The organism is Asticcacaulis sp. P2_C5 (assembly GCF_056404555.1).
The window spans coordinates 227,951-284,571 of the sequence record NZ_JBFUDU010000005.1; the positions used below are offsets into that span (position 1 = coordinate 227,951).

At 59.4% G+C, this 56,621-nt stretch carries 53 protein-coding genes and 1 other RNA gene (2 of these 54 running past the window's edge); 38 read left to right on the plus strand and 16 right to left on the minus strand.

The window, feature by feature from the left end; genetic code table 11:
• Together AC1DXO_RS10865 and AC1DXO_RS10870 are read right to left on the minus strand one after the other, a co-directional pair.
• On the minus strand, window positions 1–1,367 hold the 5' portion of the coding sequence (locus AC1DXO_RS10865) for a bifunctional diguanylate cyclase/phosphodiesterase (protein ID WP_476978159.1). Its footprint begins 1,033 nt before the window's first position; the window shows 1,367 of its 2,400 coding nt (coding positions 1–1,367); the start codon lies at window positions 1,365–1,367; its stop codon lies beyond the left edge, outside the window.
• Between the two features lie 98 nt (window positions 1,368–1,465).
• Window positions 1,466–2,293 carry a hypothetical protein gene (locus AC1DXO_RS10870; RefSeq protein WP_476978160.1) on the minus strand — a complete coding sequence of 276 codons (828 nt, stop codon included), beginning with the start codon at window positions 2,291–2,293 and terminating at the stop codon, window positions 1,466–1,468.
• A gap of 254 nt (window positions 2,294–2,547) precedes the next feature.
• On the opposite strand from AC1DXO_RS10870, the gene AC1DXO_RS10875 reads away from it, so the two are divergent.
• The 10 genes from AC1DXO_RS10875 to AC1DXO_RS10920 all read left to right on the plus strand — a co-directional run bounded on the left by AC1DXO_RS10875 (window position 2,548) and on the right by AC1DXO_RS10920 (window position 10,130).
• Entirely contained in the window at window positions 2,548–3,225 is a 678-nt protein-coding gene (locus AC1DXO_RS10875) for a TerB family tellurite resistance protein (RefSeq protein ID WP_476978161.1), read from the plus strand.
• Between the two features lie 320 nt (window positions 3,226–3,545).
• A complete protein-coding gene (locus AC1DXO_RS10880; protein ID WP_476978162.1) occupies window positions 3,546–3,860 on the plus strand; it encodes a hypothetical protein in 315 nt (104 codons plus the stop codon).
• Between the two features lie 36 nt (window positions 3,861–3,896).
• Window positions 3,897–4,664, plus strand: a complete 768-nt coding sequence (locus AC1DXO_RS10885; RefSeq protein ID WP_476978163.1) for a peptidoglycan recognition protein family protein — start codon at window positions 3,897–3,899, stop codon at window positions 4,662–4,664.
• 1 nt (window position 4,665) lies between these two features.
• Window positions 4,666–5,043 (plus strand): DUF423 domain-containing protein, encoded by a 378-nt coding sequence (locus tag AC1DXO_RS10890; protein ID WP_476978164.1) that lies wholly within the window; start codon window positions 4,666–4,668, stop codon window positions 5,041–5,043.
• 34 nt (window positions 5,044–5,077) lie between these two features.
• Window positions 5,078–5,474: RNase P RNA component class A (gene rnpB, locus AC1DXO_RS10895), an RNA gene on the plus strand.
• 120 nt (window positions 5,475–5,594) lie between these two features.
• The gene (locus tag AC1DXO_RS10900; protein WP_476978165.1) at window positions 5,595–6,986 is read left to right on the plus strand and encodes a serine hydrolase domain-containing protein; all 1,392 of its coding nucleotides are present in this window, start codon (window positions 5,595–5,597) and stop codon (window positions 6,984–6,986) included.
• A 20-nt stretch (window positions 6,987–7,006) separates the two neighbouring features.
• Window positions 7,007–7,267, plus strand: a complete 261-nt coding sequence (locus tag AC1DXO_RS10905) for a hypothetical protein (RefSeq protein WP_476978166.1) — start codon at window positions 7,007–7,009, stop codon at window positions 7,265–7,267.
• A 14-nt stretch (window positions 7,268–7,281) separates the two neighbouring features.
• Window positions 7,282–7,656 (plus strand): YbjN domain-containing protein, encoded by a 375-nt coding sequence (locus tag AC1DXO_RS10910; protein WP_476978167.1) that lies wholly within the window; start codon window positions 7,282–7,284, stop codon window positions 7,654–7,656.
• Between the two features lie 81 nt (window positions 7,657–7,737).
• Window positions 7,738–9,093 carry an APC family permease gene (locus tag AC1DXO_RS10915; protein ID WP_476978168.1) on the plus strand — a complete coding sequence of 452 codons (1,356 nt, stop codon included), beginning with the start codon at window positions 7,738–7,740 and terminating at the stop codon, window positions 9,091–9,093.
• Window positions 9,090–10,130 (plus strand): aromatic ring-hydroxylating oxygenase subunit alpha, encoded by a 1,041-nt coding sequence (locus AC1DXO_RS10920; protein ID WP_476978169.1) that lies wholly within the window; start codon window positions 9,090–9,092, stop codon window positions 10,128–10,130. Before AC1DXO_RS10915 ends, AC1DXO_RS10920 begins: the two co-directional genes overlap by 4 nt.
• Here the strand turns inward: AC1DXO_RS10920 and AC1DXO_RS10925 are convergent.
• A complete protein-coding gene (locus AC1DXO_RS10925; protein ID WP_476978170.1) occupies window positions 10,087–10,359 on the minus strand; it encodes a hypothetical protein in 273 nt (90 codons plus the stop codon). The two genes, AC1DXO_RS10920 and AC1DXO_RS10925, sit on opposite strands and share 44 nt — an antisense overlap.
• A gap of 142 nt (window positions 10,360–10,501) precedes the next feature.
• Between AC1DXO_RS10925 and AC1DXO_RS10930 the strand changes: the two genes are divergently transcribed.
• From AC1DXO_RS10930 to AC1DXO_RS10985, 12 genes are all read left to right on the plus strand, one after another.
• Entirely contained in the window at window positions 10,502–12,889 is a 2,388-nt protein-coding gene (locus AC1DXO_RS10930; RefSeq protein ID WP_476978171.1) for a hypothetical protein, read from the plus strand.
• A gap of 297 nt (window positions 12,890–13,186) precedes the next feature.
• Window positions 13,187–14,053, plus strand: a complete 867-nt coding sequence (locus AC1DXO_RS10935; protein WP_476978172.1) for a hypothetical protein — start codon at window positions 13,187–13,189, stop codon at window positions 14,051–14,053.
• Between the two features lie 106 nt (window positions 14,054–14,159).
• A complete protein-coding gene (locus AC1DXO_RS10940; RefSeq protein WP_476978173.1) occupies window positions 14,160–17,120 on the plus strand; it encodes a glycosyltransferase in 2,961 nt (986 codons plus the stop codon).
• A gap of 395 nt (window positions 17,121–17,515) precedes the next feature.
• Entirely contained in the window at window positions 17,516–19,288 is a 1,773-nt protein-coding gene (locus AC1DXO_RS10945; protein ID WP_476978174.1) for an HAD-IIIC family phosphatase, read from the plus strand.
• A 516-nt stretch (window positions 19,289–19,804) separates the two neighbouring features.
• On the plus strand, window positions 19,805–21,007 hold the full coding sequence (locus AC1DXO_RS10950) for a hypothetical protein (RefSeq protein ID WP_476978175.1): 1,203 nt from the start codon (window positions 19,805–19,807) through the stop codon (window positions 21,005–21,007).
• Between the two features lie 442 nt (window positions 21,008–21,449).
• Window positions 21,450–21,911, plus strand: a complete 462-nt coding sequence (locus tag AC1DXO_RS10955) for a division/cell wall cluster transcriptional repressor MraZ (RefSeq protein WP_476978176.1) — start codon at window positions 21,450–21,452, stop codon at window positions 21,909–21,911.
• Window positions 21,911–22,879: a 16S rRNA (cytosine(1402)-N(4))-methyltransferase RsmH gene (gene rsmH / locus AC1DXO_RS10960; RefSeq protein WP_476978177.1), complete on the plus strand. Its 969-nt coding sequence runs from the start codon at window positions 21,911–21,913 to the stop codon at window positions 22,877–22,879. Before AC1DXO_RS10955 ends, rsmH begins: the two co-directional genes overlap by 1 nt.
• On the plus strand, window positions 22,876–23,364 hold the full coding sequence (ftsL, locus tag AC1DXO_RS10965) for a cell division protein FtsL (RefSeq protein ID WP_476978178.1): 489 nt from the start codon (window positions 22,876–22,878) through the stop codon (window positions 23,362–23,364). The genes rsmH and ftsL overlap by 4 nt, the downstream gene beginning before the upstream one ends.
• Window positions 23,364–25,121, plus strand: a complete 1,758-nt coding sequence (locus AC1DXO_RS10970) for a peptidoglycan D,D-transpeptidase FtsI family protein (protein ID WP_476978179.1) — start codon at window positions 23,364–23,366, stop codon at window positions 25,119–25,121. The genes ftsL and AC1DXO_RS10970 overlap by 1 nt, the downstream gene beginning before the upstream one ends.
• Window positions 25,121–26,596: a UDP-N-acetylmuramoyl-L-alanyl-D-glutamate--2,6-diaminopimelate ligase gene (locus AC1DXO_RS10975; protein WP_476978180.1), complete on the plus strand. Its 1,476-nt coding sequence runs from the start codon at window positions 25,121–25,123 to the stop codon at window positions 26,594–26,596. The genes AC1DXO_RS10970 and AC1DXO_RS10975 overlap by 1 nt, the downstream gene beginning before the upstream one ends.
• A 77-nt stretch (window positions 26,597–26,673) precedes the next feature.
• Window positions 26,674–27,216 (plus strand): hypothetical protein, encoded by a 543-nt coding sequence (locus AC1DXO_RS10980; RefSeq protein WP_476978181.1) that lies wholly within the window; start codon window positions 26,674–26,676, stop codon window positions 27,214–27,216.
• Window positions 27,217–27,319: 103 nt separating this feature from the next.
• Window positions 27,320–28,714, plus strand: coding sequence for a hypothetical protein (locus AC1DXO_RS10985; protein ID WP_476978182.1), 1,395 nt, complete (start codon window positions 27,320–27,322; stop codon window positions 28,712–28,714).
• 166 nt (window positions 28,715–28,880) lie between these two features.
• On the opposite strand, the gene ggt is transcribed toward AC1DXO_RS10985, so the two are convergent.
• The 3 genes from ggt to AC1DXO_RS11000 form a co-directional block, all read right to left on the minus strand.
• Entirely contained in the window at window positions 28,881–30,590 is a 1,710-nt protein-coding gene (ggt, locus tag AC1DXO_RS10990) for a gamma-glutamyltransferase (RefSeq protein WP_476978183.1), read from the minus strand.
• Window positions 30,591–30,673: 83 nt separating this feature from the next.
• Entirely contained in the window at window positions 30,674–31,207 is a 534-nt protein-coding gene (locus AC1DXO_RS10995; RefSeq protein ID WP_476978184.1) for a DUF4199 domain-containing protein, read from the minus strand.
• A gap of 99 nt (window positions 31,208–31,306) precedes the next feature.
• Window positions 31,307–31,729, minus strand: a complete 423-nt coding sequence (locus AC1DXO_RS11000; protein WP_476978185.1) for a response regulator transcription factor — start codon at window positions 31,727–31,729, stop codon at window positions 31,307–31,309.
• 92 nt (window positions 31,730–31,821) lie between these two features.
• On the opposite strand from AC1DXO_RS11000, the gene AC1DXO_RS11005 reads away from it, so the two are divergent.
• The 4 genes from AC1DXO_RS11005 to AC1DXO_RS11020 all read left to right on the plus strand — a co-directional run bounded on the left by AC1DXO_RS11005 (window position 31,822) and on the right by AC1DXO_RS11020 (window position 36,623).
• Window positions 31,822–33,210, plus strand: coding sequence for a UDP-N-acetylmuramoyl-tripeptide--D-alanyl-D-alanine ligase (locus tag AC1DXO_RS11005; protein WP_476978186.1), 1,389 nt, complete (start codon window positions 31,822–31,824; stop codon window positions 33,208–33,210).
• A 323-nt stretch (window positions 33,211–33,533) separates the two neighbouring features.
• On the plus strand, window positions 33,534–34,649 hold the full coding sequence (mraY, locus tag AC1DXO_RS11010) for a phospho-N-acetylmuramoyl-pentapeptide-transferase (protein ID WP_476978187.1): 1,116 nt from the start codon (window positions 33,534–33,536) through the stop codon (window positions 34,647–34,649).
• A gap of 201 nt (window positions 34,650–34,850) precedes the next feature.
• Window positions 34,851–36,278: a UDP-N-acetylmuramoyl-L-alanine--D-glutamate ligase gene (gene murD / locus AC1DXO_RS11015; RefSeq protein WP_476978188.1), complete on the plus strand. Its 1,428-nt coding sequence runs from the start codon at window positions 34,851–34,853 to the stop codon at window positions 36,276–36,278.
• Window positions 36,279–36,332: 54 nt separating this feature from the next.
• Window positions 36,333–36,623 carry a hypothetical protein gene (locus AC1DXO_RS11020; RefSeq protein ID WP_476978189.1) on the plus strand — a complete coding sequence of 97 codons (291 nt, stop codon included), beginning with the start codon at window positions 36,333–36,335 and terminating at the stop codon, window positions 36,621–36,623.
• Here the strand turns inward: AC1DXO_RS11020 and AC1DXO_RS11025 are convergent.
• On the minus strand, window positions 36,620–38,791 hold the full coding sequence (locus AC1DXO_RS11025) for a GH92 family glycosyl hydrolase (protein WP_476978190.1): 2,172 nt from the start codon (window positions 38,789–38,791) through the stop codon (window positions 36,620–36,622). The genes AC1DXO_RS11020 and AC1DXO_RS11025 overlap by 4 nt on opposite strands.
• A 138-nt stretch (window positions 38,792–38,929) precedes the next feature.
• On the opposite strand from AC1DXO_RS11025, the gene AC1DXO_RS11030 reads away from it, so the two are divergent.
• The 3 genes from AC1DXO_RS11030 (at window position 38,930) to AC1DXO_RS11040 (ending at window position 42,530) form a co-directional block, all read left to right on the plus strand.
• A complete protein-coding gene (locus AC1DXO_RS11030; protein WP_476978191.1) occupies window positions 38,930–40,087 on the plus strand; it encodes an FtsW/RodA/SpoVE family cell cycle protein in 1,158 nt (385 codons plus the stop codon).
• Between the two features lie 201 nt (window positions 40,088–40,288).
• On the plus strand, window positions 40,289–41,440 hold the full coding sequence (gene murG / locus AC1DXO_RS11035; protein WP_476978192.1) for an undecaprenyldiphospho-muramoylpentapeptide beta-N-acetylglucosaminyltransferase: 1,152 nt from the start codon (window positions 40,289–40,291) through the stop codon (window positions 41,438–41,440).
• Between the two features lie 4 nt (window positions 41,441–41,444).
• Window positions 41,445–42,530 (plus strand): AI-2E family transporter, encoded by a 1,086-nt coding sequence (locus AC1DXO_RS11040; protein WP_476978193.1) that lies wholly within the window; start codon window positions 41,445–41,447, stop codon window positions 42,528–42,530.
• On the opposite strand, the gene AC1DXO_RS11045 is transcribed toward AC1DXO_RS11040, so the two are convergent.
• Both AC1DXO_RS11045 and AC1DXO_RS11050 read right to left on the minus strand, forming a co-directional pair.
• The gene (locus AC1DXO_RS11045) at window positions 42,527–42,817 is read right to left on the minus strand and encodes a type II toxin-antitoxin system RelE/ParE family toxin (protein WP_476978194.1); all 291 of its coding nucleotides are present in this window, start codon (window positions 42,815–42,817) and stop codon (window positions 42,527–42,529) included. The genes AC1DXO_RS11040 and AC1DXO_RS11045 overlap by 4 nt on opposite strands.
• Window positions 42,810–43,046, minus strand: coding sequence for a ribbon-helix-helix domain-containing protein (locus AC1DXO_RS11050; RefSeq protein WP_476978195.1), 237 nt, complete (start codon window positions 43,044–43,046; stop codon window positions 42,810–42,812). The genes AC1DXO_RS11045 and AC1DXO_RS11050 overlap by 8 nt, the downstream gene beginning before the upstream one ends.
• 140 nt (window positions 43,047–43,186) lie before the next feature.
• Here AC1DXO_RS11050 and murC point away from each other — a divergent pair, with 140 nt between their 5' ends.
• From murC to AC1DXO_RS11070, 4 genes are all read left to right on the plus strand, one after another.
• Entirely contained in the window at window positions 43,187–44,629 is a 1,443-nt protein-coding gene (gene murC / locus AC1DXO_RS11055; protein WP_476978196.1) for a UDP-N-acetylmuramate--L-alanine ligase, read from the plus strand.
• Complete coding sequence (murB, locus tag AC1DXO_RS11060) at window positions 44,626–45,522, plus strand: UDP-N-acetylmuramate dehydrogenase (protein ID WP_476978197.1); 897 nt, start codon at window positions 44,626–44,628, stop codon at window positions 45,520–45,522. Before murC ends, murB begins: the two co-directional genes overlap by 4 nt.
• 219 nt (window positions 45,523–45,741) lie before the next feature.
• Window positions 45,742–46,584, plus strand: coding sequence for a dihydropteroate synthase (gene folP, locus AC1DXO_RS11065; protein WP_476978198.1), 843 nt, complete (start codon window positions 45,742–45,744; stop codon window positions 46,582–46,584).
• Window positions 46,581–46,901 (plus strand): hypothetical protein, encoded by a 321-nt coding sequence (locus AC1DXO_RS11070; protein WP_476978199.1) that lies wholly within the window; start codon window positions 46,581–46,583, stop codon window positions 46,899–46,901. Before folP ends, AC1DXO_RS11070 begins: the two co-directional genes overlap by 4 nt.
• Here the strand turns inward: AC1DXO_RS11070 and AC1DXO_RS11075 are convergent.
• Together AC1DXO_RS11075 and AC1DXO_RS11080 are read right to left on the minus strand one after the other, a co-directional pair.
• The gene (locus AC1DXO_RS11075) at window positions 46,886–47,227 is read right to left on the minus strand and encodes a hypothetical protein (RefSeq protein WP_476978200.1); all 342 of its coding nucleotides are present in this window, start codon (window positions 47,225–47,227) and stop codon (window positions 46,886–46,888) included. The genes AC1DXO_RS11070 and AC1DXO_RS11075 overlap by 16 nt on opposite strands.
• The gene (locus AC1DXO_RS11080; protein WP_476978201.1) at window positions 47,224–47,475 is read right to left on the minus strand and encodes a DUF1653 domain-containing protein; all 252 of its coding nucleotides are present in this window, start codon (window positions 47,473–47,475) and stop codon (window positions 47,224–47,226) included. The genes AC1DXO_RS11075 and AC1DXO_RS11080 overlap by 4 nt, the downstream gene beginning before the upstream one ends.
• Window positions 47,476–47,531: 56 nt before the next feature.
• Here AC1DXO_RS11080 and thiD point away from each other — a divergent pair, with 56 nt between their 5' ends.
• A complete protein-coding gene (thiD, locus tag AC1DXO_RS11085; RefSeq protein WP_476978202.1) occupies window positions 47,532–48,311 on the plus strand; it encodes a bifunctional hydroxymethylpyrimidine kinase/phosphomethylpyrimidine kinase in 780 nt (259 codons plus the stop codon).
• A 3-nt stretch (window positions 48,312–48,314) separates the two neighbouring features.
• Here the strand turns inward: thiD and AC1DXO_RS11090 are convergent, their stop codons facing one another.
• The 4 genes from AC1DXO_RS11090 to AC1DXO_RS11105 form a co-directional block, all read right to left on the minus strand.
• Complete coding sequence (locus tag AC1DXO_RS11090; RefSeq protein ID WP_476978203.1) at window positions 48,315–48,539, minus strand: hypothetical protein; 225 nt, start codon at window positions 48,537–48,539, stop codon at window positions 48,315–48,317.
• Between the two features lie 154 nt (window positions 48,540–48,693).
• The gene (locus AC1DXO_RS11095; RefSeq protein ID WP_476978204.1) at window positions 48,694–49,068 is read right to left on the minus strand and encodes a hypothetical protein; all 375 of its coding nucleotides are present in this window, start codon (window positions 49,066–49,068) and stop codon (window positions 48,694–48,696) included.
• Window positions 49,069–49,426: 358 nt separating this feature from the next.
• Entirely contained in the window at window positions 49,427–49,819 is a 393-nt protein-coding gene (locus AC1DXO_RS11100; RefSeq protein WP_476978205.1) for a hypothetical protein, read from the minus strand.
• 712 nt (window positions 49,820–50,531) lie between these two features.
• The gene (locus AC1DXO_RS11105) at window positions 50,532–51,050 is read right to left on the minus strand and encodes a hypothetical protein (protein WP_476978206.1); all 519 of its coding nucleotides are present in this window, start codon (window positions 51,048–51,050) and stop codon (window positions 50,532–50,534) included.
• Window positions 51,051–51,270: 220 nt separating this feature from the next.
• On the opposite strand from AC1DXO_RS11105, the gene AC1DXO_RS11110 reads away from it, so the two are divergent.
• From AC1DXO_RS11110 to AC1DXO_RS11125, 4 genes are all read left to right on the plus strand, one after another.
• A complete protein-coding gene (locus tag AC1DXO_RS11110; protein ID WP_476978207.1) occupies window positions 51,271–52,455 on the plus strand; it encodes a phosphoserine transaminase in 1,185 nt (394 codons plus the stop codon).
• Between the two features lie 206 nt (window positions 52,456–52,661).
• A complete protein-coding gene (locus AC1DXO_RS11115; RefSeq protein WP_476978208.1) occupies window positions 52,662–53,303 on the plus strand; it encodes an acyloxyacyl hydrolase in 642 nt (213 codons plus the stop codon).
• A gap of 323 nt (window positions 53,304–53,626) precedes the next feature.
• On the plus strand, window positions 53,627–54,916 hold the full coding sequence (locus AC1DXO_RS11120; RefSeq protein WP_476978209.1) for an adenylosuccinate synthase: 1,290 nt from the start codon (window positions 53,627–53,629) through the stop codon (window positions 54,914–54,916).
• 141 nt (window positions 54,917–55,057) lie between these two features.
• Entirely contained in the window at window positions 55,058–55,921 is an 864-nt protein-coding gene (locus tag AC1DXO_RS11125; protein ID WP_476978210.1) for a response regulator, read from the plus strand.
• A 62-nt stretch (window positions 55,922–55,983) separates the two neighbouring features.
• Here the strand turns inward: AC1DXO_RS11125 and rpoH are convergent, their stop codons facing one another.
• A protein-coding gene (gene rpoH, locus AC1DXO_RS11130; protein ID WP_476978310.1) for an RNA polymerase sigma factor RpoH crosses the window boundary here: on the minus strand, window positions 55,984–56,621 show its 3' portion. 262 nt of this gene lie beyond the right edge of the window; only the last 638 of its 900 coding nucleotides appear in the window; its start codon lies beyond the right edge, outside the window — the gene reads right to left on this strand; the stop codon is at window positions 55,984–55,986.

The following is a 56,621-nucleotide window of genomic DNA, read 5'->3' on the forward strand; positions in this document are numbered from 1 at the left end:
ACGCGGGCGACGCGTTCATGACCGCAGATCAGGGCTTGCAGACGGTCGCCCAGGACACGCAGGACTTCGTCGCCGGTGGCATGGCCCTTCTGGTCGTTGATCTCCTTGAAGCCGTCGAGATCGATCCCGATCACAGCCACATGTTCGTCGCGGGCGTCCGCCAGGGCCAGGTCCTGTTCCAGCATCGTCAGGAATTGCAGGCGATTGGGCAGGCCGGTCAGGGCGTCGTGCTGCGCCATGTGGTTGATGCGCGCTTCGTCATCCTTGCGGGCAGTAATGTCACGGGTGATCTTGGAAAAGCCGATATGTTTACCGTCCTGATCATACAGCGCGGTCACGACAAGGTCGGCCCAGAAAATCGAACCGTCCTTGCGCACCTGCCGGGCCTCGGCCTCGCGGTAACTGCCGTGTTCCAGGGCCAGTTGCAGGATGTAGCGCGGTTCGCCGGCCTTCTGGGCTTCTTCCGGATAGAAGAGCGAGATGTTGCGCCCGACGATCTCGGCGGTGGTATAGCCCTTGATGGTCTCGGCGGCGCGGTTCCAGTCGGTGATATTGCCTTCGGCGTCCAGCATGCAGATGGCATAGTCCTGCAGGCTTTCGAAGACCAGGCGATGGCGATCTTCGGATTCCGAGCGCGCCCTTTTGAGCTTTTGGCCGAACAGCGCCGTCAGCAGGCTGCCCAGCAGCACGCTGAAAGCGGCCGTGGCAATGACCGTCGACATGTGGGTCGGGCTGAGCGCTATGCCGGACACGCCACGCGACGGATCGGGCACGACCGTCAGGGCGCCCATGGCCGTGAAGTGAAGGGAGACAATGGCCAGCACCAGAAGGCCGGCGGCGGCGGCCGTATGAAGATGGCGGGTTGCGCGCGCGGCCATGGCCGTGGCGTAGGACGCCAGACCGGCGCCCAGCAACAGGGCCGCAACCACCAGATCGGGTGCCCACTGGATGCGCGCAGCGACCTGAACGGCAGCGATACCGAGAAAATGCATGGCGCCGATGCCCAGTCCCGCGACAGCGCCTCCGGTCCAGGTCGCGCCCTTGAACGGGTGGTAGACGGCCAGACCCAGGCCGGATCCGGTAACGACAATGGCAACCACCAGGGACAGAAAGGTCAGGGTAATGTCGAAACTGAACGGCACGCCCGGATTATAGGCCAGCATGGCGATGAAGTGCGTGGCCCAAACACCGAAGCCGGTGGCGACCCCAGCCAGGCACAGCCACTTCAGACGTTCCGACTTGTCCGCGCGCTGCGCCCATTGCATCAGATGGATGGCGGCGAAGCTGGCGGTCAGGCAAATGAGTGCAGCCAGGACAACCAGACCCGGATTGTGTTGGTCACGAATGCAGAACAGAGTGCGGAACATTAGGAGCTCGATAACGATCTGAGTCCTGACAGTTACACAAAAAGGCATACAAAACGCTTAACGCTTTGCGGATTCAGCGCCAAATTCGCAAAATGTGTTCAGCTTTGTGGCTTGTCACCGCTCGCCGTCGAAGAGGCCGGCGCAACGCCGGACGCTGGAACAGGCGGCAACTTCGGCAGGGCGCGCGACTGGTTGGCGCGCTTGCCCAGGGTATTGGTGGCGATGGGGGCGTCCGGATCGACCGGGTCGACCGTCTGGGCGGTCAGGATCGGCTTGGGCAGTTCGTCATAGTTATGCGGACCGCCGGACGTCATGACCATGGCGATGGCGTCGACCTCTTCGTCGGTGGCCATTTCGGCAAACAGATTGGGATGGCCGGACAGGCGCAGGGCAGCGTGTTCGCAGTCGCCCGGCAATTGCCAGGTCGCGTAGGCCCCGGCGGCCTTGTCGATATCGGACGCCCGGGCGCCCTTCCAGCCGTCATAGCCTGCCTGCCGCGCTTGCTCCGCCAGCCTGTGACGGGCTTCGGTCTCACCCTGGCCGGACAGGGTCAGGGCCGCCTCGTAGGCACGCAGATAGGACTTGCCGATCGTCATCAGGGTCGTGTCGACAGGCATGACGGAATCGATCTGGTCAGCCAGTTCCATATCGGCGGACAGGACGCCGTGGCACCAGGCGACGCGCTGATAGTCGTCGGTCGGCGCGTCCTCGATGACGGGCGCATGAATCGTGCCGTCGGGATTGAAGCCCGTTTCGATTGCCACATTCACCGCCGGTGTTGCAACGGGCGGGTTCGCGCGCGCCGTGGCTGCGGCCTTGTGACGCCGGACCTTGGCGTCGGCCGGGGCGGTGGTGAGGCCTGTCATCAGCAGGCAGCCGGCCAGGGCGGCAGTAAGGGCAAGGGCGGACGAACTGGGAAAACGCAAGAGTTAACTCCGGGAGGGCGGCTGCCAGGTCTTGTGCCGCCAGATCTTATACAAAAACATCTCATATACAGCAACCAAGGCAAAAAATCGGCGGGCTTTTTGCGAGCAGGGTCGCAGGCACGCTGACTCTGGCCATGCTGACAGCAAATTGCGCGGCAAAAGCGCACATGTTTCCATGGTTACAAAAACTTTAGACCACGCGACGTGATTTTCGACTAAGGTGGGAAGGCCAAGGAGTGTACCAAGGAGCGTTCATGTCGTTTTGGAAGAATCTGGCCCAGCTTGCTGTCCGCCACTTCGACGCTGCCGAATGCAGCGAATGTCCCAAGGGACCGCCGGGCGCGGACCCGGCCTTTGCCACGGCCGTGACGGCGCTGGGCGCCAAGCTGGCCATGGCTGACGGTCTGGCACACGAGGTTGAACAAAAGGCTTTTCTGCACGTCTTTCAGCCTGATGAAGCTGGGCGCCGCGATGTTCTGCGCCTGTATGATCTGGCGCGCCAGACCAGCCTGGGCTTCGAATCCTACGCCCGACGCCTGGCGAAACGCTATTCCGCCTGCCCGCAAATTCTCGAAGACGTGCTGGAAGGCCTGTTTCACATCGCCGTGTCGGACGGGCACCTCAGCCATGAGGAAGAATCCTATCTCGAAAAAGTTGCCGACCTGTTTGGTCTGCCCATGACGGTCTATCGCCGCGTGCGCGCAGGCTATGTCGCGCCGGACGAGGACGATCCCTATTACATTCTGGGCCTGACGCCGTCGGCCAGCGACGATGATATCCGCCTGGCGCGGCGCCATCGGCTGACCGAATACCACCCGGATCGTATCAGGGCGCGCGGCCTGCCGGCGGACTTCGAGACCGTCTACACGCAGAAAACTGCGATGATCAACCGCGCCTACGACCAGATCAGCCGCGAACGCGCCCTGATGTAATTCCAAGCACGATGGCGATGCGACATCGCGCTTGGCAAGGGCGCCAGAAAACGTCCCTTGGCCGTCGCCGCCGTTGCGGCGAGCCATCGGGGCCGCCCGTGCGGCGGCGTTTGAGCTTTATCTAGCTACTGGCCCTTACGGAAAATTGATGTCTTCAAAAGGGAAAAAGCCCGTCTGAGTGTTGAAAATTTAACAGCCATGCTTAAAAAAATATTAAAATTTCCCTTGTTAACCTTGGTGGCAGTTGACGGCGGGCGATTTCGTGCCAATCTGTACTGATGCAGGATCTCTCCATCCTGTGTGTGAGGTGTAAAAAGTTCATGTCCGATCAAGACTCATCCTTTGCGGCGTTTTCCCAGATCCAGCGGACCTATCGTCCTTGGGGTCAGGTGCGTCGCAAGAATCTGATCTCCCGCATCCTGTATGGCATGGTTATGACCCTTGTCGGCCTGGCTGTTCTGGCTGGCGTGGCCCTTCTGGTTGTATTTGCCGCCTCGGTCGTGGTGGCCAGCGTCATCGCTTTTGCGCTGATGGCAGGTATGGCTGCCGTGACTCGCCGGCCCGCCAAGGTCAGGGTGCGTAGCGACGGTGTGATCGTGGCGCGCAAAAAAGGCTCGACCTGGACCGTTTACTGACTGGTGCCTGACCGACTATGCGGTTAGACCAGAGCTATGTCCCTGATCGAACTGCCGTCTCCAAATTTCAATGAACGCACGACACTCCCCGATATGGTGGTGTTGCACTATACCGGCATGCCGACGGGGCATGAGGCGCTGGAGCGCCTGTGCGATCCGGCAGCGAAGGTCTCGGCGCATTACTGCGTCGACGAGGACGGCAGCGTCTATCGGCTGGTGCCGGAAGAACGGCGCGCCTGGCACGCCGGTGTCGGGTTCTGGAAGGGCGCAACCGACATCAACGGCCTCTCGATCGGCATTGAGATCGTCAATCCCGGTCATGAATTCGGCTATCGCGATTTCCCCCCAGTGCAGATCGACGCGGTCACAGGTCTGCTCGACGCCATACGCGGACGTTGGGAGATTAGCGACGCGCGGATTCTGGGGCATTCCGACATAGCGCCCGAGCGCAAGCAAGATCCGGGCGAACGTTTTCCCTGGAAGACCCTGGCTGAGGCGGGCCACGGTTTATGGCCGGACTCGTTCAATTCCCCCGATCTCCCGCCGGAAGGTGTCATGGGGCCGCCATTGGGTATCGGTGATGCCGGACCGGGTGTGTTCGTCCTGCAGGGCGCCTTGGGCAAGCTCGGCTATAAACTTTTGCCCGGCGGGCCCTATGACGACGAGACGGCGACCGTCGTGCGCGCCTTTCAGCGTCACTGGCTGCCGGAACAGATCGGCACCGAGCTGGAGGGCCGCGCAGACGCAGGCCTGCGCGTACGGCTTATGGCCTTGCTGCGGCACATTTCTCTCATGGAGGCTTAAGATGGCGAATACGGACGCGCAGCAGGAGTCGGTCCTGCCATACTTTTTTGCCGGCGTGTGGGGCTTCGCCGGGTGCATCATGATGGCCATGGGATCGCATCCGCCGGCAGCCGGAACCCTGGTCATCGGGGGACAGTTCCTGGTCTTTCACGCCTTGGCGACCATGGCTGTGGCAACGCAGGTCCGGTTCGGCGGCATTTATAAACGCGCCGCCATCGCCCTGCTGCTGGTCGGCAGCGGCCTGTTCGCCGCCGAGATTGCCATTCATGCGGCGATGCCGGGGTTGATTATTCCCTTAATGGCCCCCTTGGGCGGCCTGATGGCTATATTGGGCTGGTTGTGCATTGCCATCGGCGCCATCCGGACGCAGAAGAGTTGATCTTTCCGTCATAGTGTCGCACAAGCCTTTCGGGCCAGATGACCGGGCGGTCGCGGAATTTCCCCACCAGGGGTGTTTCGAGGAAAGTCCGGGCTCCACGGTAATATGACGGCGGGTAATGCCCGCCAGGGGTGACCCTAGGGATAGCGCCACAGAAAGCAAACCGCCGTGCGTGCACGGTAAGGGTGAAAGGGTGCGGTAAGAGCGCACCGCGCTGCCGGTAACGGGAGCGGCAAGGCAAGCCCCGTCAGGAGCAAGACCAAATAGGAACGGCGCGTTTGCGGCAACGCAGACAGGGCATTACCGCCCCGGACCGTTCGGGTAGGTCGCGTGAGCCGTCCGGCAACGGGCGGCCTAGAGGAATGATCGCCACGATCTGAAGTCTCAGACTTTGGGTCGTACAGAACCCGGCTTACAGGTCATCTGGTCCAATTTATTTCAGCGCAGTCGGGAATCCGCCCCGCAAATGCCTGCAAGCTTGCGTAACGATGCTATCCGTAAATGTCGGGGAGGCAAGAATGCGGGCGATCGTCAGGATATGCGCAGGCGTCATGACCTTGCTGTTGGCGGTGCCGGCATGGGCCGATGTGCCGGTGCCCGATACGCCCGCAGGCAGGCTGACCGGCCTGTGGCTCGAGGCCTTCAACAGTTGTGACGCTGCCAGGATCAAGGCCTTTCACGACACCTATGCGCCGCAGCTTCCACCCGAACGCGATATCGATTTCAGCCAGCGAACCGGCGGGTTCGACATATTGAAGGTCGAACAGAGCCAGCCGCTGCACCTGGTCGCCCTGTTGCGCGAACGCAATTCGGAGACGGTCGGGCGGATGGAGGTCGAGGTGAGCGATGGCGCCACGCCGCAGATTCAGGGGTTCGGTATCCGCGCCATCCCGACACCGGCGGAATTTGCCGTCGTGCGCCTGGGCGAGGCGGGGGCGCTGAGCGCCCTCACGGAGCGCATGGACCAACAGGCGCATGATGACGTGTTCTCCGGCGAGGTCATGGTAGCGAAGGGCGACAGGATCGTCTTCGATCGAACCGTTGGATGGGCCGATCGCGCGACCAGAACTTCGGTCACGGGCGCGACGCAGTTCCGCATCGGCTCGATGAACAAGATGTTTACCGCGGTTGCCGTGCTGCAACTGGTCGAACAGGGCAAGGTGTCGCTGGATGCGCCGGTCGGGACTTATCTTACGAGCTATCCCAATGCCGATATCGCCGCTCGGGTGACGGTTCGCCAGTTGCTGACCCACAGCGGTGGAACCGGCGACATTTTCGGACCGGATTTCGATGCACACCGTGGCGATCTGAAGACCCTCAACGACTATGTGGCGTTGTATGGGGCGAGGGCGCCGGAATTCACCCCCGGCTCACGATTCAGCTATTCCAACTATGGCTATATCCTGCTGGGCGCCATTATCGAGGCGGCGAGCGGCGGGAGCTATTATGACTATGTCGATGCCCATATCTTCAAACCGGCCGCCATGACGCAGACCGGTTATCTGCCTGAAGACGTCGCCGTGCCCAACCGCTCGGCGGGTTATGTCCGTCAGGCAGGGCAGTGGGTCTCCAATGCGGGCGGTCTACCCTATCGCGGAACTTCGGCCGGTGGCGGCTACAGCACGGCTGGCGACCTGGTGAAGTTCGCCCAGGCGCTTCAGGACGGGCGATTGCTATCGGCGAACAGTTTTGCCATGGCGGCGAGCGAACAGATCCGGACGGATCACGGTGGCGCCTACGGCTTCGGTTTCGAGGTCGACGATCAGGACGGTGTGGTCCGGATCGGCCATGGCGGCGGCGCGCCCGGCATGAACGGCGATCTGCGCATCTATCCAAACAGCGGCTATATCGTGGTCAGCCTGAGCAATTTCGATCCGCCGGCCGCCCAGCGCCTTAGCGACTTTATCGCTAGCCGCCTGCCCGCCGGCCGGGGCACGGATTGACGGCCGCCGGACGGTGACCTATGGTCGACGCCTGTTTAGGGGTGGAGTTTGTGATGTTCGGATTATTCGAAGACCGCAAAAAGCGGGAAGCCAGGCGGTTGCTGCTTCTGTGTCAGAACAGGCAGTTCGATATCAAGGCAGAGGCAGTGCAGTCCCTGCCCGACGTGTTGCCGCAGGTTCGTCAGTCGGTTGACGTGAAGTCCCTGGCGGCCATGGAAAATACCCAGTTGCCGCCGCATGCGACCGCTGTCGCCCCGCAGCCTGCCGCGCTGAGCGCCTGAGCCAGGAAAAATTTATGAAAACGCGCGAACTGCTTTTGGCGGCGAAAGACGCCGGATTTGGCATATTGACCCCGGTCGTTGGTCAGAACGATGTCTACCGGTTTACAGCTCTGGGCCTCAACTGCCTGCTGTTTATTACCGGCGCCAATCCGCAAAAGGACGTCACATCCCTGCAACTTTTTGTCGGCATTACCCTGTCGGGTCTCAGCCTGGCCAAGGTCAACCGGTGGAATCTCGAAAACCGCTTTGCTAAAGCCTATGTCATGGACAGCGGCGCCCTGGCCGTCGATTTCGACGTGCTGCTCTTCGGTGACGAAAAGGCGGCACTGAGCTCCGCCTTCGCCGTCTGGTGCCTGCAACTGTCGCGATTAGGTGATTATTTCGGCTGATGGGGTCCTTGCGGCCGCTGTCCTAACTGGTCTTGACGCGGACGGAAAGCGGACGCACTCTCCCCCTTAGGGAGAGCGTTCATGGACACAGCGAAAAAAGTCGGGCTATGGGACATTGTCCTGTACGCCACCGCGATGAATTTCGGCATCCGTTGGCTGGCCTCGGGTGCTGCCACCGGGCCTGTCGCCATCCCCATCTGGGCCATTGCCGCCGTGCTGTTCCTGGTACCGCTGTCCATGGCCACCATGGCCCTGTCGGAAAAATTTCCCGGTGAAGGCGCCGTTTATGCCTGGACGCGTGAGACCATGGGTCCCTTCATGGGCTTTCTGTGCGGTTGGATCTATTGGGCGTGCAACCTGCCATTTTTCTCGGGCCTGCTGGTCTTTATCGTCAATCTGGGCGGCACCGTGCTCAAGGGGCTGGGCTTTGAACAGGCTGGCGACCTCCTGACCCAGCCTACCGGTGTCCTGGTCGCCTCGTCCGTCCTGGTCATCATAGTGGGCTGGATGCACAGCCGCGGCCTCAATCTCGGCAAATGGCTGTCCTCCGTCGGCGCCGTGGTGTCGATCGCCCTACTGGTCTTCCTGACCGTGGCCGGGTTCTATTTTGCCGGCACGACGGGTTCGGCGACCAATTTCGCCACAGCCAACTATCTGCCGAAGCTGGATGGCAATGCCGCCCTGTTGTGGGCAACCATGGTCTTCGGTTATGGCGGCGCCGAGGGCGTGGCCCTGTTGCGCAACGAGGCCAGGGGCGGGCCGGCCACCATCATTAAGGCGCTGATCCTGGTCGGGATCGGGTTGGCCCTGGCCTATGTCCTGGGGACGGCAGGCATGCTGATGATCCTGCCGCAGGAGACCGCATCGCGTCTCGATGGCCTGCCCGGCGCCCTGGGCGTGGCGGTCGACAAGCTGCACGTTGCCTGGCTGACGCCGTGGCTGCTGGCCGGCCTGGCCGTGGTTCTGCTGGGTGGCCTGAGCGCCTGGTTCGGCGCGGCGGCGCGGCTGCCGTTTGCCGTCGGCATAGACCATATGCTTCCGGCCGTGGTTGGCAAGCGCGATCCGAAGACCGGCGCGCCCTATGTCGCCATCTGGCTGCAGACGGCACTGGTCGTGGTGATCACCATCTTCAGCCAGGCGGGGGTGAAGACCCTGGCCGGGGTCTATGACTTCATCGTCGCCATGAGCACGCTCAGCTACACCCTGCCGTTTCTATTCCTGTTCGTCGCCTGGTGGGTGGCGGATAACCGGCCGCGTTCGCGGTGGATCGCGCTCATGGGCTTCCTGGTGTCGCTGTCGGCCATTGTGTGCAGTTTCATCCCGGCGCCGGGTACCGGCTGGGACTCGACGTGGAAACTGGCCTGGGCCACGGTGGTCCTGCTGATCTCGGGCACGGCGATTTACGGCATCTATCTCCTGCGCAGGAAGCCCTCATGAGCGACGATATTGCCCCCGTTGCCAAGGCGATTGCGCCCGTGACCGCACCGGCGTCATGGTATACCGACCCGCAGCTGTGGCCGGTCGAACGGCAGAAAATTTTCGCCGCCACATGGCAGTTTGTCGGCCACGAGAGCGAGGTGCTCGCACCCCGTACCTGGTGGGCCGATACGCTGGCCGGTTATCCGGTGGTGGTGGTCCGCGGCGACGACGGCACCCTGCGCGGCTTTCACAATGTCTGCCGCCATCGTGCCGGGCCGCTGGTGCGCGAAGCATCTGGCGTCTGCGACGGACACCTGACCTGCCAGTATCACGGCTGGAAATACACGCTGGATGGCCGCTTGCGCATGGCGCGCGACTTCGGTGCGGCTAGTGATTTCGATCCGCGTGATTTCGGCCTGTTTCCGCTGCAACTGACATTGTGGCGCGGTTTGATCTTTGTCGGGATCGGTACGGATCTGCCTGACCTGGCCGATCTTATGGCGCCCATCGACGCCAGGCTGGGCGCCGTCGACTGGTCGGGCCTGGGTGTTGCCCTGCGCCGTTCGCACGACCTGGGCTGTAACTGGAAGACCTATGTCGAGAACTATCTCGAAGGCTATCACGTGCCCAATATCCATCCCGGTCTCGATGCCGAGGTCCAGGCCGACAAATACCGCGTGACGGTCGAGGGCAGGGTGGCGCTGCACGAAGTCCCACCAAGATCTGCCGATGCCGTCTATGACGGGGTCTGGGCGTGGCTGTGGCCCAATATCGCGATCAATGTCTATAACCGCGGGCTGATGATCGAGCGCATGTCGCCGATCGGTCATGACCGGACGCGCCTCGACTATATCTATCTGACGCCGGGCGGCGAGGCGGTGCCGGACGCGACGCTTGCCATGTCGGACCAGGTGACAGCCGAGGACAAGTGGATCACCGAACGCGTGCAGGAAAACCTGAATGCCGGTGTCTACAGCACCGGACGCCTGTCGCCGAAACACGAGGTGGCCATTACGGCGTTTCAGAGCTGGGTGCGGGACGCGATCGGCGCCTGAGCATTAGCTGACCGATCAGGCAGGCGCCCGTCAGCCCGTAGATGGCGTAGAAGATGCGCTGTTCGTGTTCGGAAATGTACACAATGCCGCCGTGGGTCTCATAGGGCACGGTGTATGGACCCGAGGGTTTCGCGATATTGCGCACAGTGACGTCACGCGCGAACGGGTAGCTGAGCGCGATCAGGCCGATGGCCACGACGATGATAACAGACTGAAATATAAGGCGCATATGGGCATTCCTGTCGAAGAACCTGTCTGGCACAGGATCGGCGCCTTGCCAATGCAGTTTGGCCGGCATCCGTCTGTCGCGTGGCATATACCGGCTCGACGGAGTTTGATAGACTTGGGCCAGAACCCGGGGAGGGACGCACATGCGCATTCGTAATCTTGTCATCACGCTGATGGTGGCCTTTGCCGCGACGCCGGTGTGCGCCGGACCGATTTCGACCAGCGACTGGAATACCTTCGTCACCGACTCCTATTCGCAATACGGTGATGCGGACGCCGACGATTTCGAGGATCAACTGTATCAGGCCGCGACCCATACCAAGACGCAGGCCGCGGCGCTCGCCGATTTCGCCAACCGGATGAAGCTCGATCCCGCCCGGGCGCAGGCCGATGCTGCCCTGGTCGTCCACATGGTGGTCAACGACAACACGTGCGAAAGCCATTGTGAGTTCGCGCCCGGCACACCCCTGTATGAGGAAGCGCTGGCCACCGCCGCCCAGGAGCCCGATGGCAAGCTGCTGCTGTGGCTGGGCAAGCAGATCGATGAAGGCGATACGGCCGCCTTTATCCGTCTGGCCTGGAACCATCCCCAGGCCGCTGCGATCTTTGCGGAATTGTTGAGCTACAATGAAAAAAGCGCCTATCTGGTAGCGACCCTGCTGAAGTTGCCGGACGATCCGTCCGGCATCCCGCTGCCCCAGTTGAAAGGCGCCGCGTTTTCGGGTGCACCTGACGAGATGGATGGCCTGGTCCCGGCGGTGCTCGACGCCAGCGAAGCCCGGCTGGCCGACGTGCCGGGAAGCCTGGCCTGGCGGGCCGCCCTGGCGCAGGTCATTCTCGACCAGGATCTGACGTTGGGCCTGGATCAGGACGCCGTCGCGCACTACCTCGCCTATCCGGACGCCCTGCGTGCCCAACTGCCCTATACGCCGGCCGGCCTGACGGGCAACCAGCTGTGCCGTCAGGCCGATGCCAGCTATCTGTTCGGCAATCGTCTGGCGGCCGCGCTGTGGCGTGAAGGCAAGACGGCCGAGGCGGCGGACGTACTGGCGCACGTCTATCCGGCGGACTGGAAGCGCGATGGCGCCAGCCAGACCGCGCTGGACATAGTGCGGGATGCCATGACGCCGGCGATAGCCGACAAGGATCTGTTCAGCCTGTATATCGAGGGCCGTCCTAAGCCGGACAATGCCGCAGCCAAACCTGCCGGCGGCGATTGCAGTTCCGGCGTCGGCGGCATGTCGGGCGATGGCTGGCTGTTTGCGACGGCGCGGGAAGCGCCGGCGGTGCGCCAGTTGGTGGCCGATCGCCTGGCCAGGGCGGGCTACACAGACATGGCGGCCTGGCTGAACAACCAGACCGTATTCAATGACTGGAACTCAGATGCTCCCGTCCTGTCGCACCTGAGCGACCTGCTGCCCGCCGATGTCATCGCCCGGCAGTCGGCCTGGGCGTCGCGAATCGCGGCGCTGAAGGCGGCCGAGCAAACTTCGCAGGCCAGTTCTGCACCCGTCCATGTCGTGGCGACGCACCTGACACCGCCATGGACGGAAAAGCCGTTGCCGGAAGGTGTCGCCGCCTGGGGTGGCAAGGCTGCGCCGACCTTGCCCAAGACCGCGAACCTGCCCGTGCCGGCGGACAACGTCATCCGGTACGAGGGCAAGGGCGACGAGGCGACCCTGATCTATGAGTCTGCGGACTTCGACCTGCCGGGCGAGGTTCCGGCCTACGGCCTGTGGATGGCCCAGCGACGCGCCGGCAAGTGGCAGCGCCAGGTCTATCTCGGGCTGCAGCAGTATTTCCCCTATGTCGCCACGGTGGGTTCACGCCTGCCCCTGATCAATGGCGACCACCTCAATCTCGAAGTCCAGGTGCGCGAGATCGATCCGAAGACCATCACTTTCCCGCCGGTCGCCCTGGGCTATAGGCGCGAAGCCTCCGGGCTTTATCTCGACATGGCCCTGGCCGACCTTGCGGCCGATTCCGATGGCGACGGCATGACCGATATCGAGGAGGCGCGGCTGGGGCTGAAGCCGGATAATGCCGACAGTGACGGTGACGGCATTCGCGACGACAACGACGCGGTGCCGCTGACGGCCTACGACCCGAACGCCAATCCGGCCACCAAGGCCTTGGCGCGGATCATATTGCAGCATCTGGTCGGCCATGATGCCGGCGCGATCGTGCTGAAGCCGCGCGAGCCGGGCGACGATCCGATATTGGGTGCTCTGGGCGGTTCGGCCCCGAAGGCAGGGGGGCGTTACACTGTCTTCGTCGTGTCGGACACCGACGTCTTTTCCGGCATTGCCGACGCACCTTTCCGGCTGGTCGTCTATTCGAGCGAAGATCTGAAGCAATTGGGCCGCGACAAGACGCCCTTTTATCCGCCGCGGATCATCAACATCTTCCGTTCGCTGGACGGGGACAGCTATTATGTCAACTGGTCGGCCAGTTGGGTCGGCGGCGCCTTCCTTGTCCATTGCAATGGCGATGACTGCACCAGCAAGTCCCTGAGCGACTGGATTACCTGAGCGGCTGAGAAAGGTTCGCGGCCGTTCACTGCGACTCTTCCTGGGAAATCTTGAATGCAAAGGTCCTGTTTAGCAACGTGCTGTACCCGCTCCATGGCATGGATGTCACTTAGTCCAAATTCGTGGATAAAAATTTGTTTCAACCCTAGGAAACTCTACCGCAATGCGGTATTTATAATTCGTTTTCGATGTCGCCGAAAAGTCGAACTTTACGGCAGCAGGATGAAAATCAACAAAACTGTTCAGTGTGAAAAGCATGAAAATGCGATTGCGAAAGTTTAGTGCCCGGGAAAAGCGATGAATTTAAAGTTTATGGGGGGCGCCATAGGCGTAATAAACTATATAAATAACAATGTGTTCAAGATTAAGCCGGTCGCCTTGGTGCGGGAATCCGGACTCTTTGATGAAGACTATTATTTATCGCGAAACGAGGTGCTGCGCATATTGGGCGGTGATCCGATCGCTGATTATCTCGAATCTGGTTGGAAGCAAGGATTCGACCCAAATCCCTATTTCGATTCCAGGTGGTATTTGGACGCTAACCCCGATATTGCGCGTGCTAACATAAATCCACTGGTGCATTACATAAAATATGGCGCCGCTGAACAGCGCCAGCCTGGACCCGTATTTGACGAAAAGGCTTATCGCGCCTCTGTTGCGGACGACCTGCCGGCCAATGTGCTGCCGCTTGCCTATTTCCTTGGCCAGATCAAGACACACTTTCGCAACGGCCTAGCCTATGTCGATCCTGAAACAGCCTATAACAAGGAATTGCGTGGGGAAGCCGAAGATGCTGCTGAATTTGACCCGGCATTTTACCGTGCCTACTATGCCGACGCCGCTGGCCTAGACGGCAAGGCGCTGCTGCATCACTACATGATGATTGGCCGCGCCAACGGCAGATACGCAAATGTCGAAATTGCGATTGCCTCGCTGGAGACGCGATTCGGCTCATTGCCGGAGAATTTTGACGAAGGGGCCTACCTCGACAACTATCCGAGTGCGGCGAAGGAGTATCCCTTTGCCCGTGGCGGTGCCGTGCATTACCTCCGGTTCGGGCGGTCGAAAGGCCTGCGTCCCAGCCTCCGAGATACCTACGACAACAAGCGTTCAAACCTGACGGCGAAGCAAATCATGCCTTCCGGGGTGACGTGCGGCGACTGAGGATGCGGTGCAAGTAGCTTAGATAGAGGCGGAGAGGGGTGGCGCTCGTCTTTCGGGACCGACACTCGATATGAAGAAGTTCACAATTTGTTCGAAGAAAAAGTGCATGACTCTGACAGCGTTAAAGAAAATCGTAAAAAAATTTGGCCCTAAGAAATCGGCTCAGACGTCGAATTCTAATGAGGGTAAGGTCAGATATGATTTTTTATTCGATTACAAAAATTATAATATTGGTGGGATGGAGTTTTTGAACGAAGAAGCTGCGTTGGAGCACTATGATACCATCGGGTATCAAACGGGTGCTTCTCCGAGCCCTTTTCTTAACCCTGAACTTTTGCAACGAATATACGCCGACCTTGTTCCACAAAATTTGCTTTACGTCGAATTCGGCGACAAGAGCCCGACGCCCCATCTTTTTGGCCCCTTATTCAATTTAAAATATTTTTCGTTGAAGCAGAAATGTGATGCGGACGACGCCATATATTTGTTTTTGACGCGCTTGCAGCAAGGTAGTTGGTGCGATTTTCATCCACTGATCTGTGAAGAGGATTTCTTGCAGTCTGGGGCTGCTGACCTCTATCAGTGGGTAGCCGATCTGTTTAATCCAAATCAATCCTTGGCCAAGGCCAGGTTTGTATTTTTCCTTCCCGAATTTTACCGCCGAACCTGTTCGGAATTAACCTACGAAAACGAATTGATCGACTATCTATTGTTTTCGCAATTTCATGGCGGTTGGCCGCACCCTCTCTGTGATCTTCGGTTTGCGGCATTGCATGGCAGCTTGCCGAGCTCACCGTTAGAATATGGAGATGTGTGGTCTGACGCCATAGCAGCTTGGCCCAATTCTGCCCCGGTTATGAGTCCCTTTTTTGATGCGTATGATTATAATCACCGTGCAAATGAATACTCACGGTCTTTGCCCGCTTCGGCTTCCCATAAATTGGGCACATCTGAAGACGTCTCACCGGCTAAATCTAGCCACCCTCTGATCCGCTTTACGCGCTCGAATATTGAGACGGAGCTGGGACCGCAAACACTGCAAAATTGCTTGAAATATGCCTCGGGACTTTATCCCGTTACCGCCCTTAACACGCGTATCATGGGGAGCGATTTAATCGATATTATCGGGTATTTTCTTACCTCCAGCTCATCAACCCCTATCGATATTAAAACCAGCATTTGCATTCTGAATTATAACAAGGTCGCTCATACCTTCTTCAGTGCCATCGCCGCTGCCAAACATTCGGATGAACACACCGAGATTATTGTCTTCGATAATGGCAGTGACTCCTGGCAGGCGGAGTTGCTATTAGGTCTGTTTAAGAATCATCGAAAAATTCGCCTTGTGCGCTCAAACGCAAATTTGTTTTTTGGCGAAGGAAACAATGTCGCAAAAGATTTGGCGGTTGGAGAGTATTTATATTTTTTGAACAACGATGCTTATGTTGGTCCGGGAACTGTGGAGCGACTTGTCTCTCACTTGGATGCGACACCTGACGCTGCAGCTTGTGGCGTCCCTTTCCTATTTCCTGATGGAACTGTACAGGAGTATGGCGGCGCTATAATGGGATCCGGGCAGCAAATTCAGGATTACAAAAACACACCCCTGCGCGATCACATGCGTTACGCGCCTGTGCAAGGCGTCGTCCAGACCGACTACGTATCGTCGGCCAGCTTTTGTGTTCGCCGGGCAATTTTGGAAGACGTTGGCGGCTACGACTATATCTTTGAGCCACTCTATTTTGAAGATACCGACCTTTGTATGCGGATACGCGCGGCCGGTCACCATATCGATTTGTTGTATGACAACTATGTTATCCATGTAGAAAATGCGACAACCCGTGATTTTCTTGGTTCCAACTTTATGACGCAAATCGCCAGAAACCGCGATGTTTTCCGTCGCCGTTGGCAGTATAAACCGAAGCTATGTAAGCCGCGCTCATTCGCGCCGTTTAAGTCGGCTTTCATGCAACAGTACCCGGACAGGCCGTCCGCTGTAATTTATACCCCATACCCGGTAAGCATAGGTGGAGGGGAGCGCTATATTCTATCAATTTTAAGTATCCTTAGCAAAACATATAATGTGACGCTAGTTACTGAGCGCTTGCTGAGTCGTGATCGCTTGGCGTTTGTTATGTCGGACCTTGGTTTAACCCTGAGTGAAGATAGCTCAGTAAGCATAAAAACTTTGAATAGCTTGAATAGTTTAACTCAGCCCGACCTGATGATCGTTATGGGTAACGAACTGGCGCCCCCGATCAGGCTATTTGGCAAAAGGAACATCTATCATTGTCAGTTTCCTTTCTCGTCCCATTTTCAGGACAATTTTCAATTTGATGGCATTGATAACATTGACTTTTATATGTGCAATAGCCAATTCACGAAAAGAAACGTGGAAAGAAAGCTGACAGAAATTCATAAAGAGTCGAAAGTTCAGGTATTGTCGCCGCCCGTAAGAGTATTACCGGCGGGGGCAAAGGATTTCAGCGGTTTCCACCTCAAGCCAAAGTTGATCTCTGTTGGAAGATTTGAGCGGGGGGGGCATTCAAAGAATCAACATGTCGCAGCACTGATTTTGAAGGAAATTCAAAAAACCTCTGTTGACGCCCAATTGGCACTTGTGGGCGGATTTAATGGCACTTCTGAACAGGCTGCATATCTTGAGTTGATCCGTGAAATTGCTAAGGATGCAGTCATTACGACGAATGCGCCGCGAGCCGATCTGGAACAATATTTGTCCGACGCCCACCTCTATATTCATGCCTGCGGTTACGGATCCAGCCTTACCGCCGTCCCGGAACGGCAAGAACACTTTGGTATTTCAATTGTAGAGGCCATGTCCTATGGCTGCATTCCAATTGTATACAATGCAGGGGGGCCTAAGGAAATAATTGAGGAAACCGGTTGTGGATTTGCGTATGATTCGATAGCTGAATGTTCGGCGGTCGTGAGAAAACTTCAGCGAATGCCGTTAAGCCAATTGGAGGACCTGTCCCAAAGAGCAATTGCTGCCGCTGCGAGATATTCCGATGAAAAATTCTGCGAAAACCTTCTCGACCTCTTGTAGTTGCCGGCGACAGTAAAAGGTGTGACATTCAGGGCAGCAGAGTTGGGGCGTGCAGCATAAAGGCGTGAATTACGGATCTGCTGAATGCCCATTACGACCGGCAGAAGTGCACCTGTACCAGGAACGCTGCATCAGCCTTCCGTACGGAGGAAGACTCTAGATACGCTTGGAGGCGATCTTTCGTACAAGCATAAGCTGATACAATTCAGGTTCTAAAAATAGGAGTTAAATTAGACTGATGCCGAAACACCTGATATACGACGCTATCGAAGAATGAAAATGAGTTTGGATTGGAGTTTTTTCTAACTTAGGCTGCCAATAAATGTGCTAATCGGCGCATATTCCGAAATCACACACCATCAATAAGTTAATACCGACTGTTAGGCACTACAAAGATGGATATGAAAGCATTAATTGAAGATGTTGTATTTCGAAATCCGACTGAACTATCTAAAACAAAAGTTACTATAAGGCGTTATCTGCTAATTGCTTCTTGTCTGATGGTTCATTTCCCGTCGTATGTTTATGATTTAGACGGTATTTTTTCAGACTATATTGTATTTAATAACTTAACTGATCTAGAAGATAAAGATTTCGATCAAATATCTGCTTATGATTTTCAAATCATAAGCCTACCGCTTAGATCGGTGTTGCCTGATTTCTTTTTTAACGAAGTTAAATACTCTGAATATTCACACTATGTCGAAGCGTTGGAACTGGCTAAAAATCGGTTAGAAATGATTTTTCAAGCATCTATTAAGTATAATAGAGAGCATGGCTTGTTAACGTTCGTATGCAATTTTTTTGTTCCGCAACAAAATAATATGGGCAGGTTGTTACCTAAGTACACTCTGCGTAACAGGGCTTTTTTCATAGAAAAATTAAACGAACATCTGTCTCACTTGATGCAAAATAATTCAAACATGTACATGCTGGATGCAGATGGTATTGGCGCTACTTACGGGAAAAGGTACTTTCAGGACGAGTATGTATGGTCAGACAACCATGGGTCTCTTTTGAATGATTCCGAATACCGGTTGGATCAGGCCAGGCTTGAGCCGGTTCAGCCGCCATCTATCCTGTATGGTGTCGAAGACAGGCCACACAAGTTTTTGGGCCTTTTGTGGGCTGAAATAATAAGCATGTATAAAACTGCGCGCGGTATCGACGCGGTAAAAATGGTGATTTTCGATATTGATGATACTCTGTGGAGAGGGGTAATGGCCGAAGCGGACTCCATTTCGCCTAATGCGATGGAGGGTTGGCCGCTCGGTCTTATCGACGCTATTCGTGCCTTACGTGATCGTGGAATTATCTTGGCATTGGCAAGCAAGAATGACGAAAAGATAGTCGAAAGTATCTGGAGTAAACTTATCGGCCCAAGACTGCCAATTACCGATTTTGCCATTAGGAAGATATCTTGGTCGCCTAAAGTTGAGGGAGTAGCCGAAATACTGGCGACTGCGAACCTGCTTCCACAGAATGTTGCTTTTGTGGACGATAATCCTGTGGAACGGGAGCAAGTATCGCTTGCGTTTCCGGATATAAGGGTAATTCCTGCGAACCCATACACGCTAAAACGCATTTTGATATGGAGTTCTGAAACACAAGTCCCCTATATCACGGACGAATCGGCTGCCAGAAATAAATTAATGAGCTCACAAGCTGAGCGCGAGGCTGTCCGGAAGACCATGTCCAGGGAAGAGTTTTTGGCCTCTCTTAGCATCAATATTTCATATAACTATATTACTTCTGATATCGAAGCGTCCTTACTCCGTGCTCTCGAACTTTTAAATAAAACCAACCAATTTAACACCACCGGAAGGAGGTGGTCCTTGGAAGAGATCAAGCACTTCCTTATAAATGGGAATAGAATTTTAACTTGGACCGTTTCTGACCGTTTTTCAGAATATGGCTTAGTTGGTGTGGCTTTGTTGAGTTCAGCGTCAATAGAGCAAATGGTGATGAGTTGTAGAGTTTTTGGCTTGGAAGTCGAAACTCTAGTGCTCCAAAAGATAGAGAAAGCTTTTATTGAAAGCGGTTCTTCGAATATTTCCGCGCGGTTTGTTGTGACCGATAAAAACGGACCTTGCCAACAATTATTTCCTTCGAGTGGCTACAGTATTAACGAGCTTGGTTTCGAAAAAAGTTTAATTAATTTGGTTTGATTCTCGGTTTTTACGCACGCATTAGGCGAGTGGCGTCTTGCAAAGTCGCGTGATTTTTCATCTCTTGTCGGCTTTTGTATAGTCCGAAACGGTTACGCCGCCGTTTGCAAGGGTTGCATGTGTCTAAAGTGGATGTATACGTTAAGCGTCGAAGTTGGAGTCGGGACGAGATGCTGTCGAGCGCAGCGGAGTCTTTTGAAGGATGGCCTTTCCGTGGTTGCTCGACGCCATGGTCTGCAAACGCACCATATGAGAGCCTTTCATAACTTGCACTTATAATTTTTTTGACACAAATGGCTATTCATGGAGCTTGTTGTGCGTCGAATCCTCTAGATGTAAAAGGACTGTGGCGATGACTGTCAAGGCCGCCGTGACGCGAACATGCGTCCAGACGGAGCAGGTGTCCATGCGAAATCTCGAAACAATTTGGACGTAAGGAATGCTGAGTCGACGTTGGGTTAGCCAAAGCTGATATTAAATTTAGTCGGTGGTTAACGGTTGAAGGTAAATCATAATATGAAAAACGTTAATGCAAAAGCGAATTCGCCAGTTACCCTATTGCATACTCCGAGAACTGGCGGAACGTCTATTGCAAATATTGTGTCTTCTAATATTCCTTCGTATGGATTAACCAATCATTCTCAAGTGGAAAAATTAATTATTACCACCAATGACTTTAACATTTTTGCAGAAAAATTGGTGAAGATTATTGATAATTCAATCTATGCGTCCTTTCATGGTGGATTTCCTCTTTCTAAAGGCAGTAATTCGGCGCGAAAGCTAGTACTTACAATTCGAGACCCAATAGAACGAGCATTTTCTCTCTACACTTGGTGGAGAAAATTTGATTTGAACTTGGCTATAACGGATGATGAAAGATCTGGCATTGAAACTGCCAGATCATGCTCCTTTAGTGATTTTGTGCTCAACCCCAAAATGCTTTACAATTTAAGTGGTTGCACAATGCAAATGTGCTCATCGACAGACGTTACGCCGATTCAGTTTGACCAAGATTTAGCCGAAAGATTGGCAGCTGAATGCCTGGACAATTTGCCGGAAATTGACTGGATCATGGAGACGAACACTTTTCATCTAGACTATCTTGGATTGTTTTATGAGCTTGGCTTTCCTCCGTCGACTATGCCCAATGTGAATGGCTCGTCAAAAGAAGCGTCGGAAAATGAAATTAACGAATACCTATCTGCTGACCATGATCGATTGAGATATTATCTTCGCCACGAATTCGACGTCTATCTTGCGGCATCTGATTTTCGTAAGAAGAAATGGAATCATTTATCGATTGCTGACCTGGAAAAGAAATGTCTGGATCGTTGGCTAGAAAGTGATCCAAAGCCATTCTTCGAGGCTGGATGGTACGGCATTGAAGTTATTTCCGATATGACTGTGCGCTGGCTTGGTTCATGCGCTAACGCCAGCGTACTTGTCCCACGTGGCAAAAAAAATGGTCAGTTTAGGGTGGAAATTATTAGTTGTAATGGAAAAATGGACGAGCCTCTAATAATTTGGTTGGAGTCCGAGCCAAATAGCAAGATGACATTAGATATGCTCAACAGCCATGCAACGGTTACGATTTCACAAGCGACCGATTCAAATCGAGCCGAGCGTATTTATTTCTCAGGACCTATCGGCCATGCAATTTCGACCGATGCGAGGCTAATGTCTTATATGATTCATCTGTCACAATTAGGCTCATGCTAAGATCTACCTAAGGGTTGCCCGGTCCCGTGAGCCTCGACGTAAGATCATAAGAGATAATGGCGGGTCGCTCGGCGGCAGCGTCAGGGTTCGGATTGTCGTCAGGTACAGCAAATGCTGAATCCATCCCCAGTCGAAGCGTTGGCCTTGCGCATGAGGATGAAGTGCGCGCGAAAATTTCCAGAAAATCAGATATTTGCCGGCAGGAGCTAGTCCGTGCTGTCATATTGTTCTATGTATGTTCCTGTTGTTATTGAGCAATACTGCGGTTTTGCTTTGGCATATTGCCTGAGAATCTTGCTTCAGTGTCATTTGGAGTCATTGCGTCCCATTTAATCCCATGTTAACTCTGATGACGGCGCGGCCCTGATTTGGCCGGCAAGGCTGGGTTCAGACGAGTCAATTTTAGTGTTCAGGGAGCGGGCATATACTGTCCGGCGTGAGCGTGTTTCTCTCGAGTCACGAGAAGCAGTTGGATGGTAAGCGGCGGCTTCTGGTGCCGCAGGACTATCGCGCCGCGGCCCTGTCGCCCCATGACGGTGTCGAGCCGTTCGAAGGGGTCTATTGTTTCGCCGCCGTCAATGCGTCCTGTCTCGAATGTGGCGGCGCCGCGTTCTTCGCCACCTATCGCGACGTCATCAACGAATATCCCAAGCTGTCGCCGACACGCGCTGCCCTCGAGCGGCGGTTTTACGCGTCTATGAGCAAGTTGGCCTTCGACACGGCTGGGCGGATCACCCTGCCGGAAAAGCTGTGCGAGCAGTTCGGCCTGACCGGCGATGTCGTCATTGCCGGCCTGGGCGAATCCTTCCAGGTCTGGGAGCCCGGCGCCTATGCCGCCCATACCCAGGCGCAGGACCTGCTGGTCGAAGCGGCCTTCGCCAAGCGTGAGGCGCTGTATCAGTAATGTCCGACGCGCCCGCCCACCTTTCCGTTATGTTGCCCGAGGTCTTAACCGTTCTTGGTAACCTTAAGGACAAGCTGATCGTCGACGGCACGTTCGGCGCCGGCGGCTATTCGCGCGCATTTTTGCAGGGCGGCGCGCGCGTGGTGGCCTTCGACCGCGATGCCCGGGTGCGGCCGTTTGTCGATGCTCTGACCAGAGAATTTCCCGACCACTTCCAATGGGTTAATCGTTGCTTCTCCGAGATGGCCGAGGGGCTGGCCGAGCTGGGTCACGCGGCGTGCGACGCCATCGTGCTCGATATCGGCGTATCGTCGATGCAGCTGGACGAGGCCGAGCGCGGCTTTTCCTTCATGCGCGACGGACCCCTCGACATGCGTATGAGCACGGAAGGCAAGTCGGCCGCCGACATCGTCAATGACGACGACAAGGACGAGATCGCCCATGTCATCTGGCTGTACGGCGAAGAACACAAGTCGCGCGCCATCGCTTCGGCCATTGTCCGTCGGCGCGAGGAACGGCCCTTCGAACGCACGCTCGACCTGGCTGAGGTGGTTGAACGCGCCCTGGGCGGTCGGCGCGGCGCGCCGGTCCATCCGGCGACGCGAACCTTCCAGGGCCTGCGCATCGCCGTCAATGACGAGCTGGGCGAGCTGGAACGGGCACTCGATATGGCCGAAACCTTGCTGCGTCCTGACGGCGTTCTCGCCGTGGTTACGTTTCACTCGCTTGAAGATCGTATCGTTAAAAATTTCTTTAATGATCGTGTGGGAAAGATGTCGGGTGGTTCGCGTCATGCGCCCCTGGTTTTGAGTAAGAGTAAGACGCGCGTGCCCCTGTACACCCTCATCACACCCAAGGCCGTCCAGGCGTCCCAAGCCGAAATCGCGGTCAATCCACGGTCCCGGTCGGCCAAGCTGCGCGCCGTCCGGCGCACCGAAGCTGTTGCAACGGCTGGAGTTGCCCAATGAACGCCATTATCCGTCTTTTCGAACAACGTGTGCGCGGTATTCGCCTGATCGAGCTGATCGGGATCGTCCTGGCGCTGGGCATGATCTTCTGGGTTTGCCTGTCCAAGGCGCGCGAAGGCGAGGATGTCCGCCGCATGAGCCAGCTCGACGCCCAGATCGCGGCGGAAAAGGACGCTGTCCAGTCGCTGAAGATCAAGGTCGCCCAACTGGAGCGGCCGTCGCGGCTGGAAGCCCTGGCCAAGCAGTATCTCGGCATGCAGCCGGTGTCGGCAGCCCACGAGGCCCGGCTCGACTCGCTGGGGGAAATATCGCATGCAACGTCGAAGCCGATGACCGGCGCCGCTGCGCCTGCCGTGACGCCCGCGCCGGCGGCTATCGACGAAACGCCCGATCCCGATGCCGACATGATCAAGACGATCGAGCAGCCTCAGGCAAGTAAGCCCCAAATCGGCAAGTCTTTGACCGACAAGAAAGGGGAGCATTGATGCGCGTCTCCTTCTTCGAGTCGACACAGTCCGGCTTCCAGTGGGTCGCCGACCGAGTCTGGAAAGTTGAGCACGCCTTCGAGCGCGCCAATGCCGCCAATCAAAAGGCGACCAGCACACGTATGCGCATCTTCGCCATACTGGTGGGGCTGAGCTTTGCCTTCGTCATCCTGATGGTGTTTGCCGCCCGGGCGTCGCTCAGCGGTTCGCCCGGCCAGATGGCGGCCTTGACGGGTGAGCCCAATGCCCGCGGCCAACTGGTCGATCGCAACGGCCAGCTGCTGGCGACTGACGTCAATGACTACAGCCTGTTTGTCGATCCGACCGACATGACGCCGCAGGATCGCAGCCTGGTCCGCCAGGCCCTGATGCAGCTGTTTCCGCAGGTGCCGCGCGAAACCATCGACAAGGTGTTCGATGGCGACAGCCGCCTGCTGCTGGTCAACAACCTCAAGGCGGGTGATCGCGAGCGCATCCTCAACTACGGTCTTCCCGGTATCAGTTTCGAAGCCCATCGCGTCCGCGACTATCCCCTGGCCGCCACCGGCTCGGCCTATATCGGCATGACCCAGCGCGGCGGTGAAGGCCTGTCCGGCGCTGAAAAGGCCTTGCAGGCCCAGATCCTCCAGGCCGCCCTGCATAATGAGGGCGTGCCGCTCGCCATGGACCTGCGTATCCAGGGCACGCTGGAAAACGAACTGCGCGCCGCCGCCGAGGACCAGCAAGCCCAGGGCGCCATCGGCATCGTCACCAATGTCCAGACCGGCGAAGTCCTGGGAATGGCCAGCTGGCCCGATTTCGATCTCAACAAGCCCGGCGCCTACAGCGAGGCAATCAAGCGCAACCACGCCGCCGTCGATCGCTACGAACTGGGCTCGATCTTCAAGGTGATCTCGCTCGGCATCGGTCTCGACACCGGCACGGCGTCGCTGAACTCGGTCTATGACGGCCGCGCGCCCCTGGTCATTTCCGGCCGCGCTATCCATGACGAACACGCCTCGACCACGCTGATGACCCTGGAAGACGTGTTCATCAAGTCGTCGAACATCGGCACCTCGCGCGTCGCGCTCGACGCCGGTGCACCCAATGTGACGCGCTATTACGAGGCGCTGGGCCTGTTCCGTTCGGCGGACATCGAGCTGACCGAACCGGCGGCGCCGCTGTATCCGAAAAAATGGACCGACATGGCCCTGACCCAGAGCGCCTTCGGCCAGGGCATGGCGATCACGCCGCTGTCCTACGCCGAAGCGGTCGGCGCCCTGCTGAACGGCGGCTATCTGCGCCCCCTGACCATTCGCAAATATGACGGCACATCGCCCCTGCCGGGCACGCGGGTCTTTTCTGCCGCCACGTCGCGCACCATGCTGGACCTGATGCGCGCCAACGCCCTGAAAGGCACCGGCACACGCGCTAATGCTCCCGGCCTGCGCGTCGGCGGCAAGACCGGTACGGCGCAGAAGCCGGTCAACGGCCATTACTCGGCCGACAATATCGCCTCCTTCGCCGCCGTGTTTCCGACCGACGGCGCCATCGACGGCAACCGTTACCTGGTGCTGATCATGGTTGACTCGCCCAAGGGCTCGGCAGCAAGTAGTGGCTCAAGAATGGGCGGATTCGTTTCCGCACCCGTGGCTGGCCGCGTGATCGATCGCATCGCGCCGTTCCTCGGCGTGCAGCGCAAGGAAGATAAGTTCAACTCGGCCCAATGGGACAAGGCACCCGTGGCGCCGGAAGATGCAACAGGGGAAGACCACTAATGAGTAGTGTACGGTTGTCCGACATCCTGCGCCGCGATCTCGATCACGACCCGTTCGTTACGGGCGTGACCGCGGACAGCCGAAAAGTCGGGGAGGGGACGCTTTTCTGTGCCCTGCCCGGAGTCGTTCCCGGATCCGGCAATGACGGACGTAATTACATCCCCCAGGCCCTGGCCAAGGGCGCCGCAGCGATCCTGGCTCCGGACGATACGGCGGCCATGGACTCGGCCGAAGCTCTTCTGGTCAAGGTGTCGGATGTGCGCCGGGCCTATGCCCTGGCCGCCAAGGCGTTTTACGGCGCCCAGCCCAAGACCTGCGTCGCCATCACCGGCACCAATGGCAAGACGTCGGTTGCCACCTTCTGCCGCCAGATTTTCAGCCTGCTGGGTCACAAGTCGGCCAGTATGGGAACGCTGGGCGTCGTCAAGTCCGACGCCGACGGCACCGAGACGGCGGTCACCGGGCCAGGCCTGACCACGCCCGACGCCGCCGACATGGCGCGCCACCTGGCCGACCTGGCCCATGACGGCGTCACCCACCTGGCGCTGGAAGCTTCGTCGCACGGCATAGACCAGCGCCGGCTGGACGGAGTCTCGCTGACCGCCGCGGGCTTCACCAACCTGACTCAGGACCATCTCGACTACCACGCCACCATGGACGCCTATCGTTCGGCCAAGCTGCGCCTGTTCGAGCAGCTTCTGCCGCGCGGCAAGACGGCCGTGCTCAACGCCGATTCCGACAGCTACAACGCCTTTGCCGCCATGAGCATCCTGTCGGGCGCCAGCGTCATGAGCGTCGGCGAGCGCGGTCGGGGGCTCAGCCTGACCGGCCGCGACCTGACGGTGGACGGCCAGATCCTGTATATTGAGCACCACGGCCGCAAATATGAGACCAAGCTGCCGCTGGCCGGCCTGTTCCAGGCCTCCAATGCCCTGGTGGCGGCGGGCCTGTGTATCGCCGCCGGCGAGGACGCCGGTGAAGTCATCCACGCCCTGTCGCGGCTCAAGGGCGCGCGGGGACGGCTGGAGCGCGTCGGCGCCAAGCGTAATGCCGCCGAGATCTATGTCGACTACGCCCATACACCCGACGGGCTGGAAACGGTGCTGAAGGCGCTGCGTCCCCATACCCAGGGCAAGCTGGTGACCGTATTCGGCTGTGGCGGCGACCGCGACCGCGGCAAGCGACCGCTGATGGGTGCCATTGCTGACCGGCTGGCCGACCGTGCTATCGTCACCGACGACAATCCGCGTTCGGAAGATCCGGCGACGATCCGCGCCGAGGTCCTGGCCGGCATGGGGCCGGGCGCCGTCGAGATCGGCGACCGCAAAAAGGCGATTTTCGAAGCCGTGGCGGGCCTGAAAACGGGCGATGTGCTGGTGGTCGCCGGCAAGGGCCACGAACAGGGCCAGATCATCGGCGACAAGATACTGCCGTTCGACGATGTTTCGGTGGTTCAACAGGCCATAAAGGCGTAAACGCTACCAGACCGTGAATCGTTTGACCGCCGTGACACATTGGTGTCATTTGTGGCGGACCGAATGTGAGATCCAGCATGAACGCGTTTCGCCTGACCATCCTGCCAGCCCTGACAGCCTTTCTGATCCTGACCGCCTGTGACAGGGCGCCGGAGCCGGCCCCTGCGTCCGCGCCGGTCTCGGCCAATACTGAGGCCGCGGCAAAGCCCGAATGGCCGCAGGCGCAGATCGATTTTCTCGCCCTTTCAGCCGACGTGAAATCTGCCCAGAGCGCTGCCAGCAGTGACGCCGAACGTGACAAGCTGCGCGAGGAAGCGCCCGCCACCTTCTGTGCCGGCTTTGAAAAGATCACCGGATTCAAGGGCTGGATCGGCACGGTCGACGATATCCGCACCTCGACCGTCAACAAGTCGATCGACTTCGAAGTCGATATCGGTGGCAACATCAAGCTGGACGAAATTCTCCAGACCACAGATACGCTTTATCCGACCGTAGCAGCCTTGCATGTCGGCGATACGGTCAGGATTTCGGGTGCCTTTGTCCATTCGAAGACCGGCGCGGAATGCATCTACTATATGGGGCCGTTCAGCACCCAAATGACGCAGATCGACAGTATCTGAGTCACATTCAGTCGCGGTTCAGCAGATACCTGCCTAAACAGGTTATTGCCTAATTGTGCGCCAGGCGGTTAAGTCGTGCGTCGGGTCTGTCAGGGGTAGTTTCATGTCGATGCGTTTGCTGGCGATTGCCGCTTTTTTGGTCCTGCCCACGGTTTCCGTAAGCTCTGGGGCGGGCGCCCAGACCTATCAGCCCAAGCTGATCCGTCCGGCGCAGTTCGGAACGGTGCGCGAGGTCGAGGGCGACAAGCTGATGATCGCTACGGCGCGCAGCGGCTGCCCGGCGACGGCCCAGCCCAAGGGCGGTGGGCCATGCTTCGACAAGCTTATGGCCAAGCTGACGACCGCACCGACGCGCGTGCTGGGGCTGTATAGACAGGCCCGTGCCGGTGACCGCGTTGCCGGCCGTTACGGCGGCGATTTTGCCCTGTTTGACGCCCATATGGACGGCAAGACCCTGGTCGCCGAACGCGTGGATCTCCAGACCTCCGACGTGACCGTGCCGGACAATTGCTATGCACTGAACGGCGAGGGTGTGGGCTATGCCGTTGAAACCGAGAGTGGGAGTGACGTCGCCTATGAAAGCCAGGTGGTAAGCTGTGACGGCGGCCCTGAACGCCCGCAAGGTCCCTACCGGCCGGAAGGCCCCGCCATCGCCTCGGGCTCGGTCCATGGCTGGCACCGCACCGAGATGCTGAAGCTGTGGGGCCAGATGCGCTATCTGGCGACGCCCGGGACTACCTGCGATTCGCAATATTCGTTGCGTACGACCTGGTGCGCCCAACCCGCCGTGAGCTATCTGCAGGCGCACAGCACGGTTAAGGAACTGGACCTGATCGCGGCTCGGCAACCGACCAGGGCCGGCGACGTTCTGAGCGGTCAGCAGGTCGACCAGTGGGTGTTGAAGCGCAAGAGCTCCGGCAAGTTCAAGGCCGACAGCCGCTGGGTCGATAAGTCGATGCTGAACGGCGAGGCCGGTTGTTCGGCGGTCGAGAGCACAGGCTGGCATGTCAGCCAGGAAAGCAGCGGCCTGTTCATCACCGAAGGCGCGCTTAACAGCTGCGGCGCCCCGCTGGCGCCCGTGCCGACCGCGGTCTATGAGGCCTATGGCGAGGACTTTTTCATCGTCGATTGCGGCGAGCACCACAATTGGCGTGACAAGGGACCTCAGGATAAGGGAAGCTGCTTCGACATGGCAGCGGATTATCTGCGCCGCCAGCATCTGGGTTCGGCGACCGTGGTGGTGCTGAACGAGCGCGGCCGGGTCGACGACTATCTCTATGACGGCGGCTATCGCAGCTACGACGTGGCGCAGGTCAGCCTCGACAAGGACGGCAATCTCGACGCCCGGCGCATCGATAATTACGAGCCCAGCATCTATCTGAACAACTGCTCCGTTGCCAATGACGGCCCCGCGGAGCGCAAAGGGTTTGTCCTGGTCCGAACCATGGGCATCACCTGGGCACGCTCCTATCGCTGGATGAACTGCCCTATATACTAAGCCACTGCGGAGGTCTGCAAATGGCCATCCATCTGCGCTCCGCTGCTCACGTACTGGAGTACGCTCCGCTGCGGTGCTCGACGGCTAGCCATTTTCGACTCACCGCAGCGGCTTAGCCCACCATCCGTGGAATTTTGGCACAGTCCAACGGCTTAAACCGGCAGGGTCAAGGAACGGTCATGGCCACGCCGCGGGCGCGTGGGTCGGCGGCGGGGATGGGGGTATCGCCGACGATCTGGATGGCCTCGATATCGCCATTATAGCCCTGGTCCTCGACGCGATAGCCGCGCGCCGCCAGTTGCGCCGTCAACTCAGCCGACAAAGGGGCGTAGGGTTCGGTAAAAATGGTATCGGCCGGCAGCAGTTGGTGATGGAAGCGCATCAGCTTCAGCGCTTCGGGCAGGGGCTGGTCATAATCATAGACGTCGGCCAGGACCTGGAACACCGAGGTAAAGATACGCGAGCCGCCGGGTGTACCGAGAACCATGGCGACCTTTCCGTCCTTCATCAGGATGGTCGGCGTCATCGACGACAGCGGGCGCTTGTGCGGGGCGATGGCATTGGCGTCGCCGCCGACCACGCCATACATGTTGGGCGCACCCGGCTTGGCGGAAAAATCGTCCATCTCGTCATTCAGCAGAAAGCCTGCGCCCTCGACCACCACGCCCGCGCCATACCAGCCGTTCAGCGTATAGGTGTTGGACACCGCATTGCCCCAGCGGTCGACTATGGAGAAGTGCGTCGTCTGCGGTTTTTCCAGGCCGGGTTTAACGTCGGGGGTCGGCGACGGTTTCAGTGGATCGACCTGGGCGGCGCGGCGGGCCAGATAGCCGGGATCAGTCAGGGCCGCAACCGGTACGGTGATGAAGTCGGGATCGCCGAGATATTGCGCGCGGTCGGCGAAGACGCGTTTTTCGATCTCGGCGACCAGATGGATATATTGCGGCGAATTCAGCGCCACGTCCCTGAACAGGGCGGCGTTGTCCTCCTTCATGGTCAGCATCTGCAAAAGGGCGATCCCGCCGGAACTGGGTGGTGGTGCGGTCACCACCTGAAAGGTCTCGCCTTTGGCGTTGCGCCACGGCCCGACGACAGGGTCGCGCCAGGCCGCCCGGTAACCTGCCAGGTCGGCCTTGCTGATCAGGCCGGCAGGTGTGCTGCGCGTCATCTGGGCGACGATCAGGTCGGCGGTTCGGCCCTTGTAAAAGCCGTCCGGTCCTTGCCGGGCGATCCGTTCCAGGGTGAGGGCCAGGTCGGGTTGACGGAAGAGGGCTCTAGGTTGGATGCCGCTGAAATAGCTGTCAAAATTTGTCACGCCGACGAAGGGAGTCTTGCTGTCGTCGGTTAGCTGCGCCAGTTGTTCGTTGACCGTAAAACCGTCGCGGGCATAGCGGATGGCCGGGGCGATATCGGTCGCCCAGCTCAACTTGCCGAAACGCTTGTGGGCTTCGTAAAGTCCCATGACTGTTCCGGGCACGGCCGCCGAGGACGGGCCGAATTGTGACCAGTCGGCGACAGGTTCGCCCGAGGCATCGAGATACATGTCGGCGCGGGCGGCGGCCGGAGCGGTTTCGCGATAGTCGAGAAAATAGGGCTTGCCGTCGATAACCAGGGCCATGAAACCGCCGCCGCCGAGATTGCCGGCTTCGGGATAGGTGACGGCCAGGGTGAAGGCGGTGGCGACCGCGGCGTCAACCGCATTGCCGCCCTTGTCGAGCACCTCTTTTGCTGCCTGGGCGGCATACATGTCGGGTGAGGCGATGGCTCCCGCACTCAGCACAGGTTTGGCGGGCTTGGCCTCAGCCGCGGACGCTGCAACACACAGGCCCAGGCCCAGGACCGCGGCCTTCAGCCAGGACATTGAGATGTGCGACAAGGGCCCGCCCTCACAAGGTTAATGTGCATGTGCGAACAGTGGTCCGTGTACGGACGGGCGTCAATAGCCGATGTGGGGTCGGTTCAGGTCCGGGCGCGTGCCGGCAGGAAGCGGCTGTTGCACAGCAGTATGGCGCTGACCAGAGACACCAGCACCCCGACCGGGAATATCTCGATAAAGGTCATCGACCAGCGATACAGCGGATTGGCATACTGCGCTTTGAACTGGTCCATGTCGGCGGTCAGTTTCGCCAGGTCCGCAGCGCTTGAGCCCTTGGCCTGCGCGCCGGCGATAACCGACTTGGCGTAGTTGCCGGCGAAATCCGTATGGGTGATCATGACCGCCATGTCCCAGATGGCGGCATACAGTACGCCGGCGATCACGCTGATCCCCAGGCCCATAACGAGGGCCGGCCAGAAGCGAATAACCCCGCCCTGGGCGAGATCGCGATGGCGTTTGATGGCCAGGAAGATGGTGCTTAGCGCGATCAGCATGGTCAGGTAGCCAACCGTCATGCTGTGGGCCGCGTGGCTTGTCGTGCCCAGCGCCAGGAAGGACATGGGCAGGCCGGCGAGAATACCGGCGAGGACGCCCCAGAACAGGATTTTCTTCAGCATGGCAAAATCTCCAGAACATTACGACGCCTTGAGACAGGCCACTTCCGGCGGTGCCTGGCAATCGCCCAAAAGGGTGATTTGCGCCATGCCGTCTGAAAATTATTGCAGCAGGCCCAGTTCCCGCGCCCGGTTGATGGCGTCCGTCCGCCGCCTGGCTTCCAGCTTTTCGAACAGGCGCGCCACATGCGTCTTGATCGTATTGGGTGAGACCTTGAGCTGGCGGGCTATCTCCTTGTTGGACCGTCCGGCCGCCAGTTCCTGAAGCACCGTCAGTTCACGCGGACTGATGCCCAGTGCTGCCAGGGCCTGCGGATTGCCGTCGAACGGGGCGGGCGCTGGGCGGCGCATCAGGCGGGTGCCGATCCAGATTCCCAGGGCCAGACAGGCCACGGCCACCAGTCCGATATAGATGTCGGTTGTATAGACCCGTGTCAGGCGCAGATAGTCGAGACATTGCAGGGCCAGGGTCCCCGCCGCCAATATAGCCCCCGAAATAACCACCTGTTTCCACATCATTTCCATCCTTCGCCGCCCAGCCTATCACAGCCGGGCGACAAAGCCATTGCCTTCATATCTGACTCAGGTTCAATGACGCTTCGATTTCGGAGACTGCCATGACCCAACCCCTGTGGACCTTTGATGAACTGACCAGCGCTACCGGCGGCACCCTGACGGGCCTGAGTGAAGGCGGGACGCGCGACGCCTCGGGCATCAATTTCGACAGCCGTGCCCTGGTCCCCGGCGACATTTTCCTGGCGCTGAAGGGCGCGCGCGATGGCCATGATTTCGTGCCGCAGGCGTTCCAGTCGGGCGCGGCCCTGGCGGTCACCCGGCGCCCTATCGAAGGCGGTCCGTGCCTGCTGGTTCCCGACGTGCAAAAAGCGCTGGAAGACATCGCCGTCTTCGCCCGCGACCGGGCGGTCTCCGCCAAGCGCGGCGCGGTGACAGGCAGCGTCGGCAAGACAAGCGTCACTCAAATGGTCATGCAAGGATTGCTGCGCGCCGGTCGCGCCCACTCCGCGATCAAGAGTTTCAACAACCATATCGGTGTGCCACTGACCCTGGCGCGCATGCCGGCCGATACGCAACGCGCGGTGTTCGAGATCGGCATGAACCACGCCGATGAGGTTACGCCCCTTGCCGAGTTTGTAGCGCCCCATGCTGTCGTCATCACCACAGTCGGCGCCGTCCATACCGAAAACTTCCCCGATGGCGAGGCTGGCGTCGCCGCCGCCAAGGCCGAAATCTTCGACGGTCTGCTGCCGGGTGGGCTGGCCATCCTCAATGCCGACAATCGCTGGTTCGATTTCCTTGCGCAGCGGGCGCGCGGCGCCGGCGCCCTGGTTGCAGCCTTCGGCGAAAGCGGCGGAGTCGATGCGCAGCTGGTCGAACACCGCGTCAATGGTGACCGCGCCTCGATCGCTGCCAAATTCCATGGCCGTGATATTTTGTTCAGTCTGTCGCATACCGGCCGCCACCAGGCGGTGAATGCCCTTGCGACCCTGCTGATGCTGGAGGCGCTGGACGTCGATCTCGATACCTCGTTGCTGGCGCTGGAATCCTTCGCGACTCTCGAGGGCCGCGGCAAGGTCGTCGACGTCGCCTTCGGCCACGGCGTCATCACGGTCATTGACGAGAGCTACAACGCCAATCCGGTGTCGATGACGGCCACCCTGGCCAGCCTGGGTCAGCGCGACACGGCGGGCCGCAAGATCGCCGTCATGACCGACATGCTGGAACTGGGACCCGACGAGGCGGCCCTGCACGCCGGCCTAGCCGAGGCGGTGGTCGAAGCCGGCGTGGACAAGGTCTATCTCGCCGGCCCGTTGATGCAAAGCCTGTGGGACGTGCTGCCGTCGGGTTTGCAGGGCGGATATGCAGCAACGGCGGCCGAATTATTGCCCGTCGTAGAGAACGGCTTACGGCCCGGCGACGTGGTGATGGTCAAGGGTTCGAATGGCTCCAAGGCCGGCCTGATCGCGAAGCGGCTGATCGCGGGTTAGAAAACCGCAGATTTCGCCGATTAACGCAGATTTCTTCAAAACTATCCGAAGCGGCCTGCCCAGGCTTTCGTCAGGACGCTTCCGCGCATTTTCGGACGCCTGGTAAGCGCGCTCTGAAAAATCTGCGCCAATCGGCGAAATCTGCGGTTTAGCTTCTTCCTTCACGACTCGCATCGCGCGGATGTGAATCGCCCGTCCATAATCCACCATCGCCAAGCTTGAGAGACGGGCGCCAGTGCGATAAGGGACAGGTGAACGACGCACATGTGGCGTGAGTCGTACCGAAGGCCGCCGCGCGGCGCAGTTCAAGACCAAGGCGTTGAATGTTTTATCTCCTGTATGAGCACTTTGTCCGGCTGGGCGAGCACTGGCCGCTGATCAATCTGATGAAATATCAGACGGTGCGCATTTTCCTCGCCATGATCACCGCCATGATTGTCGCCGTCGCCATGGGCTCACGCTTCATTCGCTGGATGCGCGCCCGCCAGGGCAAGGGCCAGCCGATCCGTGAAGATGGTCCCGCGTCGCACCTGCTGACCAAAAAGGGCACGCCGACCATGGGTGGGCTGATGATCCTGGCCGGCATCGCGGTGGCTACCGTCCTGTGGGCCGATCCGCATTCCATCGCCGCCTGGGTCGTCTTCGGCGTGACCATGGCCTATGGCGCCTTGGGCTTTATCGACGACTATGCCAAGGTCACCAAACAGACCTCGGCTGGCCTGTCCGGACCGCAGAAGCTGATCATCCAGGCGGTTATTGCCGTCGGCGCTGTCGCCGCCCTGGTCTATCTGCAGCAGCCGGGTCCGCAGGCCCTGCCGCACCTCAACACCATGCTGACCTTCCCTGTGGCCAAGAACTTCATGTTCGACCTCGGCATCTGGTATCTCGCCTGGGGCGCCTTCGTCATTGTCGGCGCGTCTAATGCCGTCAACATGACCGATGGTCTCGACGGTCTGGCCATCGTGCCGGTGATGATCGCTGCGGGTGCGTTTGCGTTGATCGCCTATCTGGTCGGCAACTACAATTTCGCCAACTATCTGATCGTCCATTTCGTGCCCGGCGCGGGTGAAGTGGCGGTGATTTGCGCCGCCATTATCGGCGGAGGCATGGGCTTCCTGTGGTACAACGCGCCGCCGGCCAAGATCTTCATGGGCGATACAGGTTCGCTGGCCCTGGGCGGCGGATTGGGCGCCGTGGCGGTGTCCGTGAAGCACGAACTGGTCCTGGCGATCATCGGCGGACTGTTTGTCATGGAGGCCTTGTCGGTCATGATCCAGATCGGCTATTTCAAGCTGACCAAGAAGCGGGTCTTCCTGATGGCGCCGATCCACCACCATTTCGAAAAGCTGGGCTGGGCGGAATCCACTGTCGTTATCCGGTTCTGGATCGTCGCTGCCATGCTGGCCATGGTCGGTTTGGCGACGCTGAAAATCCGGTAGCAACGGCTAAAGCCGCCCGGCTCGAAAATTTTGCTTTTTTCTCTTGCGAACTGAAGCCAAAGGCGGCAGTTCGCCCTACACAAGAAGTCAAGTTCAGGCGAAGGGCCGCCCCGAGCCTGACCTTGTCGTTATGAAACCGCGAAAAAGTACACTGAGCGAGCGCATAGCGCGTCGCGAGGGACTTTTTTGCGAGGAGGATATATGATTCCGGTCAAGGGTTTTGAAGGCAAGCGGGTTGCCATCTTCGGGCTGGGACGCTCGGGCCTGTCCGCCGCGCGGGCTTTGAAGGCAGGTGGCGCCGAGCCGGTGTTGTGGGACGACAAGGTCGCCTCGACCGCCGTCGCCATGAAGGAAGGCTTCATTGTCGAGGACCTGAAGAAGGCCGACTGGAGCGACTTCGACGCCCTGATGCTGTCACCGGGCGTGCCGCTGACCCATCCGGAACCGCACTGGACCGTCAAGGCGGCCAAGGCGGCCAATGTCCAGGTCCTGGGCGACATCGAGCTGTTTGCCCGCACCCTGGCGCGCATACCAGCCCACAAGCGGCCCAAGACGGTCGCCATCACCGGCACCAACGGCAAGTCGACCACGACGGCGCTGATCGGTCATATTCTGAAGGCGGCGGGCAAGGACGTCCATGTTGGCGGTAATATCGGTATTGGCGTGCTCGATCTGGAAGACATGCACGCCGGCTCGATCTATGTCATCGAAACCTCGTCCTACCAGCTGGACCTGACCCTGACCTTCAAGCCCGACGTCGCGGTGCTGATGAACTTCTCGCCCGACCATCTCGACCGTCACGGAGGCATGGAAGGCTATATCACCGCCAAGAAGCGCATCTTTATGAACCAGGACAAGGGGCAGACGGCGGTCATCGGTGCCGATGACGACTTTTCCGCCGCCCTGATTTCCGAGATGCGCGTCAATCATCCGGTCAAGCTGATCCCGATCTCGTCACGCCGCACCCTGGGCCACGGCGTCTATGCCATCAACGGCGTCCTCTATGACGGCACGACGGTGCGGCCGCGCCAGATCATCGATCTCAAGGCCGTGCGCAGCCTGACCGGACGCCACAACTGGCAAAACGCAGCGGCGGCCTATTGCGCCTGCAAGGCGCTGGGGCTGGATGCCGAAGCGATCGTTGCCGGCATGCGCTCGTTTCCGGGTCTCGATCACCGCATGCAGGAGATCGGCCGCATCGGTAAGGTGCGCTTTATCAACGATTCCAAGGCGACCAATTCCGACGCGGCGCGCCAGGCGATGTCGAGCTTTGACAGCTTTTACTGGATCGCCGGCGGCCGCGCCAAGGCGGGTGGCATCGAAGACCTGCGCGACCTCTATCCGCGCGTCAAACACGCCTTTCTGATCGGCGAGGCGGCAGCCTTGTTCGAGAAAACCCTGGGTTCCGGCGTAGAGTGCACCCAGTCGCGCCACCTGTTCACTGCCGTAGCCCAGGCCTATGCCGAGGCCGAAAAGACCGGCAGGGAAGAGATCGTGCTGTTCTCGCCGGCCTGCGCCAGCTTTGACCAGTTCAGCGATTTCGAAGCGCGCGGCGATGCTTTTAAGGACGCTGTCTCGGAAATATCCAAATCGATCGCCGTGGCTGGCGTCCAGGACGTCAAGGCCTGACTTTACGGTTCCATGTCCATGCGTCATAGTCTCCCGAACCAAGGGGAGGCAATTATGGGTGTTTTGCGGGCTTTGCTGCGCTATCTGGCGGCGCCGGTGTTCCTGCTTATGGCGGTGGTAACATGGCTGTTGCATCATCAGGCGGCCAAGGCGCCCATGGCTACTATGGACATGAGCGGTATGGATATGTCGGGCATGTCCATGCCGGAAAACGGAGCGATGCTCTTCGGCATTCATCTCAGCGCCGGTACTGTCGACGGTCTCGGCAGTTGGTGGCTGATGTACCTGCTGATGGGTATCTTCGCGCTCGGGTCCTGGTTCGATTTCGGCAAGTCGAAGTCTTAACGCGTCGCCCAGGTGCTGGGCGCCGCCGCCATATCCAGTTCCAGTTCACCACCGGCGCCGATTTCGTCATGGCTTAGCCACGCCCGGTCGATTGCCTTGCCGTTCAGTCGTGCTCCGACGACATAACGGTTGGCTTCGGACGTCGCGGGCGCCGAGACGATAAAGGTCTTGCCGCCCTCCAATCGGATGACACTACGTGTAAACAGCGGCGAGCCGATATAGTACAATGGCTGGCCGGCATTCGGATATAGCCCGATCGAACTCCACACATACCAGGCTGACATGGCGCCGGCGTCGTCATTGCCGGGCAGGCCGTTGTGCGTCGGATGATAGTTGTCGCTGAGAATCCGCCTGACCCGGTCGGCCGTCCTGTCCGGCCGTCCGGCAACCGAATAGAGATAGGGCGCCAGTATATCGGGCTCGTTGCCCTGGTCATAATCGCCGACAAAGAAGCGGTCCAGCCAGGCGACAAAGCCCGCCTTGCCGCCGGTATAGTCGATCAGGGTCGCCACGTCGTGTGGCACATAGGTCGAATACTGGTAGCCCGAGCCTTCGTAATAGGGACCGTCCCACCACGGCGTCGTTGAATCGGGATAGCGATAGCCGCAAACGAAGTTTTCCAGCCAGGCGCCATCACTGTAGCGTGGGCGGATGCACTGGGTCTTCGCATCCCACAGATTGCGCCAGTTCAGCGACCGCTTGGCGAAACGCTCGGCGTCGTCCTTGTGGCCCAGGGCGGCAGCGACCTCGGAGATGGCGAAGTCGTCATAGGCATATTCCATCGTCCGTGACGCCGAGCGCGTTTCCGACAGCGACATATAGCCAAGTGTGCCATAGGTTTTCAGGCTGCGGCCGACATTGAGCGGATCGGGCGAGTCGATATCGCCGTCCTTTTTGATGGCCTCGTAGGCCAGGTTTTGATCGAAGCCACCCAGGTGCTTGACCACAGCGTCGGCGATCAGGACGTCGCCGTTCGAGCCGCCCTGGGTCAGGCCGTTGGCGCCGGCAATGCGCGCGTCGGGCAGCCAGCCGGTATGCTGATAAGTGTCGAGCAGTGAACGGATAATGTCGCGCTGGCGCTGGGGCTGGATCAGGGTCAGCAGGGGATGGACGCCGCGGAAGGTGTCCCACAGTGTGTAGAAGTCTTCGTAATGCGGTTCGTTCGACGTCCACCACGGATTATCTCCGCTGATGTCGTGCGGCATGGTGTGGACGCGGTAGAGCGCGCTGTAAAACTGTTTGCGCTGAGCGTCCGTTCCGCCGCTGACGTCGATCTGCGCCAGGGCCGATTGCCATTGGGCCGCCGCCGACGCGCGGATGGCGTCGAAGTTACCCGATGCTTCGGTGGTCAGGTGAGCCTTTGCGGCCTCGACGCTGACGAACGATACCGCCAGCTTCATCGTCACGGGACCCTTGGCCGGGTCGAAGCCGGCATACAGGCCGATGCGATTGGCGATGTTGCCGCGCTGGTCGCCGCCGTCAACAGCGCCGATGCCGGGTGTCACGGTCGATGCCCCCTGGGTCGCCGTCCAGGTTCCGCTGGTCACTGGTGTTCGATCAAAGTCAGCATAAAAATACAAGGTAAAGGGCGCACCGTTCCATCCGCCGGTGAAACTGGCTTGGCCGGACAGGCTGCCGTTGGCGTGGGTTTCGGCATGGGCGGAGGTGGCGCGTGGCCCGCCGCCGCCCAGTTGCACGGCTGAGGTCACATCGAGCAGCAGATTGGCTGGTGCCCCGGCCGGGAAGGTATAGCGCTCGACGGCGACCATGCGCGTGGCGGTTAGCACGACATGGATGGGTGTGTCGCCGACATCGACGCTGTACAGTCCGGGACTGGCCGTTTCATTGTGGCGCGCAAAGGACAGGTTGCGCGGATTGACCGGCCCGCTGAGCGGCGTGACACGGAAACTGCCGTACTTGCTCGCTCCGCCCGTCCCAGAGACGTGGGTGGCGGAAAAACCGACGACCGGCGACCAGCCGTCATAGCCGTTGGTGTCGCCATGGGTAGTGTCGGGACTGGCCATGACGAAGCCAAACGGCACCTGAGCACCCGGCACCGTATTGCCGCCACCTTCTGACCCGACAAACGGATCGGCCAGTTCGGTCTGGGCAAAAGCGGGAGTCGTAAGGCATAGGCAGGCGGCGGCTGCCAGCAGAATGGACTTCATGTTCGGTCTCCCGGTTTTGTCTTACCTTAGCTGCTAATTTTGTCTTGCCAATCGAGAAGGTGGTTAAGGCAATATTAACCGTGACGGAGCGATTCCTCTTTCTGGCTGTTCGCTCGCCTGAAAGCTTAAGTTCGCGTCATGACCCAGGCCTATGCCCACCCCTTTACCCGCACCGACCGCTCGCCGACCGCCATATGGTGGTGGACGCTGGATCGTGTGACCCTGGCCCTGGTCCTCATCCTGCTGATGCTGGGCTTCTTCTTTTCGTTTTCGTCGAGTCCGGTGGCGGCACCCCATACCGACGCCTACGACCCGATCTACTACACCAAGCGTCATTTCGTTTTCGCCCTGATGACGGCCTTTGGCATGATCGCTGTATCGATGCTGTCGCTGAAGGGCATCAAACGGGTCAGCGTCCTGGTCTATGGCGGCGCCATCGGCATCATGGCCATGCTGCCTTTGTTCGGACATGTAGCCAAGGGCGGCCGCCGCTGGCTCGAACTGGGACCCGTCGCGCTCCAGCCTTCGGAATTCCTCAAACCTGCCCTGATCGTGCTGATCGCCTGGATGTTCTCGGAAGGCCAAAAGGGCAAGGGCGTGCCGGGTGTGACGGTCGCCTTTATCCTCTATGCGACGGCGATCGTCCTGCTGCTGATCCAGCCCGATGTCGGCCAGTCAATCCTGATCACCACCGTGTTTGGCGCCTGTTTCTTTATCTCGGGCGTGCCGTTCCGCTGGATCGTCGGCATGCTGGGCGCGGCCACGACCGGCCTGGTCGGCCTGTTCTTTATCCAGCCACACTTCCGCAACCGCCTGCTGGGCTTTCTGAAGCCCGACGCCGATAGCGGCTACCAGGTCAACAGCGCCAAGGCGGCCATCGCCAATGGCGGCCTGTGGGGCCAGGGGCTGAACGAAGGCGTGATGAAGAAGCACATTCCTGACCTGCATACCGACTTCATCTATTCGGTGGTAGGGGAAGAATATGGCCTGTGGCTGACCCTGATCCTGATCGGCATTTTCGGCTTTATCGTTGTCCGCGGTTTGCTCAAGGCCATGGCCATGCAGGACCCGTTTCGCCAGATCGCGACGTCGGGCCTGTACATCATGCTGGGCACCCAGGTGTTGATCAATGTCAGCGTCAATCTGGGGCTGATCCCGCCCAAGGGTATGACCCTGCCATTCATCTCCTATGGCGGGTCGTCCATGCTGGCCATGGGGCTGACGCTCGGCTTTATCCTGGCACTGACGCGCAAACGCCAGGAAGAGGTTCCGCTCGACGATCCGACAAAGTGGTAGTATCTCACATCAAAATGCGAAGGGCATTTTGATGTGGTTTCGATATGGACAAGCGGGTTTGTAGTTGTCGCGCAATTTATCCGAAAAGTGCTGCACACTTTGTCGGATTGCGCTTGTCTCGGGCCAATCCTTCGCAAGAGCTTGAAGTTTTGCGAAGAGTCGGCTTGATAGCCGACATATTGTATTAAAGGGCAAGACGCCGTGGCTGTAGCCAAACCTCCCAAACCACGCCGCAAGGCCGCTTCCTTTTCCGAAACGCCCCTGGCCATTGTCGCTGCCGGCGGTACCGGCGGACATATGTTCCCGGCCGAAGCCCTGGCGCGCGAGTTAATTTCACGTGGCTGGCAGGTCGTCCTGGCCTCCGACGCGCGGGGTGCGGCCTATGCCGAGCACTTTCCCGCCGTCGAACGCCTGTCGCTCGACTCCGCCACCTTCAAGATTGGCGACCCGATCGGCATGGCGAAGGCAGCCATCAAGGTCGGTCTCGGCATCCTGCAGGCGCGCAAGGCTTTCGCCCGCCTGAAACCGTGGGCCGTCATCGGCTTTGGCGGCTATCCGTCCTATCCGGCGCTAATGGCGGCTTTACAGCGCAAAGACATTACCCTGATCCATGAGCAGAACTCGGTTCTGGGGCGTTCCAACCGGCAACTGGTGACCAAGGTCGATGCGGTCGCCTGCGCCTTTCCAGTGCTGCGCATGGCGCCGACCGAAATGGAGGGCAAGGTCCAGGTCGTCGGCAATCCGGTTCGGCCCGATATCCGCGCGCTCTACGACATTCCCTATCCCGACACCGAAAAGACCACCCTGCGCATCCTCGTCACCGGCGGTTCCCAGGGCGCCAAGATCCTGTCCGAAACCGTGCCCCTGGCGCTGGCCAGTTTGCCGATCTCGCTGCGTATCAACCTGCATGTCGAACAGCAGGCCCGCGCCGAACAGGCCGAAGCGGCCGCGCGGATCTATCGCGACGCCGAGATCGCGGCCGAGGTCTCGCCCTTCTTCAACAACATGGCCGAGCGTCTGGCCAAGGCCCATATCGTCATCGGTCGTTCGGGCGCCTCGACCGTCTGCGAACTGGCCGTAGCCGGCAAGCCGTCCATCCTGATCCCCCTCAAGATCGCCGCTGACGATCACCAGACCTATAACGCCGAGGTGCTGAAAGAGGCCAAGGCGGCCGTGGTGATTAAGGAAGACGACGTCACCGTCGCCAAGCTGGCCGAAGAAATCCGCACCATGATCGAAGGCGCGGCCCTGTTGCCGATGCGCGCCCGGGCGGCCAAATCGGTTGCCCGGCCCGATGCCGCCAAACGCATGGCCGACCTGGTCGAACGGACCGTTACAAGGATAAAGGGCTGACATCATGACAGGTGATACCGACCGCAAGACTGCCGGGCTGACAGCGGGTTTCATGCAAAGGGTCGGCTTCGTCATCCTGGCCATAGCCGGCGCCCTGCTGGCCTATCACCTGATGAGCCTGTGGGTGATCATCTTCGGCGCCATCGTCATCGCCGTGGTCCTGCGCGCCATTGCCGAGCCGCTGATGACCTATGCCCGGCTCACCGCGCCCCTGGCTGTGCTGGCCGCAGTCCTGCTGGTCCTGGGGCTGATCGTCACCACCTTCTACCTGTTCGGGCGCGATATTGTGGTCCAGGTGCAGAACCTGTCGGCCCAGTTGCCGGAAGCCTGGGCGGCCCTTCAGACCCGGTTGACGGCGCTTGGATTGGGCGATGAAGTCCAAACCCAGATGAAGTCACTGGGCCAGCAGGCGGGTAGTGTCGCATCGCAGATACCGCTGATCGCCGGCAATGTGCTGGGCGTCGTGGCCAATTTTCTGGTCGCCTTGGTCGGCGGCATCGTCCTGGCGGTCAATCCCGGCAAGTATCGCGACGGCGTCGTCTTCCTGTTTCCGGATGACTATAAGGCGCGCGTCAAGGACGCCATGAATGTCGCCGGTCATGCCCTGCGCAAATGGTTTATCGGCCAGCTTATTTCCATGATCCTGGTCGGGGTGTTGACCGGTGTGGGCCTGTGGGTGCTGAAAGTGCCGTCGGCCCTGGCGCTCGGCATGATGTCCGGCCTGGCGCAGTTCGTCCCCATTGTCGGACCGGTGGTGTCGGCCGGACCCGGTCTGCTGCTGGCCGGTGTCGCCGGCTGGACGACCTTTCTGCTGGCCCTGGCGGTCTATGTCGGCGTGTCGCAACTGGAGAGCAATATCATCACGCCGATGGTGCAGAATCGGATTGCATCGGTGCCCATGGTCCTGACCCTGTTCGCCGTGGTCGGTTTCGCGGGCCTGCTGGGCCCTGTGGGCGTGCTGTACGCCATGCCGCTGACCGTTGTGCTCTACACCCTGGCCATGCGCTTTTATGAGGGCGAGGACGTCAGCGAACCGGACGATGCGCCGGAAGCAGAACCGGCGAAACCGGTGCGACGTAAAAGCAGCTAAAGATGGCGTTTGGCGTCCATCGCTTGATGGAGGACACGGACGATCAAAATTGACGTTTCCACCGGCTTGTAGAAAATCGTGTGCGACTGGTATTCGAAAGCGCGCAAACCCTTCGGCTTGACACTCACCAGGTGCCCCATGAATCTATTGGCGGCCAATTTTTCAAAGCATCTTATCAAACCTTCCGCATAGCGATCGGCCTGATCGAAGCCAAACTGTTCAATGGAATAATCAGCTATGTCGTCAAGGTCGTAGCTCGCCAGACGCGAAATAACGTAGTCAGCCATGTTTGGCTTTGTGTCTGGCTTTCGCCTCCGCCCAAATTTGTTCGACCGTGCGATCGCTGATGCCGCTGTCGATGCCGTCCTGAAGGGCTTTCTGAAGCGCGGCCCGCTTTTCCTGATATTCCCGTTCCCGTCGGATCATATCATTGACGAATGCGTTGGGGTCCTCGCCGGCCTGCTCCTGCACCCAGCTTTCATTGCCTTCATCGAGCGATATCGACATCTTACCCATAACCGGCCTTCGCTAAATCTTGTCTTGATCTTCTCACGAAACTCCTGTCCATCAAAGTTGAAAATCAAAAGTGACATGGGTTACTACATGGTCTAAAGCCAGTTCCCTTCCTGACATTTTGCCGCGTGATTTCTGCTTCCATGGCCAACACTTCCAAGCTGCGTCCGACTCCGTTCGATCTCGGTCCCGTCCATTTCGTCGGTATCGGCGGCATCGGCATGAGCGGTATTGCCGAAATCATGCTCAAGATCGGCTATCAGGTTCAGGGCTCCGACGCCAAGGCCTCCGCCAATACCGAACGCCTGGAAAAGGCCGGGGCCAGGATCTTTATCGGCCATGCCACGGAGCACCTGAGCGAGGGCGTCTGCGCCCTGGTCTATTCGACAGCCGTCAAGCACGACAACCCGGAAATGGTCGAAGCGCGTCGCCGCCGCATTCCCCTGGTTCGCCGCGCCGAGATGCTGGCCGAGCTGATGCGTCTGCAATTCTCGATTGCGGTCGGCGGCACCCACGGCAAGACGACCACGACTTCGATGGTTGCCTGTCTGCTCGATGCCGGCGGCATGGACCCGACCGTGGTCAATGGCGGCATCATCAACGCCTATGGCACCAATGCCAAGGTCGGTGACGGCGACTGGATCGTGGTCGAGGCCGATGAGTCCGACGGTTCCTTCCTGCGTTTGAAGTCGACCCTGGCCATCGTCACCAATATCGATGCCGAACACCTCGACCATTGGGGCGATTTCGAAGCCGTCAAAAAGGGCTTTGTCGATTTTGTCGAAAACATCCCCTTCTATGGTTTTGCGGCCGTCTGTATCGACCATCCGGAAGTCCAGGCCCTGGCCGCCAAGGTCGAGAATCGCCGCCTGATCCCCTACGGCGTCAGCCCCCAGGCCGAGGTCCGCTGCATCAATATCGAATTCGGCCCGGAAGGCGCGCTCTTCGACGTTCTGTTCTCGCCGTCCGGTGTCGAGCCCTTTACGTGGGAAAAGATCAGGCTGCCTATGACCGGTAACCACAATGTCAGCAATGCCACGGCCGCCATCGCCATAGCGCGTGAGCTGGGCGTGACGGAAGACAATGTGCGTAAGGGGCTCGGCGCCTTCGGTGGCGTCAAGCGCCGCTTTACGACGACCGGCGTCGTCGATGGTATCCGCGTCATCGACGACTATGGTCACCATCCGGTCGAGATCGCCGCCGTGCTGACCGCTGCGCGCCAGGTCACCCAGGGGCGTGTCATCGCCGTCGTCCAGCCGCACCGCTATACCCGTTTGCGCGACCTGATGACCGAGTTCTCCTCGTGCTTCCACGATGCCGACATGGTCATTGTCGCCGATGTCTACAGCGCTGGTGAACAGCCAATCGATGGGGTCAGCAAGGCTTCCCTGGTCGAAGGCCTGCACCGTTTCGGACACCGCAACGCCGTGCCGCTTGACGGTCCCGCGGATCTGGCCGGTCTGGTCGCGGCAGAGGCCAAGCCGGGCGATCTGGTCGTCTGTCTCGGCGCCGGCGACATTACGTCCTGGGCCTACGCCCTGCCGGGCCAGCTCGAGGCCCAAAAAAACGCGGAAAACCGGGCATGAGCTGGAAAACGAACCTGCCACCGGTGCGGGGCCGGATCATGAGCGATGCCGCCCTGGCGCCCTTTACCTGGTTCCGTGTCGGCGGCCCGGCCGATGTCGTCTTCCTGCCGGCCGACATCGACGACCTGTGCGATTTCCTCAAGGCGCTCGATCCGGCTGTTCCGGTCCTGACCATCGGAGTCGGCTCCAATCTGCTGGTCCGTGACGGCGGCGTCGAGGGTGTCGTCATCCGCCTGGGCAAGGCCTTTGCCGAGGTCGAGGCACGAGACGGCGCCCGTGTCTTTGCTGGCGCCGCGGCGCTCGATGCCCAGGTCGCCAAGGTGGGGGCGCAGGCGGGCATTGCCGGGCTCGAATTCTATCGCGGCGTGCCTGGCACCATTGGTGGCGCCATCGTTATGAACGCGGGCTGCTATGGTGCCGAGACCAAGGACGTGCTGGTCGAAGCCTATGCCGTAACCCGGTCGGGCGAACGCGTCACCCTGTCCAATGCGCAGATGGGCTATTCCTATCGTCATTCCGAGCCTGAGGGTTTGATCTATACCGGCGCCCTCTATCAGGGCACGCCCGACGATGCGGCGGCAGTGACCGAGCGCATGGAGGCCATCACGGCCCGGCGCGAACAGACCCAGCCGATCCGCGAAAAGACCGGCGGCTCGACTTTCAAGAATCCAGAGGGCAAAAGCGCCTGGCAATGCGTTGATGAAGCCGGTTGGCGCGGCAAGCTGTACGGTGGCGCCAAGTTTTCGGACCTGCACGCCAACTTCATGATCAATACCGGCGAGGCGACCGCTGCCGACCTGGAAGGCTTGGGCGAGGCCGTCCGCGCCGATGTCCGTCAGAAGCTGGGCGTTGAGCTCAATTGGGAAATCAAGCGGATCGGCAAGCCCCTGTAAGATTTGGAACCGCGAATGAACGCGAATAAGCGCGAATAGGCAATCCCTTATGCACGCCTTGAACGTGATAGCCGGAATTGCGCGAGCAAGGCTCGCAATCTTATTGGCGTTCATTCGCGTTCATTCGCGGTTCCAAATCTTATTTAAAATCCACGTCAAAAACAGGGGCATTCCTTAATTGAGGAATCAAGCTAGCTTTCGCCTGTGAGGTGAGTGCGCATGTCCCTGCTTGATCTATACGCTGCGAAGGGTCCGTTGATCATGGGTGTGGTCAATGTGACGCCGGACAGCTTTTCCGACGGCGGCCGCTATCTCGGTTTCGAACAAGCGTTGCAACACGCGCAGCAACTGATCGAGGACGGCGCCGATGTGCTCGATATCGGCGGGGAATCGACCCGGCCCGGCGCACAGCCGGTCACCCTGGAAGAAGAGATCAACCGCGTCGTCCCGCTGATCGCCGCTCTGACGCGGACAACAGATACCCCCATCAGCATCGACACCTTCAAACCCGAAGTCGCCGAGGAAGCCTTCAAGGCCGGCGCGGAAATCTGGAACGATGTCAGCGCCCTGAGCCACACGTCTGAATCTCTCGAAACCGCGGCACGACTGAACGGCGACATCATTCTTATGCACATGAAGGGCGAGCCACGCACCATGCAGTCGAACCCGTGGTACGAAGACGTGGTCTGCGAAGTCGAGTCCTATCTGCTGGAGCGAGCCGGCGCCGCCATGCGGGCGGGCGTGCCGCAAGGTCGCATCTGGCTCGATCCCGGCATCGGCTTCGGCAAGAATCTCGACCATAACCTGGCCCTGATCCGCCATACCCGTCGCCTGGCGATGCACGATTTCCCGACCGTCATGGCGGCCTCGCGCAAGCGTTTCATTGCTGCGCTGGAGGAACGCGACGGGGGAGAGCCCTCAGCGCCGGAAGATCGCCTGGGCGCCACGGTCGCAGTGCATTTGCATGCGGTGGCCAACGGTGCCAAGATGGTGCGTGTGCACGATGTCCAGGCCATGAAACAGGCCCTGCGGATATTCACCGCACTTAACGAGGCGCCATGACCGGTTATCACCTGCGTGCTTTGGTGTATTTCATCCTGCTGATCGGTTGTCTGGTCGGCAGCCTGAGCGGCGCCGCGCCGCTATTGTTTTCCTTCGCCTTTTTCCTGATCGCGGTGTCGCAGTTCTTTTTTCTATGCCCACGCTGCGGCAAGCATATCGACACCCGGAGCGATGAGGAAGGCAGCGTCTTTTATCTGCCGGGCGAAGCGCATACCGAAACCTGCCCGCGTTGCCGCCGGTCGCGCAAGGACGTGTGGATGCTGCAATATTTCCTGAAACGTGAACCGTGGGACGGCGTCCGCTACGACGAGCGGTAAATGTCGAAGGCGCCAAGAAATTCCGGATTATGGATCACCGTGCCGCAAGACAGCTGGTAACGCCCGCGATCGATCAGGTTAAAAGCCGCCGGGACCAGCGGCAGGAAAAGTTCCTGACCCGACTTTTTACCGACCAGCGACAGCACGAAGCCGTCCGATCGGTTGGCGCGGATCAACCGCCCGGCCAGGATCTCGGTCGACAGCAGCTCGTCATCCGCGCCGATCTGGTTTAGCCGCACCAGGATCAGCGTCCCGCGCATCGCCCGCAATATCGGGTGATTGCGTTCGGCAAAGGCCTCCGGGACCAATTCATTCCACCGGCTCATTGGTCCTCGCAATAAGCAAAGCGTGGCACGGGACCATCGGCGGTTTCGACCGTTTCAGTAAACATGGCCAGCGGCCGAACCCAGAGGCGCGCCTTGCCGGCTTCCTGATGTAGGGGGGCGTACAGCACGAGCGTTTCCTCGGTTTCGGAATGGGTGACAGTTCCGAACACCTTGTAGAACTTGTCCTTGTAGTGACGATAGGTGCCGCGTTTGATGTCGGCATGATAAAACGAGGTTGTCAGGGGCATAAGACCCTCTTAATCAGGATTCGCAGCATATTGCGCCTGTTCGCGAAAGATTTGAAGTGCAGCGTGTTCTTATCATCGCCGGGTCGGACCCTTCGGGCGGCGCGGGCATCCAGGCCGATATCAAGACTGTCACCTGCCTCGGCGGTTACGCCATGACGGCCATCACGGCCCTGACGGTGCAGAATACGCTGGGTGTCACCGGCGTCATGGCGGTCCCGCCGGAAACCATCACGGCCCAGGCCATGGCCTGCCTTGACGATATCGGCGCCGATACGGTGAAGACCGGCATGTTGGGCGATGCAGCCGTCATGGAAGCCGTCGCGGCGGTGATGGACGCCAGCGACGCCTTCCGAGTGGTCGATCCTGTCATGGTCGCCAAAGGCGGTCACCCCTTACTGGCCGAACAGGCGATTTCGGCCCTGAAGGCCATCATGCTGCCGCGGGCTGGTCTTTTGACCCCCAATACGCCGGAAGCGACTGCCTTGACCGGCGTCGCTATCCACTCCGAAGACGATATGCGCCGCGCCGGCGAAGCGCTGCTGCAGGCCGGTGCCAGCAATGTGCTGGTCAAGGGCGGCCACCTGCCGGGCGACGAGGTCGTCGACATGCTGTTCACGCCCAACCAGATTTTTCGCTTTGCCGCGGTGCGCATCGATACGGTCCACACCCATGGGACTGGCTGCACCCTGGCCAGTGCCTGCGCCACCCTGTGGCGCCCGGACCGGCCGCTCAACGAGACGGTGGCCATGGCGCGCGACTATGTCATGGGCGCCATTGTCATGGCGCCCGGCCTGGGACACGGCCACGGTCCGCTGCGCCATAACTGGATGCTGTAGAGATTAATCGATGATTTCGAGATGCTGCTTGATCTTCTTCGACTTCTTGTCGATGTAGCAGACGGCCAGGTCCTTGTTGCTCAAAGACTTGCCTTCCGAATCGGCCTGACAATCGATCAGGTCCTGGTCGGCGGCGAGATAGCGCGAGCTGTGGCGACCGTAGCGAAAATAGAGATAGCCGAGCACGGCGCCCAGGGCGAGGACAATAAGTCCGGTAAAGAGGTTCATGGCATATCTCCGAATGATCTTGGGGTTGCGGATGTGCGAGAGCGTTAGTCTATTGAGCGTCTTGTAAGTTTCCAATGGGCAGGCAGGGTTGAGCGCACAGCAAAACGCGGAGTCCGTGGGACTCCGCGCTTGGAAGGTTGGCCGGTAGTAAAACCTAACGGCGATTGTTGTCGTGGTTCTGAATGCGGATCTGTCCCGACAAGGTGTCGATGCGGGCATTCAGCGTGGTCGTTTCCTGGAAGTTCAGCCCGTGGCCCGAACGCTCAAAGCTGCGCTTGGTGGCCTTGATGGCATTCAGCTTCGTCGTCAGGCGGGTGGCTTCGCGACGGCTCAGCTGGCGGGTATTTTCACCCATACGAATGCGGTCCTGCAGGTTGCTGATCCGGCTGTCGATACGGTTGTCGACACGGGCCTCGACATGACCGTGATAAGGCCTGGCGGTGGCCGCGACCGGGGCGGTCAATGCGGACAGGCCGGTCATCAGGGCGGCGGCAGCCAGCAGGACGGTAAAGGATTTACGGGTTTTCATCTGGGTCTCTCCTTGGGTTTCGAAATCTCGCTGCACATCAGCGATGGAGGGATATAACCACATGGCATCTGATCTGAATCTGAACCGTGCGGTTCATTCCATGTTCAATCCAGCGCCGGAATTATGTCGTAAAAACAAGGGTATGTGGCGCAACGCTGACTGGGTAAGGAACAGCCTGTGTCACGGCTGAAACAAAGCCGGCGGCAGGATTTCCGGCGCAAAAAAGCTCGCAAATTATTTTTGCCTAATGCCGCCCGACCCAGACAAAGAAAAAGCGCGGAACCAGCTTGGGGCAGGCTCCGCGCTTCAGGGCGCCGGCAACGGGTTTACGGGGCGAACCGCCGCCGGGCCTTTGGAATCACCAACGATAATTGCCACGCAACTGGTAACGCATCTGGGCCGACAGATCGTCGATCTTGCTGTTTAGCGTCCAGGTTTCGCGTTGGTTGATATAGCCGCCGGACCATTGATACTCGCGCTTCAGGGCGGCGATGTCGCTGAGACGATATTCCAGGCGCTCGGCGTCGTAGCGGCCAAGATGGCCGGCCTGACGATTTTGGCGGATGGTGAATTTCAGTTGGTCGATACGGTTGCCGATCGGGTCGCGATAGCGCTGGTTCCATCCGCCGTGATGGGGGGAGTGCCAGTGGCCACCGTGCGGGCGGGCAAAAGCAGGCGCTGTCAGGCCGGTGAGGCCGGTGAGGGCGGTGGCGGCGACGGCCAGGGCGATCAGTGTGGTGCGGGTTTTCATAATGAGTCTCCTGAATGTATCGGTCGGTCCCTTTCCGACCATGAGACCATTTAACCACGCGGCGCCTGAGCCTGACCTGAACGGTGCGGTTCATAGTTGGTTCATGCACCTCCCCACTTGTGCTATCCTGTTCACACATCTCCAAAAAGCTTTTCCGTTCAGTCATTTGCAAATGTTAAACCCCGACTTTCTGAATATCAACGACTACAGGAAGGCCCCCACCACCACCCATCGGTCAGAGCTTCACTTCGTTTCGCTTGCCCTCGGGCGGTCCCCCTCCCCGCGTGGCGGGGAGGTATAAGTCATTGTTTTAGCTAATTTATACTCCACCGCCACGCGGGGGAGGTGGCAGCGCAAGCCCCTACGACCTTTAGGTCGTTAAAGGGGATTAGCGCTGACGGAGGGGGGCCTTATCAAGCTCACAGCGTTTCTGACTGTCGGGAAAATAGTCATAAACCATTGCATTACAAAGAGTTATGCGATGTGTGAATCCGATAGCCACTTGTGGGGAGGAGGCACCGCACGAGACGGCGGATGCCGGCGAGATGTGGGGGAGGGGCTCCAGCGCCGTCCTAATCTACACGCACAAATCTACACACAAATAAAGACGCGGAGCCTGCGGTGAGGGGCAGGCTCCGCGTCCATCAGGACCGGGAAGGCGGGTTTACGGGGCGACCGCCTCCCGGGCCTTTGACAGCTGGTAGGGGGAGGATTACCAGCGGTTAGAATCGTGACGGTTCGAACGGACCTGGGTCGACAGATAGTCGAGCTTGGTGTTCAGGGTCTGAGCTTCGTCGCGGTTCAGGCCACGGCCCGAACGTTCATACGAGCGCTTCAGCGAGATGACGGCGTACAGGCGGCTTTCCAGACGCGAGGCTTCGCGGCGGCTCAGGTCGCCGCTGCGGCGGCCATCGTGAATACGCTCCTGAAGGTTCTGAATACGCATTTCGATGCCGCGGCCATTGTCCTGATGATGACCGCCACGATTATCCCAGCCGCCATTGCGATCATTGTCACGGCGATCGTTGTTCCAGCCGCCATTGCTGTCATTGTCATGACGATCATTGTTCCAGCCGCCGCTGTCACCCGGGCGGTTATCGCGGTGATCCTGATAGCCGACGGCGATGGTCGTGCGGGAGGTGACTGTGGCGGCTTGCGAAGCAGTGGCGGCAAAGCCGGTCAGGGCGGTGGCGGCGACGGCGAGGGCGATCAGGGTGCTGCGGGTCTTCATGGTCATGTTCCTTAGGGTTTATGTTTGCGCTGTTTCTTGAGCGTGAGATCATTTAACCATCCGGCGCCTGAGCCTAACCTGAACGGTGCGGTTCATTTTCGGTTCACCCTTCCCGCTCACGGCTCCGCGCGGCGGCGAAACGTCGCCAGCCGTTTTGGCGTCTTGCCATTCCAGCGCTTTTATGTGCATGACCCGCTCAAGCGTTATTAGGGAGGCTGACATGACCCTGAACCCCAACAAGCCCGCACGAGCACCTGAGCGGCCGTGGTTTTCCTCAGGCCCGACGGCAAAACGCCCGGGCTGGACCGTCGAGGCCCTGTCGGGTGCTCCCGTCGGCCGTTCTAACCGCTCCAAGGTCACAGTCGGACGTATCCAGCAGGCCCTGGAACTGACGCGGTCGATTCTGCAGATTCCAGCCAATTATCAGGTCTTTATGACGCCGGGCTCCGATACCGGCGCGTTCGAAGCCGCCATGTGGAACCTGCTGGGGCCGCGCAAGGTGCAACTGCTCAGCTTCGAAAGCTTTGGCCAGTTATGGGCCGACGACGCCGTGGAACATCTGAAGCTTGATGCCGAGGTGTTGAGCGCGCCCTATGGCCAATTACCCGACCTGGGCAGGATCGATCCCGACGCCGATCTGGTGTTTCCATGGAACGGCACGACCTCGGGCGTGCGCCTGACCGACGCTGACTTCCTGAAGGGACATACGGGCCTGGTCCTGTGCGACGCCACCTCGGCGGCTTTCTGCATGGAGCTGCCGTGGGCCCTGCTCGATGTCGCCACCTTCTCTTTCCAGAAGGCACTGGGCGGCGAGGCGGGCATCGGCGTGATGGTCCTGTCGCCGCGCGCCGTCGAACGTCTCAACAGCTTTGACTCCGGCCGCCCGATCCCAAAAGTCCTGCGTTTGAAGAAAAAAGGTGCTGCTGATCCGGCCATCCTGGGCGGTGACGCGATCAACACCTTCTCCTTTTTGGTGGTTGAAGACTTCCTCGACGCCCTGCGTTGGGCGTCCCTGGAAGGCGGGCTGGAAGGCCTGATCAACCGCTGCAACCACAATTTCGACGTTCTGCGCGAATGGGTCGAGGCGACGCCATGGATCGATTTCGTCGCCGAGGTTCCGGCGCAGCGTTCGACCACCTCGGTATGCATGAAATTTGTGGCGCCGGAGGTGATGAGCCAGCCGGCGGACGTCCAGGCGAAGCTGGCGTCGAAGATCGGTTCCCTGCTTGAAATCGAAGGCGTCGCCTTCGACGTTACCGGCTATCGCGCCGCGCCGCCGGGCCTGCGCGTGTGGTGCGGCTGCACGGTCGAGGCCGATGACATCTGCGCCCTGCTGCCGTGGCTGGAATGGGCCTATGCCCAAGCCGTGACCGAGGTCCTGCCCGTCAAACAGACTGCGGGCTAAGGCCTTCCCGGTCTCGTCAAGAACAGTGTTATAAAAATCACTGTCGGTGAATTAAACCGCAGACAGCTGCGCATGCAGCAATATGTTTTGTGCCACGCACAAATGCAGGTTAGCGATAAGCGTTAATTTTTCGAATTTTGGGGGTGATTGATCCTGTATCGATACACCGTCGCCCATTCTTTATGTCGTTTTCTGGGAGCTATTTTATGAAAGCTGTTGTCGTGAAAATGTGCGCTGTTACTGCGGTTTTGATGGTTTCGGGCGTTGCGACTGAGTCGGTTCAGGCCGGCGAAGTCTATGGCGGGGTCTATAAGCACGATATGAGCTTTGTGCGCGATCTGACCGGCTCGGAAGAAAAGATCTACGAAACCGGCGAGGATTTCGAACTGGGCTGGCGATCCGAAAAGATCGAATCCTGGGATTACCTGAAACACCCCAGTATCTACATTCAGACCCAGATCAACGACTCCGGCAACACCAACCAGGTCTCCGTCGGCCTGACCTGGAAAGCGACGCCGTTCCAGGACGACAGGATTTACCTGCGCCCGGGGTTCGGTATTGCCACCCACGACGGCCGGCTCACGATTCCCGATCCTGCCGAGCCCGGCATCACGCCAACCGAGCACGATCGCCGTGTCGCCCTGGCGCTGGAACCCAAGAATGAGTACGGTTCGCGCGTCCTGTGGAACATGCAGTTCGGCGTCGGTTACGACCTGTCTGACAGCAGCTCGATCGAGATCAACTGGAACCATATCAGCCACGCCTTTATGCCGTTGCCCAAGGAAGCCAAGGGCGACAGCAATCAGGGGCAGGATAATCTCGGCCTTCGCTACAACCACCGTTTCTAACCTCCTCTATAAGCCGCTGGGAGTGGCCTGCAAATGCCCGTCTTTTTCCGCTCCCTTGCTCATGTACTTGAGTACACTTCGCTTCGGGTGCTCAAAAGCCAGACATTTTCGGCTCACCCCAACGGCTTATAGGACAGCGCCATGAAGTGAACCTCGGGTCTACTTGTGGCGCCCTATCAGGTGCGTCCGCGGTATCCGAAAAGCGATGCGGCATTTGTTTCAGCTTGATGACACTTAAGGGGTTACAAGCGCTGATTCCTGCTCTATAGGGTGCCACCGTTTGATGGCCGGGGAGGTTCCGGCCGCTGTGACGGAGTTTTCCCTTGGCAAATGTAACCGTAATCGGCGCCCAGTGGGGCGATGAGGGCAAGGGCAAGCTCGTCGACTGGCTGTCGAACCGCGCCGACGTCGTTGTGCGTTTCCAGGGCGGCCATAATGCCGGTCACACCCTGGTGGTTGATGGCAAGGTCTATAAGCTCTCCCTGTTGCCGTCCGGTGTTGTCCAGGGCAAGCTCAGCGTGGTTGGTAACGGTGTTGTTGTCGATCCGTGGGCCCTGTTCGATGAAATTGCCCGCGTCGAGGCCCTGGGCCTGACCATCACGCCCGATCTGCTGGTCATTGCCGACAATGCCTGCCTTATCCTGCCGATCCACAGCGAACTCGACATTGCCCGCGAAGCCGCCGCCGGCGTCAACAAGATCGGCACGACCGGCCGCGGCATCGGTCCGGCCTACGAAGACAAGGTCGGCCGTCGCGCCATCCGTGTCGCCGATCTCGAAGATCTCGATGCGCTGGAAGGCAAGATCGACCGCCTCCTGACCCACCACAACGCCCTGCGCCAGGGGCTGGGCCTGCCCGATGTCGACGTTGCCGGCCTGGTTGCCAAGCTGACCGCCATCGCGCCGCGCCTGCTGCCCTTCATCAAGCCCGTTTGGTACGTGCTGGACAAGGCACGCCGCGAAGGCAAGCGCATCCTGTTCGAAGGCGCCCAGGGCGCGCTGCTCGATATCGACCACGGTACCTATCCCTTCGTCACCTCGTCCAACACGGTGGCAGGACAGGCGGCAGCCGGCACCGGCATGGGGCCGAAAAGCGTCGGCTATGTCCTGGGTATCCTGAAGGCCTACACCACCCGCGTCGGCTCCGGGCCGTTCCCGACCGAACTGTTCGACGAGATCGGCCAGGGTATCGCCACGCGCGGCCACGAATTCGGCACCGTCACCGGCCGGGCGCGCCGCGTCGGCTGGCTGGACGCCGTCCTGGCGCGCCAGTCGATCGCCATCAACGGCATTGACGGCATTGCGCTGACCAAGCTCGACATCCTCGATGGCATCGAGACCATAAAGGTCTGTGTCGGTTACAAGGTCGGCGACCAGGTCCTCGACTACCTGCCGGCCGGTTTCAAGGCGCAGCAAGGTATCGAGCCAATTTACGAGGAAATCGAAGGCTGGAGCGAGAGCACCCAGGGCGCTCGCTCGTGGAAGGACCTGCCGGGCAATGCGGTGAAATACGTCCGTCGCATCGAGGAACTTATCGGCGCGCCTGTCGCCCTATTGTCGACCTCTCCAGAAAGAGAAGATACGATTCTGATGCGGGACCCGTTTCAGGACTGATGTCTCCTGCTTTTATCGGTCGTTAACCGCGTATTTCAAGCGGATATTCAGGGCTCTGCGTTAGGTTTATCGCTTAGTAACCCTGAGACTCGTCCGATGTTTGCCCTTGATCCCCGCCTGCAGGCCCGCCTGCGTCCGCATATGAGTCGTGTATTGATCCTTGAGGACAATCACGCCTATGCCCGGATGCTGGCCGATATGCTGCGGACCATCGGGGCCGACAACATCATCATCGATAGTGACGATCGCGCCGCCATGAGTGTGGCTCGCAACCTCAATCCGCAGCTGATCCTGACGGAATACAAGGCCGGCAGTATCGACGGCATCGAATTCACCAAAGCCCTGCGGCGCAGCGATCTGGCTTGCCGCAAGGCGCCGGTCATCATGATCAAGGGTGATGTCACGCCGGCGCAATTGAGCGAGGCGCGCAACAGCGGTGTCCACGAAGTGCTGATGAAGCCCTTTGCCTGGCAGGACCTGATGACGCGCCTGCAAAACGTCCTGTTCAAGTCGCGTGACTGGATCGAGGTCAATTCCTATACCGGTCCGGATCGCCGCCGCTTCAATACCGGCGATTACAAGGGCCCGAAAAAGCGCAAGACGGAAGGCGACGGATCGCAACGCATCGCCGTCGAAGAGGCTGTTCGCCTTCTGAAAGCCTCGCTGGAATTGTTCGACGACGACGGCGAAGTCATGCTGCGCACGGTCATGCAGCAGATGGCGATCATCGTTCCGGCGGCCAAGTCGGTCAAGGATCCGCGCTTTGTACAAGCGGCGACGGCGATTATAGGCGACTTGCGTCTGCGCGTCCTGACCAAGGAACGCCTGGCGCCCCAGGTATCCCTGATGATCAAGGCGCTGGGCATGAGTTCCTCGGGCAACCAATGGGCCCACGACCTGTTTGTAAAGGGTATGGCCGATCAGGAATCCGAACGCGGTGAACTGGATCGTAAGCTGTCGATCGATGTTGATACAGGGCGGACAACGGGTGAAGCCGCCGCGTAATACAAAGGCGCCCTGACTGAGTCAGAACGCCTTTACGCTTTTAACATAGATATTTAATGCGCTTAGCCGGCCGGTGTCGCGGCAGCAGCTGCCGAGACCATGGCCTTTTGCAGCTTTTCGAAGGCACGGACCTCGATCTGACGCACACGCTCACGCGACACGCCGAAGCGTTCAGCCAGGTCTTCCAGCGTCGTGGCGCTATCCTTCAGACGGCGTTCGGTCAGGATTTCCCGCTCGCGCGCGTTCAATTCGCCCATGGCCGTCTGCATCAGGCCCATGCGCAGATTGTATTCTTCCGAATCGGCCAGGACGCTTTCCTGCGACTGCTGGGCGTCGTCGACCAGCCAGTCCTGCCATTCCGACTCGCCTTCCGATGCGCGGATCGGCGCATTGAGCGATGAGTCCGGCGACGACATGCGACGGTTCATATTGATGACGTCGGTTTCCGACACGCCCAGCTTGGTGGCGATCTGCTCGACGTGAGCGTGCTTGAGATCGCCTTCTTCGAGAGCCGATATTTCCGACTTCACCTTGCGCAGATTGAAGAACAGCTTCTTCTGGGCGGCAGTCGTACCCATCTTGACCAGCGACCACGAGCGCAGGACATATTCCTGGATCGACGCCTTGATCCACCACATGGCGTAGGTGGCCAGGCGGAAGCCGCGTTCCGGATCGAACTTCTTTACGGCCTGCATCAGGC

What these genes read in the sequence shown, in the direction of transcription:
- AC1DXO_RS11030 (WP_476978191.1), top strand. Translation starts at nt 38,930, where the DNA reads ATGACCCAGGCCTATGCCCACCCCTTTACCCGCACCGACCGCTCGCCG.
- folP (WP_476978198.1), top strand. Translation starts at nt 45,742, where the DNA reads ATGTCCCTGCTTGATCTATACGCTGCGAAGGGTCCGTTGATCATGGGT.
- AC1DXO_RS11080 (WP_476978201.1), bottom strand. Translation starts at nt 47,475, where the DNA reads ATGCCCCTGACAACCTCGTTTTATCATGCCGACATCAAACGCGGCACC.
- AC1DXO_RS11040 (WP_476978193.1), top strand. Translation starts at nt 41,445, where the DNA reads ATGACAGGTGATACCGACCGCAAGACTGCCGGGCTGACAGCGGGTTTC.
- AC1DXO_RS10975 (WP_476978180.1), top strand. Translation starts at nt 25,121, where the DNA reads ATGAGTAGTGTACGGTTGTCCGACATCCTGCGCCGCGATCTCGATCAC.
- AC1DXO_RS10945 (WP_476978174.1), top strand. Translation starts at nt 17,516, where the DNA reads ATGGATATGAAAGCATTAATTGAAGATGTTGTATTTCGAAATCCGACT.
- AC1DXO_RS10935 (WP_476978172.1), top strand. Translation starts at nt 13,187, where the DNA reads ATGAATTTAAAGTTTATGGGGGGCGCCATAGGCGTAATAAACTATATA.
- AC1DXO_RS11005 (WP_476978186.1), top strand. Translation starts at nt 31,822, where the DNA reads ATGACCCAACCCCTGTGGACCTTTGATGAACTGACCAGCGCTACCGGC.
- AC1DXO_RS10930 (WP_476978171.1), top strand. Translation starts at nt 10,502, where the DNA reads ATGCGCATTCGTAATCTTGTCATCACGCTGATGGTGGCCTTTGCCGCG.
- AC1DXO_RS10920 (WP_476978169.1), top strand. Translation starts at nt 9,090, where the DNA reads ATGAGCGACGATATTGCCCCCGTTGCCAAGGCGATTGCGCCCGTGACC.
- AC1DXO_RS11020 (WP_476978189.1), top strand. Translation starts at nt 36,333, where the DNA reads ATGGGTGTTTTGCGGGCTTTGCTGCGCTATCTGGCGGCGCCGGTGTTC.
- rsmH (WP_476978177.1), top strand. Translation starts at nt 21,911, where the DNA reads ATGTCCGACGCGCCCGCCCACCTTTCCGTTATGTTGCCCGAGGTCTTA.
- AC1DXO_RS11105 (WP_476978206.1), bottom strand. Translation starts at nt 51,050, where the DNA reads ATGAAGACCCGCAGCACCCTGATCGCCCTCGCCGTCGCCGCCACCGCC.
- AC1DXO_RS10890 (WP_476978164.1), top strand. Translation starts at nt 4,666, where the DNA reads ATGGCGAATACGGACGCGCAGCAGGAGTCGGTCCTGCCATACTTTTTT.
- AC1DXO_RS11045 (WP_476978194.1), bottom strand. Translation starts at nt 42,817, where the DNA reads ATGGCTGACTACGTTATTTCGCGTCTGGCGAGCTACGACCTTGACGAC.
- AC1DXO_RS10950 (WP_476978175.1), top strand. Translation starts at nt 19,805, where the DNA reads ATGAAAAACGTTAATGCAAAAGCGAATTCGCCAGTTACCCTATTGCAT.
- AC1DXO_RS11090 (WP_476978203.1), bottom strand. Translation starts at nt 48,539, where the DNA reads ATGAACCTCTTTACCGGACTTATTGTCCTCGCCCTGGGCGCCGTGCTC.
- AC1DXO_RS10980 (WP_476978181.1), top strand. Translation starts at nt 26,674, where the DNA reads ATGAACGCGTTTCGCCTGACCATCCTGCCAGCCCTGACAGCCTTTCTG.
- AC1DXO_RS11050 (WP_476978195.1), bottom strand. Translation starts at nt 43,046, where the DNA reads ATGGGTAAGATGTCGATATCGCTCGATGAAGGCAATGAAAGCTGGGTG.
- AC1DXO_RS11095 (WP_476978204.1), bottom strand. Translation starts at nt 49,068, where the DNA reads ATGAAAACCCGTAAATCCTTTACCGTCCTGCTGGCTGCCGCCGCCCTG.
- AC1DXO_RS10940 (WP_476978173.1), top strand. Translation starts at nt 14,160, where the DNA reads ATGACTCTGACAGCGTTAAAGAAAATCGTAAAAAAATTTGGCCCTAAG.
- AC1DXO_RS10880 (WP_476978162.1), top strand. Translation starts at nt 3,546, where the DNA reads ATGTCCGATCAAGACTCATCCTTTGCGGCGTTTTCCCAGATCCAGCGG.
- AC1DXO_RS11075 (WP_476978200.1), bottom strand. Translation starts at nt 47,227, where the DNA reads ATGAGCCGGTGGAATGAATTGGTCCCGGAGGCCTTTGCCGAACGCAAT.
- mraY (WP_476978187.1), top strand. Translation starts at nt 33,534, where the DNA reads ATGTTTTATCTCCTGTATGAGCACTTTGTCCGGCTGGGCGAGCACTGG.
- AC1DXO_RS11070 (WP_476978199.1), top strand. Translation starts at nt 46,581, where the DNA reads ATGACCGGTTATCACCTGCGTGCTTTGGTGTATTTCATCCTGCTGATC.
- AC1DXO_RS10910 (WP_476978167.1), top strand. Translation starts at nt 7,282, where the DNA reads ATGAAAACGCGCGAACTGCTTTTGGCGGCGAAAGACGCCGGATTTGGC.
- AC1DXO_RS10970 (WP_476978179.1), top strand. Translation starts at nt 23,364, where the DNA reads ATGCGCGTCTCCTTCTTCGAGTCGACACAGTCCGGCTTCCAGTGGGTC.
- AC1DXO_RS11110 (WP_476978207.1), top strand. Translation starts at nt 51,271, where the DNA reads ATGACCCTGAACCCCAACAAGCCCGCACGAGCACCTGAGCGGCCGTGG.
- murC (WP_476978196.1), top strand. Translation starts at nt 43,187, where the DNA reads ATGGCCAACACTTCCAAGCTGCGTCCGACTCCGTTCGATCTCGGTCCC.
- AC1DXO_RS11115 (WP_476978208.1), top strand. Translation starts at nt 52,662, where the DNA reads ATGAAAGCTGTTGTCGTGAAAATGTGCGCTGTTACTGCGGTTTTGATG.
- AC1DXO_RS10985 (WP_476978182.1), top strand. Translation starts at nt 27,320, where the DNA reads ATGTCGATGCGTTTGCTGGCGATTGCCGCTTTTTTGGTCCTGCCCACG.
- AC1DXO_RS11125 (WP_476978210.1), top strand. Translation starts at nt 55,058, where the DNA reads ATGAGTCGTGTATTGATCCTTGAGGACAATCACGCCTATGCCCGGATG.
- murD (WP_476978188.1), top strand. Translation starts at nt 34,851, where the DNA reads ATGATTCCGGTCAAGGGTTTTGAAGGCAAGCGGGTTGCCATCTTCGGG.
- murB (WP_476978197.1), top strand. Translation starts at nt 44,626, where the DNA reads ATGAGCTGGAAAACGAACCTGCCACCGGTGCGGGGCCGGATCATGAGC.
- AC1DXO_RS10875 (WP_476978161.1), top strand. Translation starts at nt 2,548, where the DNA reads ATGTCGTTTTGGAAGAATCTGGCCCAGCTTGCTGTCCGCCACTTCGAC.
- AC1DXO_RS10995 (WP_476978184.1), bottom strand. Translation starts at nt 31,207, where the DNA reads ATGCTGAAGAAAATCCTGTTCTGGGGCGTCCTCGCCGGTATTCTCGCC.
- AC1DXO_RS10915 (WP_476978168.1), top strand. Translation starts at nt 7,738, where the DNA reads ATGGACACAGCGAAAAAAGTCGGGCTATGGGACATTGTCCTGTACGCC.
- AC1DXO_RS11025 (WP_476978190.1), bottom strand. Translation starts at nt 38,791, where the DNA reads ATGAAGTCCATTCTGCTGGCAGCCGCCGCCTGCCTATGCCTTACGACT.
- ftsL (WP_476978178.1), top strand. Translation starts at nt 22,876, where the DNA reads ATGAACGCCATTATCCGTCTTTTCGAACAACGTGTGCGCGGTATTCGC.
- AC1DXO_RS10925 (WP_476978170.1), bottom strand. Translation starts at nt 10,359, where the DNA reads ATGCGCCTTATATTTCAGTCTGTTATCATCGTCGTGGCCATCGGCCTG.
- AC1DXO_RS11100 (WP_476978205.1), bottom strand. Translation starts at nt 49,819, where the DNA reads ATGAAAACCCGCACCACACTGATCGCCCTGGCCGTCGCCGCCACCGCC.
- AC1DXO_RS10905 (WP_476978166.1), top strand. Translation starts at nt 7,007, where the DNA reads ATGGTCGACGCCTGTTTAGGGGTGGAGTTTGTGATGTTCGGATTATTC.
- AC1DXO_RS10900 (WP_476978165.1), top strand. Translation starts at nt 5,595, where the DNA reads ATGACCTTGCTGTTGGCGGTGCCGGCATGGGCCGATGTGCCGGTGCCC.
- AC1DXO_RS11000 (WP_476978185.1), bottom strand. Translation starts at nt 31,729, where the DNA reads ATGGAAATGATGTGGAAACAGGTGGTTATTTCGGGGGCTATATTGGCG.
- AC1DXO_RS10885 (WP_476978163.1), top strand. Translation starts at nt 3,897, where the DNA reads ATGTCCCTGATCGAACTGCCGTCTCCAAATTTCAATGAACGCACGACA.